Consider the following 56,208-nt stretch of genomic DNA (forward strand, 5'->3'; position numbering starts at 1 on the left):
CTGAAGGCCGCAGGTTCAAATCCTGCCCCCGCAACCACACCAATACAGTTCCAAAACCCCCGCTCTCTCACCGAGACAGCGGGGGTTTTCGTGTTGCGGGGAGTTTAGGTAGAAACTACTAAGGAAACAGACGGAAAGGCTTCCTGCAGTAATTTTCGCGTTTGGTAAAAGTATGTGAATTCTGGAATTAGCTGGCGTCATACACCCGGGCTACCAGCATCAAGTGTTTAATTGATGCTGGCTTATCCGCTAAGCCCTCCATGGGCAGGTAAAGCTATAAGCAAATCGTTCTTTAAGCTCTTTTGGCTGCTTCACGTGCGGCAAGCTTTTCTTCTTCGGTCCAGACCTTGCGCTCACGCTTGACCTGCGGCTTGACCTGTTTGACTGGGCCGCCTCCTAGCACGGGTGCTCTCATGGTTGAGTGACGTGCGGTTTCTGAATGCCAAGGATGATCGGTGTGAACCATTAATGTGCGACCGATCTCTTGTTCCACACCATGCAGCCACGCACGTTGTTCGGCATCACAAAGGGTAATGGCGAAACCACTGCGCCCAGCGCGGCCGGTACGACCGATCCGATGGACGTAACTCTCGGGTAGGCTTGGGAGATCATGGTTGAAAACATGTGTGACTGTGTCGACGTCGATGCCGCGGGCAGCAATATCTGTTGCGACAAGCACCTGTACAGCTCCCTCGCGGAACGCATTGAGTGCACGCTCTCGCTGCCCTTGAGATTTGTTGCCATGCAAAGCTTCAGCAGTAATTCCTGCCTCGGTTAAAAAGGCACAGACCTCATTGGCGATGTTCTTCTGAAGTGTGAAGACAACAGCCTGACCAACATCCTGTGTCTCGAGTTGTGCGAGAAGAGCTGCTTTTTTGTGGGCGGCATCCATAAACATCACCGACTGCTCAATTCGATCCACAGTGGTCGATGGAGGCGCAATTTCGACTTTTACTGGATCGCGGAGAAGGCTCTCGACCAGAGCTGTGATAGATTTCGGCATTGTCGCTGAAAATAGAACGGTATGCCGATCTTTCGGCAGCGTTGCGACAATACGCTCGATTGGTTTTGCAAAGCCCATATCCAGCATCTGATCGGCCTCATCAAGTACAAGCGCTTCAAGTTGCGAGAGATCGCATAAGCCCTGTTCGATAAGATCCAGAAGCCGTCCTGGAGCGGCGACAATAATGTCTACGCCATTTTCAAGTGCATTGACCTGATGGAATTGGCTGACACCGCCGAAAATCGTTGTTACGCGAAGGCTCAGATTGCGCCCGAATTTCTCAAAACCATCTGCAATCTGGGAAACAAGCTCACGTGTTGGTGCGAGTACGAGGACGCGTGCGCCACCTTTTGGTGCTGTACGAGAGTTGGCTGCCAAACGGTGGAGTAGCGGGAGCGCAAAAGATGCTGTCTTGCCTGTGCCAGTTTGCGCCATACCCAAGAGATCGCGGCCTGCCAGCAGCATAGGAATTGACTGTGCCTGGATGGGGGTAGGTGTGACATACCCTTCTTCAGCCAGAGCGCTTAGGAGAGTCGGCGCCAAGGAAAGATCGGCGAAAGTCATGGACATGGACACGCGGCGCCTCCGGCGCTCAATAATGCTGCGCCTGGTTGGGCTTCGCTGTTTCAGAACGCGGAGTTTTACGGGTGATGCCAAGCGGGGTCAACGCGTTCAATCGGTTCTTTTATCTCTATGCGCGCATCACATCTTCTGCGGTTCTTACAAGTACTCCCACCTATTAACCGCTCCAATAATTCATGATTTTGCGATATCTCGCATCGCTACCACCAGATTCATATGAGACGCTAAAAGACGCTGCGGGAGCGTAGGGAGATAAATACGAATGGCTTCCAGTCTTTTTGACTCTGGTAGTGTTGCGAAAGGCGGACGCGAGCTTTCACCATCACTGCCCGCATCATAACTTTTAGCGATCGCATTAATGAGGGAAGGCGGAACGGAAGCCAGCAGCGTCTTTTGGGCGGGAGTTAGAAGTCTGTCTCGCAAAGGGCCAGACAGGGTCCGAATTTCAGAGACTTTTGGAGGTTCGTAAGGCTTGAGTTGGGACAGCGGAAAATCGACTTCTACGCCATTGCTTTGCATCACATAACCAGTGGAACCTTCAATATCGACAAGTTTGCCGTCATGGGCGCCTTTGAGGTCCGAAACATGATCGCCGATTGAGAACTGTGCCATGGCTAACCTCACAATATGATGTGTCATAGGGGGGTATGAAATGCTTGGGCGTCAAGCAGGCTGCCACCCGTCAAACACTTTTTCCTGTTTGAGTGCGCAACGAATAATAACTGCGAAGTAATAAGTAGAAAATAGATCTCTATTTACGTCTTGGACGTAGATATGGATCTGCGTCAGTCTCTCATTACTGGAATAGAGATTATTCATTTCATCCAGGAAAGCACCCAAGTTCTGGCGGTTTCAGGCGTTCGTCAGCGCCAATGTAACTCTCTCATTTCGCAAAACTCATGCGATGGTTCTCTGACCCAAGACATCAGATACGCCCGTGACATCCGTCTTTGTATGGAATAATTGTTTGTTCCGGTAACGGGTGAAGGCCTGTCTTGGAATTCCATCCTATAAAATTACAAACCGAATTGCTGACGAATTTTTTGATGATAAAGCTTTTGCCTTTCAGCCTGCTCGTCAGAAAAATGTAATCTTCTTGAAACAAGCTCATGCATGAATTTTATTTCTTCGAGATGAGTATTTTGATTGAGCGTATGGGTCGAAGACGATTGATGTCGTCTATGGATGTTCATGGCATCGCTGACATAAACAACACTCACGTCCTTATTATCTAAAAGCTCAAGATAAACGCGCCAGTCTCCGGCGACGTTCAAAACTGCCAAGTCTTTCTTGCATTTTTTTAGAGCCGCTTGCATCGCTGTTTTTTGAAAAATAGCGCTGCTGACATTGAGAACCAGATTACGCTCAGCCAGGCATGTTTGGAGAAAATCTTGTCCGCTGAATTGCCCATCGTGTTCAAGAAGGTTTCCGGCTGCTTCCATGCAATATGGTTGATATGATGCGGAAAGCGGTGCGCCGTTCTCATCTATTGAGCGGCTATCACAAAATGCCATGACCGTGTTCGGGCACTGATGCGCAGCGTGAACAAGTTTTTCCAGAAAGTGAGGGTCACAGAGATCATCTGCTTCCGCGATCCAGACCCATTCGCCTTGTGCCTGTTTGAGTGCTTTCTGCCATTGAGCGAAGACCGATCCGGAAGGGCGTCTGCCTTTGATGATGCGAACGTCACGTCCCCACTCGGCAGCAGTATCCACCGCGATCTCGACGCTCTTATCTGTCGATGCATCATCGAGAACGATAATTTCCAGAACTGGAAACGTCTGCGTAAAAATGGAGACAAGCCGGGCCTCCAGATAACGAGCGTAATTGTAAGAGGGGACTACGACAGACACTGATGGGACTTTTGGCGCAGCCAGTCGCAGAAGTTGCTCAGCGTAAGGGCGAAAAAGAAAGGACTTCCCGAGTTTGCGTGCCGCGTCCTGTCGGCTGGTTTGAGTGCGGCCTTTTGACCATTGGGCAAGTTCCAGCGCTGCCAAACTCATGGCTCTGACATCGGCGAATGGCACAATTGTATTGCATGTTGTCGGGTCGTCTTGCAGGCTTTTAAGAAGCTCTGGAATGCCACCGTTGTCTGCAAAAGACGTACAGGGCAGGCCTGATGCCAGAGCTTCCAGGACGACGGAAGGGTAGGGGTCTTCGCGCGAGGTCAAAGTGAAGACGTCAGAGGCCGACAGCCAGTCTGATACGTTGCAAACACGACCCGGCATATGAAAGGTGCCGCTTGTGCGGGCATGATCGATTTCGGTTCTCAAACCATCCTGAAGGACCGGATCAATTGCACCGACCCATACACAATGAGCTCGCCCAGCCAGCTTCCTCCAGAGCTGGAGAAACAGGTCGAAACCTTTTCGCATATCCGCGTAGCCAACCCCAATGACCAGAAGATCCTGACCCGTAAGGCCTAACTGTGATCTGAGCGCTTCGCGAGCGGGCCTGCTGAAGGTTGTCTGATCATACAAACCCTGAGGAAGGATCGTCGTGCGAGGGTGTTTTTCCAAGCCGAGCCGTGCGGCGCAGGAGCGTGTGGGGACAACAACTGACTGGGCCGTTTCGCACGCGCCTCCCATAGATTTCCGTAGATCTCGGCTTTGGAGAAGGTGAGGTAATTCGTGAATAAGGAATGTGTAAGTGATTGCATTGTCATGCAACAGAGGCGCAATTGTCGATGACGCCGCGCTATTTAATAGCGCGTATTCAAAACCTTCTGCCCGCAACGTATTCAGGCGCGCCATGGCATGGCCAGTTGTGGGGGGCAAGATTTCAACAGGGGCAATGGCCCGGTAGTCTTCCATCATTGCGCCGCCTTCAAGCAGAATGAAGCGGATATCGACACCAAAAGATCTTCGGAATGTCCGACCTGTCTCCAGGAGGAGTTTTTGCGCGCCGGCAGGAAAAGCATCGTGCCCAATCAGCAGCAGGCGCACTTTGTTTGAGGAGCTTTTGAAGCCGGTGCAGGCTCTGGCTGTGGCATTCAGATAGGCGCTCCCAAAATGAACGTCTGGCTCTAGATAGGCGCCTTCTGCCCATTCATTCCACGCATTGATGCAGACAATGGATTCCCCGAAAAAGCGGTTCTTTTGCGCGGAGTTGACGAGGCCATTGAGCCATTTCTCATAAAGCTCAGGAGTTGACCCGTGCATGACGAGGCCGTTGCCCTGACGTCGTGCGTCATTATCCCATGAAGGCGCCGCTGTGCGGATAAGGGGAAAAGACGGGCTTGGCTGTCGGAGCGCATTTTCTACAATATCCGTGTAATCGTAGATCTGTCCTCTGAAGTCTTCGTCAAGAATTTGAACGTTTTCATTGATGAGGCGGCAGTCGGAAACGACTTTGTGCGGAGGGAATTCAATGGCTCCTTCAACACCGAAGGAATGAGGGTCTTCATCTCCAAAAGCCTGTCCCATAATAAATATGGGGTTGAGGCCATGTCTTTCCCGAAAGAGTTCACGCCAGCGCGCAAAGGCTTGTCGTGCATTGGGAATGGTTCCAGGGCGGTACACCATGAGGAGAGGGCGATCCCCGATCCTGATGTATCGTGGATCACACATATGTCTGGCAAAGCAGTCTACGAGAGCGTTGTCATCCTCGTCTCTGTAATGCTGGGCAATCAGAATATCATCTTCTGATCCGTCCCAGCGGCGGCTCCAGTTCTCATTGGCCCACATCAGACAAAATGGGAGGTCAATCTGAGGGTTGGCCAGAAGCATCTCTAACGGCCCGTCAAGGAGACGTTTTCGATTGAACCAGTAAAAATAGAAGACAAACCCTTCAATTCCGGCGGCCTTGGCCATTTGGGCCTGACGGTCCAGAAGGTCTGGAGAATTCAGAGTGTAATGACCCAGGTCACGCGGAATCCGGGGCTGATAATGATCTGCGAAGCGGGGGAGTGCGCGCGACGTATTGGTCCACTCTGTAAATCCCTTGCCCCACCATTCATCGTTTTCGGATGTGGCATGATATTGGGGCAAGTAATATGCAAGGACACGGGCGCGTCTGATTGCGCTCTGGGGAAGTGGGTTGAAATCCTCAAAGGAGGGGCCTGGCGCGCTACGCCGCCGAACTTCCCGAAAGACTGTGACTTCATTTGGCGGGCATGAAGAATGAATTCCCGAACGGTTCTTGTTCTCCAGATAGTGGAGAAGCGGATTACTGTCCGGAGCATGGCGAAGATAATTCTTCCGGTAGTAAACAGGGTCAAAGCCTTCAAATGGCTGCCTGGCCTCACGGAAGCCCTGGATCATGTAATGTTCCAGCGGGTCGAGACCGGCGGCGGCTACATCGGGATAGGTTTTTAAATAAAAAGCCGGATCAAACTCAGCAATAGGCTTTAATTTCTGGGTATGGCGGTTGAGCAGATAATGAGCCAGCGCCAGCATCCCTTGTGGAATGGGGTAAGTTTGAGTGTACCAGCCAGGATCAAACCAGCCGATTGGTCGGCGACCTTCTTTCTCTCCATTTGTGACGTAATGTAAGAGCGGATCTCCCAGAACATCCCGATTTTGGGCGATATACCAATGAGGATCAAAAAAAGGGTTGGGTTTGCGGCCCTCTTTCCAGCCGTGCTGGTGATAATGCCGCAGAGCTGCGGTTCCGAGGTTCTGGAGGTCTGGATTGTTCTTCAGATAATATGTTGCATCAAACACCCCGGAGTATCCCAGAATTTGAAGCGCGCTTGGTGCGAAAGCATCCGAGGCTGCAGAGACGGCTGGGCTGGATGAATCCGGGAGGGTGTGAAGCATGAAACGGTTTTTTACTGTTTCTTAATGAATTTCAAGTGCGTTAATTTATCGTCAATAAGAAGGGTGATTTGCCGTGGGGTGCGGAGAATGTCATACCGTCGGCCCCGAAGGGCATCGACGCCCTCCCGTCGGCATCGGAGGTGGAAGACTGATGGACCGCAGTGTGTCTTCCTTTGAGGAAGATAGTCCCGTTTACACGCATCAGACCATGTACCTGGAAGAGGGGATGGATCTGGAATGCGGCGTTCATCTTGCGCCGCTTGAAGTTGCTTACTGCACCTATGGCACCCTCGCGCCTGATCGCGGCAACGCCATACTGGTTTGTCATGCTCTGACCGGAGATCAGTATCTGGCGGAGCCTAATCCACTGACTGGCAAGCCGGGCTGGTGGAACCGCATGGTTGGGCCTGGCCTTCCAATCGATACGGACAGATTTTTCGTCATCTGCCCCAATGTGCTGGGCGGGTGCATGGGATCTACCGGTCCGAAGTCCATTCGGGCAGAGACCGGGCGGCCGTGGGATAGTGAATTTCCTCCCATCACCATGCACGATATCGTCGCTTCTCAGGCATGTCTGTTGAACCACTTGGGCATCAAGCGTCTTTTTGCTGTCGTAGGCGGCTCCATGGGAGGAATGCAGGCGCTGACGTGGATTGCCGATTATCCAGAGCGCGTCTTTGCGGCTTTGCCGATTGCAACGTCGCCGTTTCACTCAGCCCAGAATATTGCATTCAACGAAGTCAGCCGTCAGGCGATCTTTGCAGATCCTGACTGGCATGATGGCCATTACAGAGACTTTGGCGCCATTCCGGCTCGTGGCCTGGGGGTCGCGCGGATGATGGCCCACATTACTTATCTGTCTGAAGAGGCTCTGAGCCGGAAGTTCGGACGTAAAGTTCGAAGTGAAGCTCCAACGGCCGTGCCGGCTGCCAGCAGTCCTTCTCTGTTTGGTGAGATGTTCGAAGTTGAGAGTTATCTGCGGCATCAGGGTTCAACATTCGTGCGCCGGTTTGATGCAAATTCGTATCTGACAGTAACGCGGGCGATGGATTATTTTGATCTGGCCGCCGAGCATGATGGCGATCTTTCGGCACCGTTTCGCAAGTGCGAGACGCGTTTTTGCGTTGTGTCCTTTAGTTCAGACTGGCTTTTCCCCACGTCTCAGTCCCGTCTTCTGGTGCGGGCATTGAACAAAGCCGGAGCAAACGTCTCTTTTGTGGAAATTGAGAGCGATCGTGGGCATGACGCGTTTCTGCTAGACGAGCCTGATCTGGATCGAACGGTTCGGGGTTTCCTGAATGGTGCGGCTGAGCATGCAGGTCTGACGAAAGTGGAGGGGGTCTGATGCGGCTGGATCAGCGTTTGATTGCGGAGATGATTCCAACCCGGGCCCGCGTTCTGGATGTCGGAAGTGGCGACGGTACGCTCATCGATTATCTGTATCGGACGCGAAACTGCGACGCTCGCGGCATTGAAATCGACATGCAGAGCGTGACGCAGTCCGTTGCGCATGGTCTGCCGGTTATGCACGGAGATGCAGATCACGATCTGTCCTACTATCCCGATGACTCGTTTGACTATGTTGTTCTGCAAAGAACACTTCAGGCGGTTGAGCGTCCCCGGGAAGTGTTACGGCAAATGTTGCGGATAGGGCGCCACGCCATCATCTCTTTCCCGAATTTTGGTCATTGGCGGTTGCGTTTGCAGCTTCTGACAACCGGCCGCATGCCGATGACATCAGTGTGGAGTACGCCTTGGTATTCCACGCCCAACATCCATCCGTGCACTATTCGGGATTTCCTCGCGTTGTGTGAGGAAGAGGGATATATTGTGCAGCAATGGCTTGCCATTGATGAGGATGGGTTGAAAGCGCCTTGGCGGCGCTCAATTCGCTTCGCAAATCTCTTTGGTGAGCAGGCACTCTTTTTGTTGCGTCGCGGGTAGGGGGCGGTTCTTTTCTCTCTGTGCATTGTGCATGCTCGGGAGCTTCACTGTTTTGCAAAACACGTGAAATAATAATGATTTTTTATAAATCATAGCCCTCAATTCCCTTGCGAGGCAGGGGAAGCTGCCCTACATCCGTTTGCAGATATCTCTGCCTGAAAGCAGGGAGATGCTGACGGTTTCTTCGTCATGCTGGTCGATTTTGGCACAAGGTGCTTTGCTTCCCTGATTCTTGCAGGAAAAGTGAAGTGGGCAATGTGCGAAGGCTCTCGGGCTTCCGCGCATGTCCAGCCGTGTGCCTGCGTCTCGGTGTGAAGGTTCGTCTTTCATCAACTCTCTAGGCTCAAAGCAGGCATTTTCTTCGTGCATAAAGTGCGAACTAGCTGTGCGAGCCAGGCCTTGTTATCCCTCAGGAGGGGTCCATGACCAGTTTCGCAGAGCTCAAACTCGCCGAGCCACTTCAGAAAGCCCTTGCTGAAGAGGGTTACACCACGCCAACCCCCATTCAGGCTGGCTCCATTCCTTACCTTCTGGAAGGACGGGACCTTCTTGGTCTGGCTCAGACGGGAACAGGCAAGACGGCTGCATTCGCGCTGCCGATCCTGGACTACCTGCTGCGGCATCGTCGCCCGGCAACTCCAAAGAGTGTCCGGGTACTGGTTTTGGCTCCGACGCGTGAGCTGGCTTCCCAGATCGATGAGAGCTTTGCTGCATACGCACGCCACATGAAGCTGACGCATGCAGTCGTGTTCGGCGGGGTCGGACAGGGACGCCAGGTCGAGGCAACGCGCCGTGGCGTGGATGTTCTCGTGGCTGCGCCGGGCCGTCTGCTGGATCTGGTTGGGCAGGGTCACATCGATCTTTCTGCCCTGGAGGTTCTGGTGCTGGATGAAGCCGATCGTATGCTCGACATGGGCTTCGTCCGTGATATCCGCCGCATCATGGCTCTCTTGCCTGCGCGCCGTCAGACGGTTCTGTTCTCGGCAACGATGCCGCAGTCCATTAGCGATCTTGCTCATTCTCTGCTGAAGGACCCTGCTACTGTTCAGGTAACACCTGAATCCAGCACGGTTGATCGCATCCGTCAGGCTGTGATGTTCGTGGAGACGGACAAGAAAAAGGATGCGACACTGATGCTCGTTGAGAGCTCAAATGTCGTACGTGCGGTCGTGTTTACGCTGATGAAGCATGAAGCGAACAAGGTTGCGGAATTCCTGAACAAGAACGGCATTACGTCCGAAGCACTGCACGGGAACAAGTCCCAGGGTGCGCGTGAACGTGCCATGGCTGGCTTCCGCAACGGGACGATCAAGGTCCTGGTCGCGACAGACATTGCTGCGCGTGGCATTGACGTTGATGATGTTTCTCACGTCTTCAACTACGATCTGCCAAATGTCCCTGAATCTTACGTTCATCGTATCGGTCGTACAGCGCGTGCTGGCCGCGATGGCTGGGCCGTCTCGCTCTGCGATGCCGAGCAGCGTGCGTGGCTTCGGGATATCGAGAAGAAGATCGACAAGGCTATCCCTGTTGTAACCGATCATCCTTACCACTCTGATGCGGCTCAAAACTCCACGATGCGTCCGCCAGTGTTGGGTGGTGGTCGTGGCGGTGGCGGCCAGAGGGGCGGTGGTGGAAATGGCGGCGGTCGCCGTCGTTCCGGCCCTCCTGCTGGTGGACGTAGTGGTGATGGCGCTCGTCGTGGCGGCGGTGGTGGTCGCCCAACGGGTCGTCGTTGATCCATTTGTAGTGGATATTAAATAATAGTATGTAGTCCTGAGAGGGATTTCTACTTCTCCGCCTATTAAGTTAGGCGGAGATTTTTTTAGACATGACGTTGAAACTATTTTTTATGTAATGATAAATATATTTTTCTTGTAGAGCGCGAATAATCCGCGGAGATGCGCCTTTTCAGCTTCAGAGTGCTGTTTGAGATCGGTCAGAAACTCTGTACGGAGAGTTTGACTAAGTGCTTGAAAGTAGCTTGAGGACGCGCAAGGTTTGAACTGTTAAGCTTCCGGAAGCACATGAATAGCACGGCTGGAGATTGACCGGATGCCGGAGGATTGTTCAGTTCAGGAACCAATTATGCACGGTTGCCTTCTGCGTCAGATCAGCAGCAGATACGGCACAGTTTCAGACTAATCATAATCTTTTTAGGTAAGCGCTAGTTTGATCCTATGAATAGAGCAATCAGGTCAAGAAAATAGCCGCCAAAATTTTTGCTGTGATAGGAATGATTGGTTAAAATATATGTCAAGTATTTTGCATTTGTTTATATTCGCGTATCATACATCTATGATATGCGAATATAATTACATAATTCGGACTAGAAAAATTAGAAAACTGAAAATTTAGCGTGCAATCCACGCTGCCGTGATCGCTGGGCTTATAAGGGTGCTGATCAACTGATTGAACTTATAGAAACGGTCAGTCTTAGCATTCGCGATCAGGATCACGTCCTTGCTCTTGATGGGTATCCGCTGGGCAAGGAAATAGCTTGAAGGGTTCATCATATCCAGCTTGTAGATTACAGGAATTCCCTGGAGAGTTTCAGCAGTCTGCAGGTTCAGGGCTTTGGCTGCTACAGTGTCCTCAAAACGGAAGAGGAAGACAGCGTTAGGGTCCGCCAAGTTATCATTCGGGCCGCCAACGCGTGCGATTGCTTCTGCGAGGTTTACAGTAGGGGAGTTGAAATCAACTTGCATGGCATTCTTGGAAGCCGCGCCAAACACCGTATAGCTGCGGGGCTGGTAGACAACATGAATACGATCTCCCGGTCTGGCTGGAATATCTTCCTTGGGATAGGTCTCTAGCGTTCCGAGATCCGTACCCCCAGACTTATTGCCGCGAACAAGTTGAACGAACGTGTCTTCGGGGGGGTAATTTGCGCCTCCGGCAATAGCAACAACGTCTGACAGGCGTTCCTGTGCCGTGCTCAGCAGGACCCGTCCCGGATGATGAACGGCGCCCGAGATGATAACGGTGTTGGAAATGTCGGTGCCGATATGGACCATCACCTCTGCGTTCTGAGACTTCCCCGTTAGTGCCGTACGAATTTTCTCGGCAAGATTTTGAGGTGTCATCCCCACGACATGTAGGCGCCCTACATAAGGGATGGTCAGTGTTCCATCAGCTTCCACTTCGGTGGGGGGAAGAGTCTGGTGAGTTACACTTCCCGTTGCACCGGATGCGGCTGAGAGATCGGTGTTGGAACTGACACTGGGGGCTGCCCCCGAGAACAGGCCGCTTCCGAGTTCGAAAACCGTAATGTTGAGCACGTCCCCCACGCCGATACGGTCATTAGGTATCAGGCGTGAACTATCAGCATAAAGGGACGAGATAAGGGGGGGGTGTTCGGTTGCGAGTACCTTTGTGACTTCGGGCGTGACTTGCGTGACAAGAAAGCCCAAAGGATTCCGGGTCTTGTCGGTAGCCGCTTTCAGCACAGCACTCTCGGTGGGTGCATTCCCCGGGAGTGCACTGCATCCGCTGAGCGACAGGACGCCGAGTAGTAGTGCCATTCTGAGGGGTGAGCGGTTGCTACTTGGAAAACAATCGACACGCATAGAATAGAGAAGCCTTCGAATGGGGGAAAAGGAGAGGGTGTGCTCACGTGGCGGCAATGCTGTTATAGAAGGATGCCAGTCGTTGGCCATAGGCCTCTACTAAGAAAGATCTCTCTTTCGCTTTTTCGTAGTGCCCGATCATTCTTAGCTGACAGGAGACAGCATAATATCTACCAGAAATACGGTCAAAGAATGATCCCCTGGTTCTATATGTGACCGTCTCGGTAGCAATATAGCTCACAATTGGAGGGTTCTAAAAACCTATTGGTTTTGAGCTACTGTCTATGATTTCGTTCCTTCTGTTCTGACTGAAGGAATGGCGAGATGAAACAGTGCGGTTTTTTTTGATGTTAAAGAGCGACTGGCTCGCCTGAGCGGACTTGGTGATCAAATTCGAGGCATTTTCCTGAACTGTGGACTTTGAGATGTTTTGACCTGATATGGGTAAGAATTTGGTATATTCAGATGGGAATAAAGTCAGTCGATCCGGTTCTGATGTTCAAAATTCTAGTAATCGTAGGCGCTGAATAATTTGTTCGGTGAGCGGGCGAAGGAACTGATCAACGATCACCTCTCTTTCAAGCGCTTTTTTCAGTCTGGGACTATCGGACCTCGCTCTTGACGCAAAGACAATCTGACGGCTTCGAGAAGGTCTGAACCACCCGGGTGTGATTGAAACACTTAGATACGGTCTTGTGGGATGCCGGTTATCTGTAGGTGTCAGACCAGCTTTTGGTTGCTGCACTGATGGCGTTTCCAAACGCAGCGCAATGTCAATGGTGAGAAGTCAGACTTTTGGAATGGATTTGTTTTTAAGGCATGGAAAGAGAAGCCGGCAAGGCTGTCTCACAAGGACAGGTATTGCTGCTAAACGCGGAATTTTACGACGCTCAAGCGGCATAAGAACGGAGCGACCTGCAACAGATCTTGCCATTGAACCAGGAGTTTAGGCGATCAGAATCGAAGATGGGGCTGTTCACCAGCGTCATTGGAATAAAACGCGCCGCTTCCTCTTCATCGAGAGCATTGGTGGCATCGTATAGTAATCCAGAGCGCAATGCCTTCTGCTCTGTTTCAAATGCGGAGCAAAAGCTGTCTCGGACAACTATCAAGACCTATCCGTTGAGCCCCCAATCAGACTTTAGGAACCTCAATCGACGGTTCCTCGATTTCGCGATGCTATTGGTATCCGGAAATCTGTATTCCTAGATGAAATACAGATTTCCGACGATCCGTGCTTGGTGACGGTGCGATCTTCACACTGGCGCATCTGACTTAATTGATGTTTGACTGCTGATGCCTAGCGAGAAAAAAGGAAATAAATACTCAATCACAATGCTTGTAGCGCGACTTTTTTGTACTTTCCTGCTGAGGTGCAAAGGTAGAGATTGTCGTCATCCCATGTTACCTGCCCCTTCTTGCATTCCGTTGCCGGTTTGGGAGACGAGGTGGCAATAAGGCGCAGACCTTGAATATCCAGATAGCCGTTCTTGTCGAGGTGAGACGTTTCAGTGTGCTGCTGGTCGAACGTTTCCAGGAAAAAGCCAGTTTCGGTAGGCTGTGTCTTATAGAGTTGGATCATGTTCGTGGCATTACGGATTGAAATTCCGGTCGTCCAAGGAAGCCACGAATGGTCATAGGCGACGTGCATGATATCCAATGCAACCGAATTCGTCTGGTTTCCGGGCGCGCCTCCGCCAGTCAGAAATAGCCCACGAGACCATTTGCCATCCAGTACTTTGCCGTTAAAATTAACATCAACTTCCATATCTGTTGCAGAATTGGTGCTGAGGTTCAGAACATCGTTGTCAATTTCTGAACTGATGGACGTGTTCTTGCCGCCGCCCGTCCCGGAATCCATGCCCCGGTAGATGCAAGCAACCCAGTTTCGGTTCGGGTTGGGATTATGAAGATTGGGGCGATTGGGGCGGCATTCTAGAGAAATGGCCTGTGTGGTTACATGGTCTTTTTGCGGAAGTGCCGCTGGGTCAAACACGTATTTGAGATTAGAAGTGACATTCCACGGATTTGTATAGGTGGCGTTGAATGTTCCGCGCCCATTTTCAGGTGCACCAATACCCGGACCAGAGAAAATATTGCCATTCAAATGATAGGTGCCGAGCGTATCGCTGGGGAGCGCCTTGGAGAGATGGTATCCTTCCGTTGAAGGCGGAAAATAGACATCCGGAGCGGACGTAGTGGTGAATGCCTTTTCTATTTCCGTTTTATCGGAGGTAACTCCTCGAAAATTTGCCGGCTTTCCATGTTCTGTGATGATCACGGGCTGCCCGAGCGCAACACCTGACGCGCCAAGAGATGTCGTGACTGCAATAATTAGTGCGAGTTTTCTTTTCATGATGTCATCCGTCCGTTGAGATAGGGGGCTAATGTCCCGGTTGGCGGTACGTTTCTCTGATCTTGACGAATGATCGCACGATAAGTTTCACAGACGCCCTGACGAGTGATGATTGCTACTGTTCTGAGGTGAGATATCAAAAAGACAGGAGGCGTTTCCTGATGGGGGCACCTCCTGTTTGATCCGTTAGATCGTTGCAGGCCAGTTAGTAGGAAATAAGGGGATCAATTCCTGTCAAAGGAGTGTCCCATCAAACCGAGAGGTTTGTCGAATTATCAATAGTATTATCGTTGATGCTGCTCTCGATCATAAATCCGTAAACTTTGTCGACGATGTCGAGTTTTGTTTTGCAGGCAGTTTGCGCGTGATCGTGGAAAGTTTCTGTCTTCTTATTCCAGTCGTAGGAGAAAGTGAAATCATGCATGCCGATGATATCGAAGCCAGAGCCCATTTCGATCAGCGATAGGTGTTTAACGTCATAGTAAGGGACACTTACGGACGCACAAAGGCCACGAGCTCCCATCATCGAAGCGACAAGGTGGGCATGAAAACGTGTCGAAAAAACAAAATCGTTCGAGCTGATTTGAAAGCCGTTTTTCCAGAGATCATTGAAGTCCCGGACAACGATATCAGTCCGTCTGGATATGCTGACTACCTTGTCAATGATGATGTGGTCAGAAATGGCGTCCAGAGTAAGAAATTCAATGCCATTCTGTGCCTGGGGGCAATGCTCGATAAGCTTCAGGAGAAAGGAGACGACGAGGAAAGGATTGCTCCCCGGCTGGGCGGAGATGATTAATTTGCCCGGTCTGTCCTCATCACTTTGAGGTATAGGAGAGAGGAAGACATCGTCACACGAGAAGGATGCCTTGCTTTTCAGGCCCCAATGAATCAAGCGCTGATAGCTTTTTTCGTCTCGCACATCGATCCATGAGAAGACCTTGAAGAATTCTCCGATAATACGCTCGTATGACTGATCGATAGGCTCTAGGCCAAGGCCGGTACCAAAAAGCTCGAACCCGGCTTCTTTCTTTAACTTTGCCAGAATTGCGATGATTGCGTAGTTAAAATAAAACTCACTATTCATGTAGCCACCGCCAATCATATGAACGCAGCGTGCTGATTTGATTAATTCGAGCCCATTGGCGAACGAAACTCCGCCGTCATTTTGGAAGCCAAGGTCCAAAATGTAATCAATTCCCTTGTTGATGGAGTTTCTGGATGCAGTCCATAAAGTGTCGGTAAATTTTATATTTTTGTAGTCTTTGAATGCCACTGCAGATACGCCCGGATTGCACGTGTCTACCCAGATTTCTTCCAGCGGAAATTTGTTTGTTAGGAAATTAATCCACGTTTTGGCGATTAATTCATCACCAAAATTCAGATAACCAGAGTGGCAAACCAAGTATATCATAATGTTTCCGCTGTTACGGGTGATTTTTTCGATTTTCCATCATTTATAAAAATATTAAAAGGCATGATATAATTTGTTTCAGAATGATTTTTTTGTAGGTGAAGCGGTAAACTAAAGTTGCAAGCTGGTGAGTATGCTTTGACCTTTCTTGCCTATGTTGTGTTCTGGGGGGAATGTCTATGTTTTGGAATTTCCAAGTTTTCTAGGTGCTAACCGCGAAGTGCGACTGTGCAGCGTTAGAATTTTCACTTGAGACGATACGAGGAATATATCGTTTTATTGGGTTGTGTTATCGTAAGTGATTAATATGTAGGCGGCTTCTAAAAATAATTATTTCTGTACGGTGATAAAATCTGCTTATCGCGTGAGAAGAAAGCCTTGGCGGCTATTTTTCTCCCTAAGTTTCACAATTCGATAAATGCAGCGAACTTGGAAAACTTCGGGGGTATCTGCCGGAGATGTATGTCGGGTCCATCTACGAATTTGGTAAGGCGCATGATGATGCTTGTAACGTGCGGTAGATAGCGGTCGTAATTGCCTTTCAGATTATTGCAGGTTTGTGAGGTATAACGTGTTGAAATTTTTATATTAATTTCCGGTAAGTAAAATAATATATTTTTTATACGGGGGTTGGCTACTAAGGAAACTTTGGGTTGTCTAGGCAAAGAACTGGAGAAGGGGGGGCGTCTACCGCCCAGGCACCGAAAAAGTTATTACTGAAGGCTTTCTGGCAGAATGACCTCCAACTTGACCTAGGAAAAGGCGAATGCGACAATCTTTTTCTCTTTGAGAAGGTTTCAGGCGGGTTTGAGGAGTGCTGAACTTTCAAGGCGAGCTTTGCGGTAGGGGTATGTAAAGAGGTTGCGGCGAGGGTGGGTCCTGTTTGGAAGCCATGTCGTGCATAATATTGTTTGGTGTCGTTCGTGCCCAATTCCGTTCTTTTGAATGTTGCGGTTTGTGTTTCTGGCAGCCCGTTGTAAAGGTCGTCTTTGTTCATGAGTAATGTCAAGAAACTTGTCTCAGACTATTTGTTTCTAGGGTTTGTTGTTGTTCCGACACTGCTTTCAATTCTCTATTTCGGGTTTCTTGCGTCGGATGTTTATATTTCGGAATCGCGCTTTGTCGTGCGGTCTCCTGAAAAGCCTTCGATGAGTGGGTTGGGCGTCATGTTCAAGAGCGCTGGGATTGCCAATTCCAGCGATGAGGCATACGCTGCTGACGACTACATTATTTCCCGTGATGCGCTGCATTCTATCAACACGGACAACGCTTTTGTTCATGCGTACAGTGATCCGCATGTTTCAGTTTTCAATCGCTATGACCCGGTGAAAATCTCCTCATCTTTCGAGGACCTGTATCTCTATTTCCAGCGTAAGGTTAAGGTTGACAACAATTCTACGACTGGAATTACAACTCTGACGGTGCGGGCTTATCAGCCCCAGAATGCCCAGAAGTTCAATGAAGAGCTTTTGAAGATGGCTGAAGACACGGTCAACCATCTGAACGAAAGGGCGCGTTCAGATCTGATCCAGTTTGCAACGCGTGAAGTGCGAGAAGCTGAGGCTTCTGCTCAGAAAGCTGCAATTGCTATTGCTGATTACCGGAATAGCCACAGGATCATGAATCCGGAGCAGCAGGCATCCGGGCAGTTGCAGATGCTTTCCAAGTTCGAGGATGCGTTGATAGCAACACGTGCCCAGCTTGCGACGATGCAGAAAACGACGGCTAATAATCCTGGTATTGCAGTTCTTCAGAACCGCATCATGAGTCTCTCGAAGGAGATGACAAATGAGGTTACGAAAATTTCCGGCACTGACGGTTCCCTTGCATCCAAAGCGTCGGATTATCAGGGCCTGATCCTTGCGGACCAGATTGCGGGTAAGCAGCTTGCCGCCGCCGTTTCCTCTCTGGAGCAGGCGCAAATGGAAGCGCGGCGTCAGCAAAGCTATGTTGAACGGATTGCTCAGCCTAGCCTGCCTGATGCTTCTGAGGAGCCTTATCGTATGAGGGATATTTTCGCGACATTCCTCATGGGGCTCATTCTGTGGAATATCGCCCGGATGCTGAATGCAAGCGTTCGGGAACATATGGATTGACGGCCATGAGTTCACATGGCTCTTTTGCCCGCTCTTTCGTTATCCAGAGGCGTGTCATCTGGGCGCTCTTTCTGCGCGAAACCCTGACACGCTATGGGCGGCACAACATTGGTGTGCTGTGGCTTTTCGGCGAGCCAATGCTATTTACGCTGGGAATAACGACGCTCTGGACGCTGGGGCACATGTCTCACGCGTCTAACATTCCTATCGTGGCTTTCGCCCTGACAGGATATTCCACCGTTCTTGTATGGCGTAACATGCCCAACCGCCTGAATAAGGCGGTGGAAATCCATCTTGGCCTCATGCATCACAGGAATGTCAGACCCATAGATATTTATGCGGCGCGTCTGCTTCTGGAAGTGGGAGGCGTTACCACGTCATTTGTGGTTCTTTCGGCCCTGTTCTGTAGCATAGGCTGGATGGACCCTCCTGAGAATATTCTGGAAGTTATAGGAGGTTGGGTACTGATGGTCTGGTTCGGGGCGAGCCTGGCGATCCTTGTCGGTTCCATCAGCGAGCATTCAGAACTCTTTGAGCGGCTCTGGCACCCCATAACCTATCTTATGATTGGATTTTCAGGGCTTGGCTTTCTGGTGGATGCCATGCCTGCTGCATCGCAGTATTACCTTTTGATGATCCCGATGGTGAATTGTTCCGAAATTATCCGAGATGGATATTTCGGGTCTCTTTTCACCGCGCATTTCGATGTGATGTACGTTGTGATCTGGAACATCATTCAGTCTTTTTTTGCGATGATTGGCGTGAGGTTCGTTTCCCGAGGCATGACGCTGCAATGATCGAGTTCCGGGATGTCCGTAAAAATTATCATGTTCGAGGAGGGATTAATCGGGTTCTTAGGGGAGCCGATCTCTTAATCCGTCCAGGAGAGAAAGTTGGAATTCTCGGTCGGAATGGCGCGGGTAAATCGACTACAATCCGTCTCCTGAGTGGTTCGGAACTGCCGACTTCCGGTACTGTCGAGCGGCAGATGTCTGTATCATGGCCTTTGGCGTTCGGTGGGGCTTTCCAAGGTGCTCTGACTGGTAGGGATAATGCGAAGTGCATTTCACGTATCTACGGGCGGGAAATCGAAGATACTCTGCAGTTTATTCAAGATTTTGCCGAACTTGGCCTTTATTTTGACGAACCAGTAAGAACTTATTCGTCGGGAATGGCTGCGCGTCTGGCGTTCGCCATCTCGATGAGTATTGAGTTCGACTGCTTTCTCATTGATGAAGTTGTCCATGTTGGAGATCACAAATTCCATGAAAAGTGCCAGATTGAGCTTTTTGAAAAACGGGCGAACCGGGCACGAGTTATCGTTTCACATAACGAGGATTTTGTCCGGGAGCATTGTGAACGGGCATATGTGCTCAAAGATGGTCTGTTCCACTCGTTCGAAGACGTTGATGAGGCCATCGACTTTCATATTAACACCCTTCATGGAAATAATGGCTCTGGGGATATGAGCAAGCCGATGGTTGCCGTACCACGGCACGATCCGAATTCGATTTATGTTCCTCATCCAGCGATCGAACGTCGGTCTGATGTGCCTGAGGGAACCCAGATTACGTTATCAATCCCACCGTCCTCCATTTTTCCAGACTGCCGACATGAAGCATGGCTTTATCGGCCCGCTGGGTATGATGGACATAGTGCTCTGCCGCTGATGGTGTTTCAGGACGGATGGTGGTTTAAAGCCGACGATGGTCCGTGGCAGGTACCCGTGGTTCTGAACAATCTGATAGCGGATGGCCTGCTTCCACCTATGGCCGTGTTGTTTGTAGAGGCGGGGAAGCCAAACCAGAAGCACGGGCTGGCGAGTGAGCAGCGTTCCTTTGAGTATGACAGTTTGACGGATCATTATGTCCGCTTTCTGGACGAGGAGGTTTTTCCTGAGGTCCGCAAGCACGTCACGATTATGGATGATCCCGCCCAGAGAGCGATCGGGGGGTTCAGCAGTGGCGGCATCTGTGCGTTCACAGCTGCGTGGCAGCGTCCAGATGTGTTCGGAAAGGTCTTTTCCGCTTGCGGCAGTTTCGTGGATATCCGCGGGGGCGGAGCGTACCCGGATATCATCATGCAGTCCGATCCCAAGCCCTTGCGGGTATTCCTGCAGGTGGGGATCAATGCTCGGCTGTCCGGTCGCTTTGAAGGGTTGGACTGGCCGGCGGGAAATCGCACTATGGCTAGGGCTCTGGCCTTCAAGGGGTATGACTATCAGCTAGTGACTGGGGAAGGGGATCTTTCCCATGTTCATGGAGCGTCCATCCTTCCGGACGTCTTGCAATGGCTGTGGCGTTAAGGGCTCTTTTTTTGGTAGCTCGTTGACGAATTTTCTGAATGCCTCGGATGCGTCAATCTTTTTGGGAGTCTTGAATGCGTTATCTCGTTACTGGGGGCGCTGGTTTCGTCGGCAGTCATGTCGTTCTTGCTTTGCTAGACGCGGGTCATGAAGTGGTCGTTCTGGATAATCTGAGCACGGGTTATCGTGCAGCTGTCCCAGTCGGTGTGGCCTTCCACAAAGTGGATTTGCTTGACTATCAGGCAACTGCCGAAGTTGTTGCCCAAGGACCCTGGGATGGTGTTCTGCATTTTGCGGCTTTGTCCCTTGTCGGGGACAGTATGCGCGAACCGCTGCACTATCTGCGACAGAATTACTTGACGGCGTTGAATCTCGTGCAGACCTGCGTCGAGCAAGGGGTGAAGAAAATAGTTTTTTCTTCCACCGCAGCTCTCTTTGGTGGGCCTGAACGCCTGGATCCCATTCCTGAAACTGCACCGGTTCAGCCTGGGTCGCCTTACGGTGAGAGCAAGTTCATGATCGAACGTGTGCTGCACTGGGCTGACTCGATCTATGGTTTGAGGAGTGCCTGCCTACGGTATTTCAATGCCGCAGGAGCTGATCCGGAGGGACGGGCAGGGGAAGATCACCGCCCTGAAACCCACCTGATTCCCCTAACCATTGATGCCGCTCTGGGGCGCCGTCCGGCACTCAAGCTATTTGGTACGGACTATCCTACCAGAGACGGTTCTTGTATCCGCGATTATATCCACGTGACAGATCTTGCTGATGCCCATGTGCGTGCGCTTGGCCAGATCGACCATCGTAGCGTCACGTATAATATCGGTAACGGGCAGGGATATTCGAATCTGGAGGTCATTCGCAGTGTAGAGCGGGTGAGCGGACGGAAGGTTCCTTGGGAGGCTGCGCCGCGACGTGAGGGGGACCCTTCTCTACTTGTGGCTGATTCCACCACGCTTCGGAAGGAGACTGGCTGGGAGCCGCGTTTTGGAGATCTTGATCGCATTGTGGAGACCGCGCTGCGTTGGCGCGAGAGTCATCCCAATGGTTATGCAATATAATCGTGCAAAAATTTTTGAACTTGGAATAACGTTATGAGATTTTGTATTGTCGGCGCTGGCTTCAGTGGAGCCATTATTCCCGTCACCTTTCAGAGAAGGGTCATAAAGTCCTTCTTCTTGACGAGCGGTCCCACATCGCCGGAAACTGTCATACCGAACGTGACAAAACGACGGGCGTGATGGTGCATCGTTATGGCCCACACATTTTTCATACTGCTGACCAGCGCGCGTGGGATTACATCCAGCAATTCGGGACGTTCCAGCCGTACATCAATCGGGTAAAGGCGATTTCCCAAGGACGTATGTACACGCTCCCGGTCAATCTCCTGACGATTAATCAGTTCTTCAATACGACTATGTCTCCCAAGGAGGCGCGTGCCTTTATCGCAGAAAAGGCTGACACGTCGATCAAGGAGCCGAAGAACTTCGAAGAGCAGGCACTCTCGATGATTGGTCCGGAGCTCTACAAAGCCTTTTTTTACGGATATACGAGGAAGCAGTGGGGACTGGAACCTACCGAGTTACCGGCTTCCATTCTCAAGAGGCTTCCGCTGCGCTTCAATTATGATGATAACTATTTCAATCATCCGTACCAGGGGATGCCGGAAGAGGGGTACTCGGCCATCGTCGAGAATATCCTGAAATCCGAGAACATCGAAGTTCGGCTGAATACGAAATTCGAAGATCTTTCCGAAGAATTCCAGCACGTTTTTTATACTGGGCCGATCGATCGTTATTTCGATTTCAGACTTGGACGTCTGGGGTACCGGACTCTTGATTTCGAACGCATCGACAGTGATGGAGACTATCAAGGTGCGGCAGTAATTAACTATTGCGATCAAGATGTTCCGTTTACGCGCATCTCAGAACATAAGCATTTTGCGCCATGGGAAGCGGATTCCTTAAAGAAAACGGTTTCTTTTCGGGAGTATAGTCGTTTAGCTGAGCCGAAGGATGTCCCATATTATCCAATTCGACTCGCCAATGAAAAAACAATGCTTGACAATTATATTTCTCTCGCGCGGGCTACTAAAGGAGTATCCTTCCTTGGTCGCCTGGGTACTTACCGTTACTTGGATATGGACGTGACGATTTCAGAAGCTTTGAAAGCTTGCGATCAAATTGATGAACTCTTGGCAGCAGACACCCAACTGCCGGCATTCTTCATCGATCCTTCCTGAGTAATTTTTTTGTCTTGCTAGCCTTGCTATACGCGTTTCGCGTGAGTGAGGCTTTGCGGTATGAAACGTGTTAATAAATTTTTGCAGGTAACGGTTTCTCCATGAATGTTCTTAATCGCACTCCAGAGGTAAGCAAGTATTCACATGCTGACCTTTTCCCGTTTTTTCCTATAAACTTCTCACCGGACCAGAGAAGCAAGTCCCTGTATATGGTAAAGCCGTATACAGATCTTGATGACAATGGGAATGTTATTGTTGAGCGTGGGCGTGTAGTTACGTTTGACGGTTTCATGACCGCGCTTTACGAACGTGAAATCAACCACATTGTTCCGAATGCAAAGCTTTATCTTGAGCTTGAAGTACAAGGAAGCTGTCGTGTTGGCCTGTTTCATCGTTCTCAGGCTGGTGTGGTCACCGAATTTGCGATGGAAAAGCATGTCGGCAAAGATCCTCATGAAGTCCGTACAATTCGCATTGATTTCGACATTGTAGGAGCTGAGGCTAAACTTGGCCGGTGGTACTTTACGATTGAAGCACTGGATTTTTATTCAGCAGCCCAAGAAACCAGTGAAAAGTCCGAAGCAGACGGCGGCACTCTTCTACATAAAGCATATCGGAGTGCATGGAATGCACTAGGTGTCGAAGGAACGCCAACCGATGTTATTCTGCGCCGCGCAACGTGGGGTGTGTACAATGCGAAGCTGCAGGAGGTCCGTCCTTGCTTCGTAATTTGCACTTTCCGTCGTGAGAAGCAGCTCGCGGGCAATGTGGACCGTCTGGTCAGCGCGCTTGAAGCAGAATACCCCGGTTACGGTATCATCATTGTCGATAATGCCCGGACGGTAGAACGTCAGGAACATTGGCCCGAAAACGTCCGCGTCATACAGCAGCGTAACGTTGGCGGGGCCGGTGGTTTCGGACGTGGTATGTTTGAAGCTTTGGAAAACGGTGGCTACACACATATCGTGATGCTCGACGACGATGCAGACGTTGAGAAAACGGCCATCGCGCGTATGACCAATTTGTTCCGGCTCAGCCTGGACCCGGAAGTATTTATTGGCGGCGCACAGCTTGACGTATACGACCCGTCTCGCCTGGCAGATGGTGGTGCGCACTGGGTTCCAGACCGCTTTGAGCGTCCTTTCGCACGACTCGCCCCAAGTGATCTGGGTGAGTTGTCCGCAAAAGACGCGCTCATGCGCAACCATTCGCTGAATTTCAACGGCTGGTGGCTCTTCGGCGGTCATGTGGATGGTTTCCGCAAGTTCGGAATGCCGCTCCCCTGCTTTGTGCATCTGGATGACGTTGAATATGGCGTGCGTCTGACAATGCGCGGCGGCCATGTACTGTCTATTCCGGGGATCGCAGTCTGGCATGAGCCGTATTATGCAAAGCCCGAAGGTTGGTTTGCGTATTACAATATCCGCAATGAGCTGATTCGCCTCTCCTGCCATATTGAGGTGCTGTATGCGCTTCTCGTCGGAGACAGTTTCGAGACGTCCCGCGAAGAAGTCGATAAGCGCATTTCCAAGATCATGCGTCGTGTCACCCGTTTGCTTCTTCGGCGCTTCCGTGGTTTTGCCGACATTTACCACTACGGTTCGGCTATGCTGCTTGTTCTGGCAGTTGAGGACTTTCTTAAGGGCCCAAGCATTCTCGCAGACACGGATGCTGCGGATCTGCATGCGGATATCATGAAGGTCTACAAACGCTTCAACGCCAATCACCGCTTCGAGAAGTCTCTTCCAGTTGGTGTAATTCCTACCCCGCCTGGGACGTCTGACAAGTTCATTGTTCCGTGGGTTAGCCGTACGAAACGTGGACGGGGTGTTCTTCTTCGCGGCTACAATCTCTATCAGCGTTTGAGCCGTAACGGGAACGTATCGCTGATGACGAGAAAGAAGACGCCGCTGGATGCGATTTCAGCACGTCGCCGTCAGATGACGGTCTTTAATAGCCGTAATGATATTAACTGGCGCGATATCCGCTCTGGTCGTGACTGGGCGTACTATGATCCTCAGCAAATCGGATATCATATCTTTTCGAATGACCCCGAGCTTTATAAGGAAGCGCGCGAGCGTTTGTCCAAGGCGCTGCGTGCCTACCGCAAGGACGTCTCCAGCGTTCAGCTTCAATGGGCGAACGAGTACGATCGTCTGATTTCAGAGCCATTCTGGCGCGATTTGGTCCAGACGTTCGATCGCGTCTGAATGTAAGGTCAATGCCAGCTTGGTACCTGTTACAACCTTCGAGAGCATCTTCTTCCCTTGAGATGTTCTCAAAGGATCTGTTCCCGCAGGCTTGGGCTGCTCATGCACGATTTGAGCATGTGGGGCTTCGGGTGCAGGCGGAAGCTGAACTGCTGGTAAAAGTTTTCCGACACTTAAAAGGGGCAACTCCAGAATTAATTCTGGAGTTGCCCTCTGTGCAGGGGGAGATGGTTCTTGCTCTGCCGCCTCTGACCGAATGCGGGGACCGTCTCTCCTACAATCTGTATGAGGGCAATCGCGAAATTCCGTTGCAGCCTCAGAGCATTGTAGTGGATTGGGTTTGTGATCGACCTCCCGAACGCCAAGTCGGTATTGCGGTCGTAGTGTGTACCCGAGATAGGGACCCGCAGCTTCAGATGCTTGTTGGCCAGATCGCCCCTCAAATGGGGGATGTGGAAAGCTGCATCATTGTTAATCAGGGAAAGGTCGCTCTCAAGGACCGATTGGTTTTGGAGGGTGATCAGAAAAAATATCGGATTTTCGAGCAGGACAACCTAGGGGGAGCGGGCGGCTTTACTCGCGGCATTATGGAAGCCTTGAAGGACCAGAATGTTACGCACGTCCTGCTTATGGATGATGATGTAGAAGTCGATGCAGGTTTGTTTTGTCGTCTTCGTTCCGCCTTGTCGTATGTTGTTTCTCCCAAAACATGCTTGGGCGGAGCAATGATCAATCTTGATCAGCGGGATCGTCTCCTGTCTGTCGGGCATGGTTTTGATCCTATCAAGGCAATTACGACAGACTTTTTGCCTCGTAAGGGAGTGCGTTTAGGGGAAACTGAGGCTCGCTCCTTCCTTGAGCGACCTCTCGATGTCGATTTCTGCGGGTGGTGGTTCTTCTGCTTTCCTCGTCAGGCGGTAGAGGTTAACGGGCTGCCATTACCTTTGTTTCTTCGTGGAGACGATGCGGAATATGGTCTGCGCTTGAAGCGTGCAGGTTTTCCGACGGTTATGTGGCCAGGGATTTATGTTGCTCACCCGCATCTGCTGAACCAGACAAGACCATGGCATCAGTATTACGATCGACGAAACGCGCTTGTCTGCGCAGCACTTCAGTGTGGTTTCGTACCATCTCCGGCTATCATTCGGCTTGTTCGAGGGGTCTTTAACGCGATTGCTTTGTATCGCTATGCGGAAGCACGTGCCGGGATTCGAGCGCTGCAAGCATATCTTGATGGGGCAGAGGGTCTAGAGCGCTGGAGCGAGGAAGGGCATCGTGCCCTTGTAGAAGATGATGAGGTGACGTGTCAGTCTTTAGGGCAGGAACGGGTTTTTCTAAAAACGTTCGATACGCCTCTGTCACGAACCATTATCACAGTCCTTCGGGTGTTGGGAGATATTCTAGCCCAGAGAAACGCTATAACCACTCAGGCTGTAAAGGTTGATGCTACGTGCTGGAAGGTCGGGACGATTCACCGCCCCGTTAGTGTGTGGCTCGTTGGCGAGAGGCAGATAATACATATCTGGCGCGATGCCGCTCAGGCGCGCGACATTGCGCTGAGTCTGCTTCGTCTAATGTTTTTTCTCGCGACACGACGATCACGGAAGCCTGAAACTCTATTGAGGCTATCGGCGCCAAGATGGTGGGCAAAACGTCTAGGTGTTTCGATAGACTGAGGATTTTTTTAAGGGGTTCGTGCCCATTAATTGTTTTTTTGTTCATTCGTTGGTGGTCTTGTTTTACAAGAAATCCTCTGCGTTGGCTCCCAAAAACAAAGTGTTGAGCCGTTAATGCATGTAATGGCATTAAGTCATATCAAAACATAATATTGCATCGCTATCGTCCCTATGGGCGGTATAATCAGCGAAAAAAATACTATTTTTCTTACATCCCAGAGAATTTATTCTTGAGTATATAGTGCGTATTCTAGGATAATCAATTCGAATATTAATTTTTGATGAACAGATAGTAGGAAGGAAATGATATAGGCTGCAGGATAGGGGGAATTTATTTACGTTTAAAAAATATGGCATAGACAATTATTATATTGGAATAATTGCAATGTACTTAATGTCTTCTTAGAATAAAATCGGGTAAATTTATAATTTTATATATTCAGCACGTATAGTAATAATAAATTAGTCTATAAGCATATTGTTAGTTTATTTTTTTTGAATGTTGAGGTTGTATAGTGCCGCAAAATGTAAAGTGGAGTGGATAGCGGGTCTGATGAGTTCTTGTCGTCTGAATACGTGGATTATATAATTTTCCAGATTATGGCGGAGAGGGTGGGATTCGAACCCACGGTACGCTTCCACGCACGGCGGTTTTCAAGACCGCTGCCTTAAACCACTCGGCCACCTCTCCGGACCCCGACCGTAAAATCGGGAGTCGTGTCCTGCGTGCAGGACGTGGGCGGCTTCATGCGATGAGATGGCTCCCACGTCAAGTCTCCTTCTTTGTTACATACCTTGGAGGGGTTTACTCTTCGAAACAGGACATGGGGCGTTTTGTAACGAAGAAACTGCCATCTTGAAGGGAATGGGGCGGGAACGCTTTTTCGCCTCTCATCACCATCAAGGATATAGCATCCATGACGGCATTTCGTCTTTCTGTTCTCCTCCCAGCTCTAGCTTCCGTTGGGCTGTTGGCTGGTTCCTCTCTGGCGCACGCCCATCCAGGTGCGCCTGGACCGCAGCTTGATAGCCTACATGGCAGGCCGGGTCCGGGAGGGGGGCTGCCACCGTTCCCGCCGGGAATAACTCTGACTGAGGCCCAGAAGGCTCAGGTCCATAAGATTTTCAGCCAAGGCCATGAGGAGATGAAGGCTCGGCATGAAAAGCTGAAGGCACTTCGGGACAAGATCCGCACGGCTCTTTCCGTGGAGGGTGATCTGGATCGCATGCTCCTCACGGATCTGACCAAGCAGGAATCCGACCTGCATGTGCAGGAAGCGCAGGCGCGACTGGAGACGCAGGAGAAGCTTCATGATATTCTGACGCCTGAGCAGCGCCGTCAGGCAAACGCGACCATGGAGAAAATTCGTTCGCTCCATGATCAGTTGGGCGCCATTATGGGCCACCCGCCTGAAGATGGACCGCCGCCTGCACCCTGATTCCTGAGGTTGAGGCGCTCTATTGCTTGACGTCCGCGTCACGAAGCGATAGAGCGAACCTGTTTCCGGACACGCCACATCGCGAAGGCTCGCGCAGTGGCGTGTTTCTGCTTGCTATAAGGTGGCCCGTTGTTCGATCAACTCTCAGGTAAGATGTCCGGTGTCCTCGAAGGGCTTTCCAAGAATGGAAAGCTCTCGGAGGCTGATGTCACCGAGGCCATGCGTGAAGTTCGTCTCGCGATGCTGGAGGCGGACGTCGCGTTGCCGGTCGTGCGGGACTTCGTCAATAAGGTGCGTGAGCGTGCAGTTGGTCATGAAGTGCTGGAAAGCATTTCTCCTGGCCAGGCTGTCGCCAAAATTGTTAACGATGCCCTGATTGACGCGCTCGGCGGCGCCGGTGTTGCTCCTCTGAATCTTTCAGCTGTGCCGCCAGTTCCCTTGCTGATGGTTGGTCTGCAGGGTTCGGGAAAGACCACGACGTCGGGTAAAATCGCCCTGCGTCTCTCTTCCCGTGAGCGCAAGAAGATTCTTCTGGCGAGCTTGGATGTGCAGCGTCCAGCAGCGCAGCTCCAGCTTCAGCAGCTTGCTGAGCGCGTCAACGCGATTACAGGGCTGGTAAAGTCTCTGCCAATCGTAGCGGGGCAGTCGCCGGTAGATATCGCGAAGCGTGCGCTGGAAACAGCCCGTCGCGAAGGCTACGATATCGTCATTCTCGATACCGCTGGCCGACTGTCTATCGACGAAGCTCTGATGGACGAGGTTCGCGAGATCCGTTCTGTCACGAACCCGGCAGAAACGCTGTTGGTCGTGGACGCGATGACGGGGCAGGACGCGGTCAATACAGCCAAGTCCTTCAATGAAGCCGTCGGTATTACCGGCGTCGTCATGAGCCGAATGGATGGTGATGCCCGTGGCGGTGCCGCACTGTCCATGAAGGCCATTACGGGCGCACCGATCAAGCTGACGGGTTCTGGCGAAAAGCTGGAAGCGCTCGAAGAATTCCATCCGGAACGTGTAGCTGGCCGCATTCTGGGGTTGGGTGACGTTGCTGGCCTCGTGGAACGCGCAGCGGAAACGCTCGACCACGAAGAAGGCGAGCGCGTAGCCAAAAAGATGCTCGCCGGTAAGTTTGATCTGGATGACTACGTGTCCCAGATCAACCAGATCAACCGTATGGGGTCGATCTCGGGCATTCTCGGCATGCTTCCTGGTATGGGTAAGATCAAGGATATGCTGGGTGACAAGGAGATCGACACGTCGATTTTCAAACGTCACAAGGCCATCATTTCCTCGATGACCAAGCAGGAGCGCAAAACGCCGGGGATCATCAAGGCATCCCGTAAAAAGCGGATCGCCTCGGGTTCTGGAACGACGGTTCAGGAAGTGAACCGTCTGCTCAAGCAGTTTGACGACATGTCCACAATGATGAAGCGCATCAGCAAAATGGGCCTTGGTGGCCTGATGCGCGGAATGGGTGGGGCAGGTGGTCTGGCCGACATGATGAAGGGAATGGGCAAGCCCGGTGGGCGCCCGCCTTTCGTCTGATCAGCATCAAGTTTTCAAGTTTGTCTTTCAGGAGTTTTTCATGAGCCTCAAGATTCGTCTTTCACGCGCTGGTGCCAAGAAGCGTCCGTACTACCACATCGTCGTTGCAGACAGCCGCAGCCCGCGCGATGGCCGTTTCATTGAAAAGGTTGGCGCATACAACCCAATGCTGCCGTCCGACCATGCTGATCGTATCCGCCTCGATGGCGAGCGCATCCAGCATTGGCTCGCCAACGGCGCGCAGGCAACCGACCGCGTTGCACGTTTCCTCGGCAACGCTGGTCTAGCTCCGAAGCCTGCTTACAGCGAGCAGCCGAAGAAGTCCGCTCCGAAGGCCAAGGCTCAGGCTCGCGCTGCAGAAGCCGCCGCTGCTGCAGCTGCCGCAGCCTGATCTACTGCTGACGTTTCAGGACGCTTGATCCGTGCCACCCTTTAAACCTGACAGTGATGTCCTGATCGCGACCATCGGTCGTCCGCATGGCGTGCGCGGTCTGGTTCATCTTCATGCTGCTACTGATGATCCGGCTTCTGTCGAGATGTTTGGTGCGCTGCATGATGAGCGTGGGGTTGTATGGACAGCACGGTGGGTTTCTCCCGGAGTGGCTGCGCTTGCAGATGCCCAAGGGAATACCCTGCCAGACCGAACAGCTGCCGAACGACTGGTTAACCGTCGTTTGTATGTTGCGCGTGAGCTTCTGCCGACTGTCGAGGAAGACGAGTTCTATCATGCCGACCTGATCGGCATGACTGCAGTTTCCGAAGATGGTGAAGTGCTTGGAACCGTTTCCGTAGTTCATGACTATGGTGCGGGTGTCAGCCTCGAGATTGATCGAGGTCTGATCGTTCCATTCACGCTGGCTTGTGTGCCGCATGTCGATCTCGCGCACCGTCGCGTCACCGTCGTGCCGCCAGTTGAAGTCGAGGTCGAAGGTGATCTCGATGGAGAGGTACAGGTTCGGGTATGAGTTGGCGCGCTGACATCCTGACCCTGTTTCCGGACATGTTTCCGGGGCCGCTAGGGTTTTCCCTGGCGGGCAGGGCGCTTGATCGCGGTATCTGGTCTTGTGAATCGCATGATCTGCGTGAGCATGGACTGGGTCGTCATCGCGCTGTGGATGATACGCCGTTTGGCGGCGGAGCTGGCATGGTCATGCGGGCAGATGTTCTGGATACGGCTCTTTCAGCGCTTCCGGCGCTGGATGGTCGTCCTGTCATCTATCCGACACCCCGTGGGCGCCGTCTGTCGCATGAAGATGCAGAGCGTTTCGTGGCAGGGCCAGGTGTTGTGGTTCTGTGTGGGCGTTTTGAAGGTATTGACGAGCGTGTGCTGGAAAAGCACGACATCGAACAGTTCAGTATGGGCGATGTCGTGCTGTCAGGCGGAGAAATTCCGGCCCTGATGCTTCTGGACGCATGTGTGCGTCTTTTACCGGGAGTGATGGGTTCCCAGATTAGTGGTCAGGACGAAAGTTTTGCCGACGGTCTGCTGGAGTACCCGCAATATACGAAGCCGGCGGTCTGGGATGGGCGCGAAGTGCCCGAAATCCTGCTCTCCGGCAATCATGGTGCCATCGCCCGCTGGCGTCATGAACAGTCAATCGCCGTCACGAAGGCACGTCGCCCCGATCTGTGGGATGCGTACCTGGCGCGACAGCAGGTTCATTGAATTTTTGTTTCCAGGAGTTTGGTCATGAACATTATCCAGCAGTACGAGGCGCGCGAAATCGAGCGTCTTTCCACGGCTCGCGCCGTTCCGGAATTCATCGCAGGTGACACGGTTCGCGTTGGCGTCCGCGTTGTCGAAGGTACGCGTGAGCGCGTGCAGAACTTCGAAGGCGTTGTCATTGCCCGTTCCAACAAGGGTCTGAACAGCAACTTCACGGTTCGCAAGATTTCCAACGGTGAAGGCGTGGAGCGTGTATTCCCGCTGTACGCTCCGTCCCTCGCCAGCATCGAAGTGGTGCGTCGTGGTAAGGTGCGTCGCGCAAAGCTGTACTACCTGCGTGGCCGTTCGGGTAAGTCTGCCCGTATTGCAGAGCGCCCGCGCGATCTGCCGAAGGCTGGCGAAAAAGCCGCTTCCTAAGTCAAGGTTGGAGTATAAGGATGCCCGTTTCTTCTTCGCCCAGAACCCTGTTTGACAAGATCTGGGCCGATCACGTCGTTGACCGTCTCGAAGACGGGACGTGCATCCTATACATCGACCGTCACCTCGTTCACGAGGTGACAAGCCCGCAGGCTTTTGAAGGTCTGCGGATGGCCGGACGTCGCCTGCGTCGTCCGGACGCAACAGTCGCCGTGGTGGACCACAACGTCCCCACGTCCGACCGTTCCCAGCCGATTGAAGAGCCGGAAAGCCGTCTCCAGATCGAAACGCTGGAGAAGAACGTCGCTGAGTTCGGCGTTCCATATTTCCCGCTGCGTTCCGCGTCTCAAGGCATCGTTCACGTTGTGGGTCCGGAGCAGGGTATTTCCCTGCCAGGCATGACAATCGTTTGTGGTGACAGTCATACCTCGACGCACGGCGCACTCGGCGCGCTTGCATTTGGTATTGGCACGTCCGAAGTCGAACACGTCATGGCGACCCAGACGCTTCTCCAGAAGCCCGCAAAGAACATGCGTGTTTCTGTTGAGGGCAAAGTGGGTCCGGGCGTAACGGCCAAGGACATCATGCTGGCCATTATCGGCAAAATCGGTACGGCAGGTGGCACCGGGCATGTGATCGAATTTGCCGGCTCTGCAATCCGTGATCTGGACATGGCCGGGCGTATGACGCTCTGCAACATGTCCATTGAAGGCGGTGCAAAGGCTGGTCTGGTCGCACCCGACGAAACAACCTTCGCATACGTGAATGGCCGTCCGTTTGCGCCGAAGGGTGAAGCGTTCGAGCAGGCCTGTGCTTACTGGCGTACGCTGGCATCGGATGAAGGCGCTCATTTCGACACGGAAGTGACGTTGAAGGCCGAGGACATTGTGCCTTCCGTCACTTGGGGTAACAGCCCGCAGGACGTTTTGCCGATTGATGGCATCGTGCCGTCCCCATCTGATTTTAAGGATCCCGCACAGGCCGCGCAAGTCCAGCGCGCTCTGGATTATATGGGCCTTACGGCTGGCCAGAAGATTGCCGGAACGCCCGTCGATGTGGTGTTCATTGGCTCCTGCACCAACAGCCGTCTAGAAGATCTGCGAGCTGCTGCTGAAGTTGTGCGCGGGCGGCATGTTGCGAAGACTGTTCGCGCCATGATCGTTCCAGGCTCAGGCCTCGTGAAGGCTGCTGCCGAAGCCGAAGGGCTGGACAAGATTTTCCTTGAGGCCGGTTTTGAGTGGCGCGAGGCAGGCTGCTCGATGTGTCTGGGGATGAACCCGGATCGTCTGACGCCGGGACAGCGTTGCGCTTCTACGTCCAACCGTAACTTTGAAGGTCGTCAGGGGCCGGGCGGCAGAACGCATTTGTGTTCCCCATCCATGGCTGCAGCCGCGGCTGTGACGGGCACGCTATGTGATGTGCGTGAGCTGATGAAGGAAACCGTCTGATGGACAAGTTCACGGAACTGACCGCCATTGCGGCTCCGATGCCGAATGAGAACATTGATACCGATCAGATCATTCCGGCGCGCTTCCTGAAGACCATCCAGCGCACAGGTCTTGGCAAGAACGCCTTTGCGGCGCAGCGCTACGACGAGAATGGCAACGAGAACCCGGACTTTGTGCTGAATAAAGAGCCGTATCGTCAGGCTGAAATCCTCATCACCTATGACAATCTCGGTTGCGGCTCGTCTCGTGAGCATGCGCCGTGGGCTCTGCTGGATTTCGGCATCCGCTGTGTCATCGCGCCGAGCTTTGCCGATATTTTTTTCAATAACTGTTTCAAGAACGGTATCCTGCCGATCCGTTTGCCACGGGAAATCTGTGACGAACTGATGGGTGATGCACGCCAGGGTTCGAATTCCCGTCTGACGGTCGATCTGGAAAAGCAGATCATCATTCGCCCCGACGGGAATGTTGTGCCGTTTGAAGTTGATCCCTTCCGCCGTCACATGCTGCTTGAAGGTCTGGACGATATCGGCCAGACGCTGGCGCATGATGCGGAAATCAGCAGCTTTGAACATCAGGCCAGCCGTGCATGGGTGCCGTCAATCAGCATGGGAACTGCAAAATGAGTGAAGCCCACAAGCTTCTTGTTCTTGCCGGTGATGGTATCGGCCCGGAAGTCATGCGTGAAGTTGCACGAATTGTGCATTGGCTGGACGCAAACCGTGGCCTGAAGCTGGACATTACGGAAGAACTCGTTGGCGCGGCTTCCCTTGCAGTCCATGGCGTTCCTATCCGTGATGAGGTTATCGACCTTGCTCGGAAGTCTGATGCGGTTCTGTTCGGCTCTGTTGGGGATCCGGCCTGGGGTCATGTCGGGTTCGACAAGCGCCCTGAAGTGGCCATTCTGAAGCTGCGCAAGGAGCTTGAGCTTTTCGCAAACCTTCGCCCGGCCCAGCTTTTTGATGCGTTGATTGATGCGTCTGCCCTGAAGCCGGAAGTGGTGCGCGGCCTGGATATCATGATCGTCCGTGAGACGGTGGGTGGTATCTATTTCGGTGAGCCACGCGGCATCGAGACGCTTCCGGATGGTTCTCGTCGCGGAATCAATACGGAAGTTTACACGACGTCCGAAATCGAGCGTGTTGCCCGTGTTGCTTTCGAGATGGCCCGTCAGCGCGGAAACCGTGTCTGTTCCGTCGAGAAGTGCAATGTGATGGAAAGCGGCCTTCTGTGGAAGGAAGTCGTCACCGATCTGCACAAGCGCGAATATCAGGATGTGGAATTGTCCCACATGCTGGCCGATAACTGCGCCATGCAGCTCGTTCGTAACCCGAACCAGTTTGATGTGATCGTTACGGGCAACCTGTTCGGCGATATCCTGTCCGATCTGGCGTCGATGCTCACGGGTTCTCTGGGTATGCTTCCGTCTGCAACGCTCGGCATTGTCCGTGAAGATGGCAAGCGCAATGCGCTGTATGAGCCGATCCATGGCAGCGCGCCGGATATCGCTGGCAAGGGCATTGCAAACCCGCTGGCGCAGATCCTGTCTTTCGCGATGCTGCTGCGTTACTCGCTCAACCGGGCTGAGGATGCAGAACTAATCGAAAAGGCAGTGTCAAACGTTCTGGCAAGCGGCCTGCGCACCGCTGACATCATGTCTCCAGGCATGGCTCGCGTTGGCACCGATATGATGGGACAGGCTGTTTTGCGCGAAATGGAAAAGCTGGCCTGATTTTACCCTAAATTGTCTCTGCTTAAGGGCCGGGTAGTTCCATAAGGAGCCGCCCGGCTTTTTTTGTGCACGAAAAACGTGTCAGTCATGTGCCGATGGGCTGTGGTCAAATGAGGGCGGACGGCGCTAGGGTCTCTGCGCGATAAAGCCACCGGGAACCCATCATGTCTCTCATTGCCGACCGTCTGAACCGTATTCTGCCGAGCCAGACGATTGCGATTACCCAGAAAGCCCGTGCCCTGAAGGCAGAGGGCCGCGACATTATCAGTCTTTCAGCTGGTGAGCCGGATTTTGATACGCCGGATTTCGTCAAGCAGGCCGCCATTCAGGCCATTCAGAATGGCGAGACGAAATACACGGATGTTGCAGGTACGATGCCGCTGCGTGAAGCCGTTGCGGCCCGACTGAACGCTGATTTCGATCTGGATTACCGCGCTGAGGAAATTTGCGTTTCGACTGGCGGCAAGCAGGTCATTTATAATGTGATGGTTGCCACCCTGAATGCGGGCGATGAAGTCATCATTCCGGCTCCGGCCTGGGTGTCTTACCCTGATATCGTCTCGCTGGCAGACGGAACACCTGTCGTAATCCAGACAACGGCTGAGAACGGTTTCCGCCTGACGGCAGACCAGCTTCGCGCTGCCATTACGCCGAAGACGAAATGGCTGATGCTGAACTCGCCCTGTAATCCGACAGGTGCAGCTTATGACGAGCATCATCTCAAGGCGCTGACTGAAGTTTTGTTAGAGCATCCGCATGTGTGGATCCTGACGGACGATATGTACGCCAAGCTGATGTATGAAGGTGCCGTCGCCAAGACGTTTGTGCAGGTCGAACCGCGTCTGCGCGACCGGACGGTGACGATGAATGGCGTGTCCAAGGCCTACGCCATGACGGGCTGGCGGATTGGCTTTTCCGCAGCGCCTGTGGAACTGACGCGCCAGCTGATCAAGCTGCAAGGACAGAGCACGAGCAATCCATGCTCCATCGCTCAGGCTGCGGCCAAGGAGGCCGTTTCAGGCCCGCAGGATTTCATTGGGGAAATGGTGAGCGTTTATGAGCAGCGCCGCAATCTTGTGGTGTCCATGCTCAACGACGCACCTGGCCTGAGCTGCGCAAAGCCGGAAGGCGCGTTTTATGTCTTTCCGTCCATCGAGGGAACGCTTGGTAAAACGAGTAAGGGCGGTCATCTGATCGATAGTGACGAGATCTTTGTCACGGCTCTTCTGGATGAAACGGGCGTTGCTGCGGTTCACGGAAGTGCTTTCCTGATGCCCGGATATTTCCGGATTTCCTATGCCACCAGCACCGAGCTTCTGAAGGAAGCCTGCACCCGCATTCAGCAGTTCTGTCAGGGCCTGTCATGACGTTTCGCATTGCATCCCGTCTGGCAACACTCCCCAAGCCAGCCACTATCGCTATGGCAGCGCGGGCCCGCGAATTGCGGGCGGAGGGTGAAGACGTCATTTCACTTGCCCTTGGACAGCCGGATTTTCCATCACCGCCAGAAGCCATTGAAGCCGCTTATGCAGCCGGGTTGGCTGGTGATACGGGTTATCCTCCCATTCCGGGCCAGAAGGCGCTGATTGACGCCATTATTCATAAGTTCAAGCGAGATAATGATCTGACGGTCACGTCTGACCGTATTATGGTGGCCAATGGTGGCAAGCAGGTCATCTATAATGCGTTTGCGGCAACGCTGGATGACGGGGACGAAGTTATCGTTCCCGCGCCTTACTGGGTCAGTTATCCACTGATTGCCCGGATGCTGGGTGGGACGGCCGTTGAAATTCCCTGTCCGGAAGAAAATGGTTTCCGGCCTGATGCAGCGACAATCAAGGCTGCGATTACGCCTAAAACCCGTTGGCTGGTTCTCAATTTTCCGAACAATCCCACCGGTGCCATCCTTGAACGTCATAACCTTGAAGCCATTGCCGATGTCTTGCGCGAGGCGCCGCATGTTCTTGTCATGTCTGATGAAATTTACGAGCACCTGACGTTTGATGGTCGCAGGCATCTGTCCATCTTGCAGGTGGCGCCGGATCTGGCAGACCGCATTCTGGTCATCAATGGTATGGCCAAGGCCTACGCTATGACGGGCTGGCGCGTCGGTTTTGCATGTGGTCCGACGCCGCTCATCAAGGCGATGATTGCGGTGCAGGGGAATACAACGTCCGGTGTTTGCACACTTGCTCAGGCAGGCTCTGCTGCTGCGTTGAAAGGTGGGCTGGATCGTATTGAGCAGATGCGCGAAACCTACCAGCGTCGTCGGGATAAGATGGTTGAAGCGCTTCAGGCTATTCCAGGACTGACATGCGCCGTTCCGGAAGGCGCTTTCTACGTTTATCCAGGTGTTGGCGAACTGATTGGCGGCACTTCTGCCAGTGGGCGATTGCTGGATACGGACGTGGCATTTGCAGAGGCGTTGCTTGAAGAGGCTCATGTTGCGACCGTTCCGGGAACTGCGTTTGGCTTTAGCCCTTATCTGCGCCTCTCATGTGCAGCGTCCGATGACCAGCTTGCAGAGGCATGCCGCCGCATTGATGGGTTTGTAAAAGGTATCCGCAAAACCTGAGAAGCATGGACGGAAACGGAGCGGAGTGTCAGAATTGGATCATGACACAGACAATCCCTCCGTTCTCTGACCTGTCTTTCCCCCGTCCAGACGAAGCGTCTCTTAAGGCGCGTTACGCGGACATTTCGTCGCTGCTTGATCGCGGGCAGCGCGAAGAGGCTCTCAAGGCTTTTGATGCCGTTCGGCGAGAGTATGAATCCTGGGCCTCCCACGTTCATCTCCAGTTTTCCCGCAATACACAAGACGAGACGGCGAAGACGGACCGTGACTACGCGGATCGCCTTTCGCCTGTTGCGACGGACCATGAAGTCATCATCAAGAAGCGTCTGCTGGCAGACCCTGATCGTGCCGGTCTGGAAGCGCTCCTGACGCCACATGTGGTTCATTTGTGGGAAGCAGACACCACGACGTTTGATCCTCGGATCAGCACGGATCTGGAAGAAGAAGCGCGCCTGACGGGCGAATACACGGCGCTTCTGGCCTCGGCGAAAATTGCCTTTGATGGCAAGGTTCTGAACCTGTCAGGGCTTGTACCATATTTGCAGGGGCCGGATCGGGACGTCCGCCATGCTGCCGAGCAGGCACGCTGGGCCTTTTTTGAAGAACATGGCGAAGAACTGGATACGCTTTATGGGCGTCTGGTTGAGCTGCGTGACCGGATGGCGAAAACGCTGGGGTTCGAGAACTATATCGGGCTGGGTTACCGCCGGATGCGCCGGACAGATTACGGCCCGGAGCAGGTGGCATCCTTCCGGGAAAAGGTTCTTAGTTCAGTTACCCCATTGGTTCAGTCACTGCTGGAACGCCGTCGCCTTAAAATGGGATGGGACAAGGTCTGGGCCTGGGACGAGGCACTGATCGATTTGCAGGGGAACCCGGAGCCGGCAGGAGATCATGATCTGCTTGTGGCTCGGGCAGAAGGCATGTTCCGTGCGCTCGACCCCAAAGGCGAAATGGGCGATTTCTACGTTCAGATGCGGGATCTCGGATACCTTGATCTGAAGAACCGGGACAACAAGGCGGGCGGTGGCTTCTGCACCTCATTCCCGACCGTTGGCAGCCCTTACATCTTTGCCAATTTCAATGGCACCCATAACGATATTGGCGTGTTTACCCACGAGATGGGGCATGCCTTCCAGAACTGGAAAAGCCGCGATCAGGACTGGGTCGATCAGCTCTGGCCGACCATGGAAGCCGCCGAGATTCATTCCATGGGCTTGGAGTTTCTGACCTGGCCGCAGATTGATACGCTGGTCGAAGACGGGGCAGGAGACCGGTATCGCCGAATGCATCTCATCGATGCGCTCTCATTTTTCCCATACGGTGTCTGTGTCGATCACTTCCAGCATGAAGTGTACGCCAATCCGCAGATGACAGCGGCAGAACGGCACGAGACCTGGGCACGCCTGGAGAAAATGTACATGCCCTGGCGGGACTGGGGCGATCTGGCTTATCCGGCAAAGGGTGGTCGCTGGCAGGCCCAGCTCCATATCTATCGTCTGCCATTTTATTACATTGATTATGCTCTGGCTCAGTGCTGTGCACTGCAACTCTGGCTTCGTTCCCGTATGAACCGGGAAGCCACGTTCGAGACATATCGCAAGCTGTGTTCGGAAGGCGGCTCCAAGCCGTTCTCACAGCTTGTGGCTGATGCCGGTCTGGTATCCCCGTTTGAGGAGGATGCTTTGGCGGAAGTCGTTCATGAAGCCGAGCAGGAACTCGGAATCTGAGGCAACGGTTCTGGCTCTGAAGGGTAACTTCAGAGCCAGAATAAACGGTTTATCCGCGGCTGTTCCACTCGGAAATCAGGTCAAGAACGGCCTGTGGAGACATGCTGCGAGCATTCCCGAGAGCCTTCGATCCGTCGCCGTTCAGGGCCTTTCCATCTGGCGTCACGATGATGACTGTCGGAACAGCCTTGATCGTCACGTCGTATTTCTGGGCCAGATCGAGATTGGTGTTAATGCGCCCGACATTCACCGGGACGATCACAAACTGGCTGTCCAGCCATGCCTTGGCGTCGGGCAGGGCAAAAATGCCGGAGAGCATTTTGCAGTCCGGGCACCAGTTGCCGCCGAAATCGAGAAGCACCTTACGGCCCGTTTTGGCAGCGAGCGCAAAGGCATCGCGCACCTGCTCCTGGGCGACGGATGTGTCTGGATAGGGTGTTGCGACCGGCGGGGCTGATGTTTCCGTCAGTTTGGGCGCAGGCGTACCTGCAGCCTGTGCTGAAAAAGGTGCGGAAAGCGCCAGACCCAGTCCGGCGGCGGCAAGAAGGGAAACGCGCATAAAAAAGGCTTTCATTGATCGAGTGGTCTGCATCACATAACGCAGTGTCACAGCAAAACGATTAAAGCCTACTTCATTCGGAAGGTCATGCTTTTGATAACGCAACACGGTTCACCCTCATCGCCCTCCGCTCAGCAGGGTGCAGAAGTCAGTATTCTGGAGACGCTCCTGAGGACCGTCGTCCTCGTTGGGCTTACCCTGGCACTTGCCGCCATTTTTCGTTTCTGGGAACCTGCCGTAAAGCTTTCTCAGAAGACTGCGGCGACGCATGCCTGGCAGTCGCTTTACAGCGTGTTTCATATTGAAACGGCGCTCGGGCGGGAACAGCTCATTCTTGTAGGTATTATTCTGTTCTGTTTTGCCGTGGCGCTGGTCGTTCAGGTGGCTGGGCTTTTTGCTCTTAAGATGATCAGAAACAGATCCTGAAGTCTCAGGCTGAGCGCCGTCTTAGTCCGGACAGTGCTGCAAGAAGCCATGCTAAAATCAGCAAGGTACCGCCATAGGGGGCTATGCGAGCTACTGAGAGTGTCCCGATTTTCAGATCAAAAAGCGCGAAAAGCGTGACGGAGACACAAAAGAGCAGCGTGCCTGCCAGCATCGTCAGACATGCAAGACGTGCCAGGCGTAGCGTCAGAAAGCGCGCTCCTAGTGAAAGCGCACAGAGTGCGATGGCGTGCCACATGAGGATGTCCACCCCGGAGTGCAGAACGGCACGGCCATTGGGGATGGCAAACATATGGTCGGGGAGGTGAGAGGCAAGCGCCCCGAGAACCACTCCGGATGCGCCTTCGACAGCTCCGGCAATGAAACAGAAGCGGAAGGCACCGGAAAAATCATGCGTGCTAGAATTTGCGGACATGGCCTGAATGTATCATGAGTGGTGCCGAACATGAATGGACCGCTTGAAGCCGGGACCATTCAGCCAGAGTGGCTGGGACATTGTCCTGGTCTCGCAGATGGAAGGAATGTCTCTTCATGACAGTTACTGTACGCTTCGCAGCTCTTGCCTCGATTGCCATGCTGGCAGGCCTGAGCGCCTGTAATGCCCCGGATGCACCGCCGGCACCGGCGCTGCCGTCTGCTGCATCAACCTATACGCTTTCGACAGCGGATGCCGCATTTCTTCAGCAGGTCGATGCCATGGACCTGACGCAGGTGAGCATTGCGACACTGGCTGCCACGCATAGCAACAGCGATGTTGTGAAGGCTTTCGCCGCAACACTGGTCAATGACCACACGACCAATCGCAAGGCCGTCTCGAAGGTAGCTAGCGATGCCAACCTGACCGTTACTGATAAGCTGAATGCTGGTGATGAAGCTCACGTTGCAGCCTTCGGGCATCTGTATGGCGCTGCGTTTGACCGTGTCTTCCTGCGCGAAGTTCTGAGCGTTCAGACGCCTGCTCTCAGCAGTGCTCTGGCAACAGCATCGCAGTCCGGCGGAACGGCCGATATCAAGACGCTGGCATCAGACACCACGAAGATGCTTAAGGACCATACGACTCGTGCGCAGGACCTGAGCGGCGCGAAGACTGTCAAAGGTCATCATCATCACTTCGGTCGTCACTAAGGTTTAGAGGCCAACTATGACGGGTGTTCGGCTTGATCGTATTGTAACGCGTGGCGGCGATTCAGGGCAGACTTCACTGGGAGACGGAACGCGTGTCTCAAAAGCCTGCCCAAGGATTGAGGCCATGGGGACGGTCGATGAGCTGAACGCTCTTCTTGGTTTACTTGATTATTCGCTTAGAGCAGAGGAAAGTATACGCGAGCTTTCCTCTGATATTCGAAAAATACAGTCCTGTCTTTTTGATCTGGGCGCAGACTTATGTATTCCGGACAAAGAGCGCCCTCAAAGTCTTACAGTAAAAGCCGTTAGTTGGCTGGAAGAACGTATTGAAGAGATGCGCCTGCAGCAGCCTGCTCTTCAAAGCTTTATTCTGCCCGGCGGTTCTCTTGTTTCTGCTCATGCCCATATGGCCCGGACTGTTGCACGGCGCGCAGAACGGCGGATTGTCGTTCTGGAGCCGGCGCCCGAGGGTGGGCTGAGGTTCCTGAACCGTCTTTCTGATTATTTCTTTGTTCTTGCGCGTCACGCCAACGATCACGGAGCAACGGACATTCTCTGGCAACCGGGGCAGTGGCAGTAAAAGAAAGATGAATACAGTCTTATTGTGTTGATGACAGGACATATAAGATCTGGTAAAAGAATTTCGTCTGATACACCGGAATGAGTTAGAAAACCGGCAGTGTCGACTTTCATTTCCTTGTCAGGGCATGCTTTTTTCTGATCGGCTTCAAGCCTTTCAGAGCCTCCGTCATTCAGGATGGGCATTCTGATCAGGTGACATAGAACAAATTTTATAATTGGTTGAAAAAACGAAGAATGCAGGACGATCAGCAGGTTAGTGAAGACAAACTGCGTGAGGCGCTTGCTCGTCTAGGGTCAGGATCTTCCCGCCCCCAGAAGGCGCGTCCCACAACGCCGACAACAGAACGCCGCCGTCGCTTTGTACGAGATGGTCAGGTTGTTGTTGAGCATCAGGCCAGCCGTGGATTTGCACAGCGCAGCAATGCTCCGAGCCAGGACGACCAGGACGAAATTGAACGTCTTCGTCAGTCCGTAAAGCGTGAGCAGCGTCGCTGGGAAGAAGCTGAGCGTTATCTGGCTGAAGCCCGGACGCAGCTCAAAGCGTATGAGACGCGAGAAGCCCACGCTAAAATCCAGATTACGGAGCTGAACCGTCATCTGCGTGAGCATCAAGACCAAATCCAGGCTCTGAAAGCCCAGCTTCATCAGTCCCGTGAGCAGGCCGCTGAAGCAGCCCGCCGTTCGCCGCGCCCGGTTGGACGTCCGCGTAAGGAAGTGCAGGACGAAACTGTGGTGAAGAAGGTCGCTGTTGAGGCCCCGGCTGTTGTTCTTGACGAGCCGGAACCTGTTCAGTGGTGGGTAAAGGCCTGAATTTCAGGCCGTCGGGCGACGGACAGAACGCCCGAACCAGAACATGATGCCTAGAAACACTGCCCATCCCAGTCCGGCTCGAACCATGTCCGGAATGGGAAGGGCCAGTGTTTCCGTGCTGCCGGTGGCGCCGACAATGGCTGCCACGGCAACACCCACCAGACTTTCTCCCACAATAAAGCCAGATGCGATCATTGTGCCCTGTTCCTTGGGGAACTTGCGCAGGAGCCAACCGAGGCCTGCTCCGATTGCGATCGTCACGGAGACGTTGGCAGGCAGGTAGATGCCCATGCCAACGGCTAGAGGCGGCAGAGCAAGACTGCGCCGCTTCAGAAGAATATCCGCAATGACCAGTACAATTCCAAGCACTGCTCCAATCTCCAGCATCAGCCAGTCCAGATTGTGCGTGAGAATACCTGTGGCAATGGCAGCCATCAGAGCTGGTTGTGGCGCTGCCAGAGCCCGGGTTGGGTCCATATCAGCGCGGGGCATGGCTCCTACAAATCCGTAGGCCTGATACAGTGTTTGTAGTACCCATGGGATAACCACTGCACCGACAGCACAACCAATCAGGAGGGCAACTTCCTGCTTCCAGGGCGATGCGCCGACCAGTTGTCCGGTCTTCAGATCTTGCAGGTTATCATTCGATACGGCGGCAGATGCTGTAATGGCAGAAAGTACAAATAGCCCGAATGCAATAACCGTTGGGCGTTGGTCGGGCGAGAGAACGCCGCCACTTTCCAGTCCCCAGAGTGTGACGGAAATGGCAATGATCGCGATAATTCCGACGCCTGAAATCGGGGAAGACGATGATCCGATAATGCCCGCCATATAGCCGCAGGCGCTCGCGACCAGAAATCCAAGACCGAAACAGGCGCCCAATCCCAGAAGAACCAGAGTAACCAGTGATGCACCGTGTGGTATTGCGGGCCACAGGAACTGGGTGAACAGCCCCGAAAGGACGAGTGCCAGTCCGATGCTCAGGCCAATCAACGTCCGGGGCGCAAGATCCTGATCACTCTCATCCTGTGACGCGCGATGCTTGATGGACAGAGACTCTTTCAGGCCAACTGCAACAGGTTTGGCGAGTGCAAGCAGCGTCCAGATTGCGGCAACCGCAATTGTTCCGGCGCCGATGAAACGCACTTTATGCAGCCATAAACCTGTTGCAGCGGCCATGGGGTCTGCGGTCGGGTTCAGATGCCCCAGAATGGGAATCATGACGCCCCAGCCCATCAGAACACCCAGTAGCATGGCAATGCCACCGCCGATGCCGACAAGATAACCCGTTCCCAGAAGTGCGAGGGAGAAGCTGATATCCAGACGAAACACGGAAGCGCCGAAGCTCGTAGCGGCCGAAACGCCGTCGGACAGTAGCCTGAGCCCTGATGTCGCCAAAGCAACGGCAGCAGAGACAAGGCTTCCTTTTGTCAGGGAACGCAGGCTTTCGGCATCGCCTTCAGGGGAAGAGGCTCTCAGGATTTCAGCACAGGCTGTGCCTTCCGGATACGGGAGGTCAGAATTCTTCACCAATGCCCGACGCAGCGGGATCGTGAAGATGACGCCGGTCATGCCTCCTGCAAGTGTCAGCAGGAGTGAGACAAAATATGGAAATTCGTGCCAATACCCGACCATGATGAGGCCAGGCAGCGCTGCGAAGACGCAGGAGAGTGTTCCTGCCGCAGAAGCCTGCGTCTGCACCATATTGTTTTCGAGCATCGTCCCGCCGCCCATCAGGCGGAGTACGGCCATTGAAATGATGGTCGCAGGAATGGAGGAACCGAAGGTCAGGCCGATCTTCAATCCCAGATAGACATTTGCTGCCGTGAAGACGACGGTAATCAGGGCACCCAGAATGATGCCCCGCAAGGTCAGTTCGCGGCTGTCCATAAGTTTCATGGTGGGGCGATCCTGTGATGTCGCGTTGTTTTTTCGGGCATTACGCTGCGGAGGCCCGCACCGCAACCATTCATCAAAAAGCAAATGACAGGCTGGACTGATAATAGAGCCCGCTTTTTGCTCCGGCATTTTTCAGATCATGCGATGCTGCAAACCAGGCAACCACATGTGTCCAGTTCCAGTGTCGGGAAACAGCCCAAGTCAGCAGACCATTTGGCGCAACACCGATGAAGTGGCTGCGAAACTTCGGGAAATTATAAGCCGAACTGATTGAATAGACGGAGGACGCTGTGGTCTCCCTCCATAGAATCGGGACTTTGATCCGCAAAGACACCTTACCGTACGAACCCACGACAATGGGGGACAGATTGATCAGGTTCGCTGCGCCAATGTAGCCCGTGTAATCCAGATACGGATTTTGCGGGGCAAACGGCGCACTGTAAGTCCCGACTGTTCTTGTGCGACGGTTTTCATTTCCGCCGGAATAGACGTCCGTCTGAATTCCGAAGAATGGTTTGAGGGGCAGATTGGAGCGTCTGTATCCCAACGTCGTATTCACGGAGTAAGCAGAGACCTGGCGCCGGGCAGTGGTTCCGTATTGTGTGAAATTGCCCTGCTGCCACAAGACGCCAATGGCATATTCGAGTTGCTGGGCTGTACCGTACCACCGGAAACCGAAATTGTTACGATTTGTCGCGCCCGTTACGGAGCTGATTTTGCTCGCACTGACCAGCGGAACAGAGCCTGTTTTTCCACCAAGATGAAAGCCAATCCAGAACAGATCGAGATAGGATTGAACACGCTGTTGGCCTAGATGGAACGCGGGGACGTCAAAGGTTGTGTTGAAGCCATAGAGGCGCGTGTTCCAGTCCTGCGTGTCGTGGAACATGGCTGTTGGGGTGATGTCTGTCGCGACGAAGTTATAGAGATCGAACCGGACGTGCGGGAAAATGGCGTAAGCGCGGGGTCCGTTCCAGGTAATCTGGATGTTTGGGGGCTCCCGGTCGTAAAGGACATAGGATGGGGCATCGAGAAACTGCTGGCGTCCAAACATGAGGCCTGTCTTGGCTGTGCCAATTGTGCGTTTGTATTCGATGAAGGCCTGATGCAGATCCAGGCGCTTGCGGTAAGTGCTGCCATAGCCATATCCGTTCCAGCCTGCGGCCGTACCGTTCACGAGCTGTGCGAAAACACGCCAGTGTTCTCCAATATGGAGGTCTGCTCCCAGCATATTGCGCGTGACAAAGCGGCCTGATCCGGAGTGGGTATTCGTCCCTAGCATCGGATAGTCGTTGTACCAGTTGCGAAGGCGGGTGCGCTCGGACAGGGACAGCCAGATTGTGCGTTCATTGTTGAGAGCAATGAATTTCAACGGATCGAAAATGTCGCTCTGATGCCGTTTGTTACGCAGGTATGACCAGTCTTCCGCCCATGGCGCGACACCATAGCGTCCGACTGGTCCAAAACCTGCACCTTCGCCGTTGCCGCGATTGAATCCACCCCATCGGGGCTGGCGTCCGATCGGCGCCACATTCTGGCTCGGCGTCAGGCGGCGTGGTTGTTCCAGAAACCCTGCATGGGGAAAGTTCTGAATTTCCGGACGTTCTGCGTGATGGACCTTGATCCTTTCTTCTTTCGATGCCGAAACGTCAGGAGTCGCAGAAAAGGCTGAGGACCCAAAGCCTGCCAGGCAAGCCAATGTCGTTTTCAGCGTAATCCGGATTTTGACGTCAGGTGAAAGAGAAGGAAAAAGGCCCTTACTGCGTCCGGCCACGGAACTTTACGACAGGGAGGTGCTGCTGATTATAAGTCAGCTCATCCTTGGTCAGCTGATAGCCGATTTCGAGCGTGTAGGGATTTTCCTGAATATTTTTGGATGCAGGAAGATCAACAAGGCGCAGATCCGTACGAACAGACTGGTTGCTGACATTCGGTTCCAGTTTGAATGTATCCGTGAAGACCTTCTTATCCACGATTTTTCCGTCACGCATGATGACGATGAAATAGGGGACGTCGATGGTGCCAGTCTTGGAGGCAGGTCCTCGCGTCAGGTTCATTGCCAGACTGACGCGGGTACGAATCATCTGCTGGTCTTTGGGGCCTTTGGGGCCACGTTCACAGTCCCCCGAAATGGCGGTGAGCTGTGCATGGCTGACCAGATTCCCGATGTCCGGATCTTTTCCGTCATAGACAAACCGGTCTGCTGCGGCGCTGGGAATATCCGTGACCGGGCATGTGGGGGCAAAGAAGCCCGGATTGGATTCGTCACATCCCGCGAGTGTTGAAATCGCGACGACGGCAAAAGCCGGGACAAACAGGGACGTGGCAAGGCGCCGAAAGGCTGGCATCTGCTGTAGAAACTCCCACAAAGCGGCCCGGACGTTGCGACATGCGTCAATCCGGTCGATACTGGTCCTACATATCGAACTCCGCCCGCTTGGGGAACACCATGTCAGATCAGACAACTCTTGCACCTGAAGGTGCTGCACACCAGAAGACGCTCCGCGTCCTGCTGGCCGGGCCTCGCGGCTTCTGCGCCGGTGTGGATCGTGCCATCCGTGTCGTTGAAGAAGCGCTGCGCCGTTATGGCGCGCCCGTCTATGTTCGTCACGAAATCGTCCATAACCGTACTGTGGTTGAAGGACTGGAGGCCAAGGGCGCCATTTTCGTTGAGGAACTCGACGAAGTGCCGCCCGACGGGCATGTCGTTTTCTCAGCGCATGGCGTGCCGAAGTCAGTTCCAGCCGAAGCGCAGCGCCGCAATCTGCTTTACCTAGATGCAACGTGCCCGCTGGTTTCGAAGGTACACCGCGAAGCAGAGCGTCACTTTGCAGGTGGTGGCCCAGAGCAGCTCCATATTCTGATGATCGGTCATGCCGGCCATCCGGAAGTAGTGGGCACAATGGGCCAGCTTCCGCCGGGCGCTGTCACGCTCATCAACGATGCTGAAGAAGCCCGTACGATCCAGCCAAAGGATCCGGCGAAGCTGGCCTTCATCACGCAGACGACACTGTCTGTGGATGATACGGCTGAGATCGTCGATATTCTGCGGACTCGCTTCCCGCTCATTGAAGGTCCGAAGCGCGAAGACATCTGCTACGCGACGACCAATCGTCAGGAAGCTGTGAAGGCCATTGCGCCGGAAAGTGATCTGGTGATCGTGATCGGTTCGCCGAACTCTTCCAATTCGCAGCGTCTGCGGGAAGTGGCCGAGCGTTCTGGTGCCCGCCGTGCACTTCTGGTGCCGAAGCTGGAAAATCTGGACTGGTCTGTGCTGGAAGGCGTTGAAACGCTGGGCATCAGTGCGGGTGCGTCCGCTCCGGAAAGCCTCGTGCAGGAAATGGTGACGGCGCTTGCTGCGAAGTACACGCTGAAGATTGAAGAGCGAATCATGAAGGAGGAAAACATCAATTTCCGTCTTCCAGGTCCGCTTGCTGGTGAGGACAACTGAGTCTTCATGGCCGTCTATACTGAACTGGCGGCCGAGGCGCTTGAAGCGTTTCTTGGCACATATGACATCGGTGCCCTGGTTTCTTTCCAGGGCATTGCCGAAGGCGTCGAAAACAGCAACTTCCTCCTCCAGACCACGGAAGGGAAGTTCATCCTCACGCTCTTTGAGCGGCGGGTCAAAGCGTCTGACCTTCCATGGTTTCTGGGGCTGATGCAGCATCTGTCGGGGAAGGGCATGAACTGCCCGCAGCCTGTACAGGCAAAAGACGGAATCGCTCTCAGGGTATTAGCAGATCGCCCGGTGGCGATCACCACGTTCCTTCCGGGGCAAGCTGTCCCTCAGATTACAGCATCTGCCTGTCATGCACTGGGACAGGTCCTCGCGACGTTCCATAAGCTAGGGCAGGACTACACAGCGGAACGTCCTAATGGGCTGTCTGTGGAAGCCTGGCGCCCACTCCTTGAGAGCTGTCAGGGCAGTGGGGATGACCTGCTGCCGGGCCTCACGCAGGAACTGTCTGAGGCAGTGTCACGGATTGAAAAGTCTTGGCCTGCTGCGGGCAGTTTGCCTCGTGGGCAGATTCATGCAGACCTCTTTCCCGATAATGTCTTCTTTCAGGGTGACCAGATCTCTGGGCTGATCGATTTCTATTTCGCCTGCACGGACCTGTTTGCTTACGATCTAGCGATCTGTTTGAACGCTTGGTGTTTTCGCGATGAGAAGGTTTTCGAGCCCGCTTTCGCTCACGCCATGATCGAAGGTTACGAAAGCGTCCGCAATTTAGAGGTGGCTGAAAAGGAAGCTTTGCCAGTTCTGTGTCAGGGAGCTTCAATCCGGTTTCTGCTGACGCGCCTCTACGACTGGATCAATACCCCGGCTGATGCACTGGTGACCCGCAAGGACCCACTGGCCTATCTGGGGCGTCTCCGACATTTCTCAGGTGTCGCCCATGTCTGATGCGAGCGCGGATCAGCTTCCGGTCGAGATCTGGACGGATGGTGGATGCAAACCCAATCCCGGCCCAGGAGGCTGGGGAGCACTGCTTTGCTTTAAGGGCAAGGAAAAGGAGCTATGGGGCGGGCATCCGGAGACGACCAATAACCGCATGGAACTGACGGCTGCGGCTGAGGCTCTGGAAGCTCTGAAGCGGCCGTGTCGGGTCACGTTGCATACAGACAGTGAATACCTCCGGAACGGTATCACGCGGTGGCATAGTGGTTGGGTACGGCGGAACTGGCGTAATTCAGCTGGTGATCCCGTTGCCAACATGGATCTGTGGCAGCGCATTCTCGATGCGGCCAAACCTCATGAAATCGAATGGCTCTGGGTGAGGGGGCATTCTGGTGATGTGAACAACGAACGTGTGGATGTATTGGCAACCCGGGGGCGGGAAGAGCTCTGAAAAAGCCATGTTTTCTGCGGGTTACTGAAGAAAGTTCAGAAAAATGTAGAAATATGAAAAAAGGGGCTTTACCGACCCCGGCGGTTGGACTAAATACCTCCTCACCGGTCCCGAATAGCTCAGTTGGTAGAGCAAGCGACTGTTAATCGCTGGGTCGTAGGTTCGAGTCCTACTTCGGGAGCCACTCTTTCTTCTTGAAAGAACTGGTTCGGTACAGTGAAAAGCCCCTTACGGGGCTTTTTTCATATCTACTGTACTGATTGACCATCACCGGAAGCTTGATGCCGTTCCGGTGATGAGTTCGTTGGATTTGCTCAGAGTTCTTCTGGTCTGACGTCTTCTAGGCGATCCAGCGCCCATAGGCTGGGAAAGAGCCGAATCCACGTTGCCGCGACAAGAATTGTTCCTACGCCGCCTGCGATAACCGCTGCTTCGGGCCCGATGGCTGTTCCCAGCATTCCGCTCTCAAATTCGCCCAGCTGGTTGCTGGAGCCGATGAACAGCGAATTCACAGCGGAGACCCTTCCGCGCATGGCGTCTGGTGTAGCCAGCTGAATGAGTGACGACCGGACGACAACACTAATGACGTCTGCTGCTCCTAGAACCATCAGGGCGACGACTGAAATCCATGTGATGTGCGAAGCGCCGAATACGATGGTCGCGATTCCAAAAACAATCACGGAAACAAACATCGTAATTCCAGCACGGCCCCCAAGTGGATGGCGAGACAGCCAGGCTGATGTAAAGAGCGCTCCGAGCGCGGGGGCTGCGCGCAGAAAGCCCAGCCCGATTGGCCCCACATGAAGAACGCTATCCGCATAGACGGGGAGCATGGCCGTGGCACCACCAAGGAGAACTGCAAACAGATCCAGGGAAATTGCACCAAGAAGGTCGCGACGTCTGTTTAGAAAACCAAGGCCCGCAAATACAGAGGCGAACGTCACGGGTTCTTTTGATGCGACCTTATGGCGCAATTTCAGAGCCAGCGTTCCTAGAAACGCCAATGCGAATCCAAGCGTCGCAAGGCTGTAGCAGATGACTGACCCAAGTCCGTAGAGAAGGCCGCCCAGGCTCGGCCCCACAATGGATGCCGTCATGAACAGCGAGGACATCAGGGCCTGTGCTCTGGGCAGAAGCTGAGGGGGAACGATCGCTGGAAGAAACGCCTGCTGGCACGGCATCTCGAAGCTGCGTAGCGTGCCGTAGAACGCTGCAAAAGCGTACACATAGGCCGGGGTCAGGCAATGCATGGCTGCGATGGCGGCAAGGGCGCCCGTGCTGAGCACTTCCAGAATCTGGCAGATCAGCACCACGCTGCGGCGATTAAAACGGTCCGCGACGTGTCCGGAGATGAATGTCAGGGGAACCATCGGTAGAAACTGTGCAAGGCCCAGATAGCCCAGCGACGAAACGCTATGGGTCAGGGCGTACATCTGCCAGCCGATGGCAATTGTCAGCGTCGTAGCAGAAAGCTGGGAACAGATTCGGCTGATAATCAGTGGGCCGAGGCCGGGAAGGGCTCGTAATGCTGGTTCAATCATTCAGGCACATTAGTCACTTCCGGCGTGCAAGTTTATTGCAAAATTCCGAGCCGGAAGGCAGATGAGAGACATGAATGCTACATCCACACCCAAACCCGTAACGTACGCAACCGTCACCTGGGACCAGCTCCATCGTGACGCCCGTACTCTTGCTGCGACGCTCATGGAAAAGCACGGTCCGTTCCGCGGTATCGTGGCGATTACGCGTGGTGGCCTGATCCCCGCAGCTATTCTTGGCCGTGAAATGGGCTGCCGCCTGATCGAAAGCGTTTCTGTCATCAGCTACGCTGGTGAAGAAGGCACGCAGCACCAGCCGAAGGTTGTGAAAGCGCCAACTGCCGCAGGTGACGGTGAAGGCTTCCTGATCGTCGATGATCTGGTTGATTCCGGCATTACGGCTCAGTTCGTGCGTGAAATGCTGCCCAAGGCTGTTTTTGCCTGCCTGTATGCCAAACCGGACGGAAAACCGCTGACCGATCACTATGTCACGGAAGTCGCTCAGGACACCTGGGTGCTGTTTCCATGGGATACGGCACCACTTTTTGTGCCTCCGCTCGTAAGAAATGAAAAAGATTGAAAAAACCCTATTGCGTCCGGAACTTATACCACCTAAGTTCCGCCTCGGTTCGGGGCGTGGCGCAGCCTGGTAGCGCGCCTGTTTTGGGTACAGGAGGCCCCCGGTTCGAGTCCGGGCGCCCCGACCAGTCTTTGAGGTTTCTTTACTGCGCCCTTAGCTCAGTTGGATAGAGCAACAGCCTTCTAAGCTGTGGGTCGCTGGTTCGAATCCAGCAGGGCGCGCCATTTAGCGCCGTTTTTGCTCTGTTGGGTTTGCAAGCGTTTGCAGATGGTTTGCAATGGCTATGGGTAACCGGCACCGTATGTCTCAGTTTTTCTACTATTTTGAAGCTGAGATCTAATACTCATGTATGTGTTCAGTATCGATGAGTGGGAAGATGATCCCGAGTTTCCGGTACATCCCGTAGGCTCTCAGCCCAAGCGTGTTGTCATTGCGCCGTCGCACTGTGGCACCATGGGCCTGTTGCCTGGTCATACCTATATTTTCAAAACAGCTAAAAGTGTTTGGCAGCGCCATCAACTATGGTCTGAAGTCATAGCATACCGTGTTGCAGACATGGTTGGTGTGGATGCTCCCCGCTGTTTCCCAGCTCTTATGAGATCTACCGGAGAGGCCGGAGTTCTCATGGAGTCATTTTTGCCCAATTCATCAGACGCACAATTAACAAGGTTCGTGCATGGCGCCGATTTTTTGGCTCGTGTCATTGTTGATAAAAAGCGTGGTCGCCCTCATCTTCTAAAACTGAATCTATGGCTAAGTCGAAAGATTGGAGTGGATCCATCTGCTGTTGAGAACTGGTGGACACGGGTTATCTTTTTCGATGCGTTGATAGGAAATAGTGATCGCCACCCTCAGAACTGGGGATTCCTTTTTAAGGTGAAGCCGGGCATCCTCTCAGCAGTGCACTCGTTGTTAGAAGGCAGCACGTCTGCAATGATGGGCCCCGCTTTCGATAACGGAACGAGTCTAGGGTATGAGACGAGGGAAGTGGATCTGGAAACAAAAGGGACAGATGCCGCGTTAGATCACTATATTGCAGGTGGGCACCATCATTGTTCGTGGGATACGCCAACTACCAAACGAGGTGAAGGACATCTGGAGCTATGTCGAAAAATTATCGACGCCGATATCAGGCAGAAAGATGTCTTGAGGAACATGTTAAATTTTAGTCAGGGTGACGTGGAAAAGATTTTGGATGAGTGCGTCGACTGCGATCTTCCATTTCTTCCGTTTACGCCTGAGCGAGCAAAGTTTGTGTCAAAGTTGCTAATGAGGCGTCAAATGGCGCTTCTCGACCTAGTTAAGTGAGGGGGCTGCAGTGACAAGCTGGATTAAGAACTCTCAAGAAGCGATCCATATGTATCTTTGCTGGCAGTCGCCGGATATTACGGCTGACAGGAGGCACTGGGCTGTCGCGAATGTACTGCAAGGTGATGAGAATAATTTCCATCTTCGGTATTTCACAGAAGACGAGGAATTTGCGCAACATAACGGTGGCAAGTCTCTCCGTGCCGCGAAGGATCTTGGATTTTCGGGCTATCCAGCATTTTCCATGCGACGAGAGCATACGGATGGAGTGAGAGAAAATTTTATGAGGCGCTTACCTCCGCGCACTCGTCCTGATTTTCCATTATTCCTTGAGAAGTTTTGTTTATCTCCCGATATGCATTTGTCGGATTTCTCTTTGCTGGCTCGAACTGGTGCAAAGCTCCCCGGTGATAATTTTTCATTCGTGGATCCTTTGCGTGGTTATACCGCGCCATGTGACTTTCTGATTGAGGTTGCGGGTTTTCGTCACCAGCCGAACGACATACGGAGCAGTTTGAAGATCGGTCAGCCACTTACCTTTGAGTTGGATGAGCAAAATTCTCATGACAAGTGTGCCATTAAGGTAATGGCTGAAGGTAATAAGATTGGATACGTAAACAGACTCCAGACACACTCCTTCCCTGAATGGATAAAGGAGAAGAAGGTATCCGCTCATCTTGAGCGTCTTAATGGTACGATCGATCGTCCTCGGGCATTCGTATTTGTAAGTCTTCTTTCTGGTAACTAATTGTGACGACCTGCTTAGGTTATACACTTAAGTAGGTCATCATTAATTAAGATGATTTGTTCACATCAGCCGTCCGCGCGTAGCAGCAATCGAAACAATCTTAGACGTCTCGCGCATCTGATGGCGCTCCCAAACTTCCATTCCTGCGACAGCCACTTCCGTCCGTCTTGGCAGATACGTATCGATGATGCGCTGGCAATAGTCGATCGCATGTCCAGAGATGGCGGCAATTTGTGGCGTCGTCGCGCCAGCTTCGGCCAACCGAACAATTCCCGTTCTTCTCAGATCACGGCGCTGCCGATGATTCGCGGCAAGTTCATCTTTAACCTGGTCTCGTGTTGCGCCACCTTTCAGAAGCTGGCGCGCGTAGGCGTAGGCAAGCCGCTTCATCACGGCGTCCCAAGCACGGGCAAAATTTCGTGGTGCCCAGACTTTTCCAGTCGGGCTAGGAACGAGAAGCTTCTGCGTAGCTGGCCCGATTCGTGCGGCAATGACGTTTTCAGAAGAGCGTTCAGCTGCAATATCTTCCAAGCGCTTCTTAATATGCGGTTCCAGGCGCGCATGTACCGGAACGTCAATCAGTGCGCCGGTTTTTTCCTGTCGCAGTGCGATGAACATGCGGCCGCTGCGGATAGAGATGCGGCTGTCATCCATGGTCAGGACGTCGCCTGGCCTCTGCACGGTATAAAGCAGGAGAAGGTAGGCCAGCTGGAGAGACGGGCGTGCGCGTTCCAGGAACGCATCTTCCATCTCATAGCTCCAGATCTCGCTGCGCTTCGTCGTGTGCTGCCGTTTGAAACGTTCAGCCACGTTTGCGTCAATGATGCCGGCGTCCTTCGCACGGCCAAGAAGCATCTGGAGAAGGGAAAGAACCTGATCAGCCTTTCGCGGGGTTGCGCTCAATCGTTCCCGGATCGCCAGGACATCTTGTCTTGTGATGGCACGGGCGGGGTGCAGTCCCCAATCTTCGCGCATTTTGTCCAGATAGTTCCGGTACAAGTTGCGCGTTCGGGGCGACAGGCTCCGATAGGCTTCCGATTCAAGATAATCGATAATCAATGCGCCAATGGTGCCCGGATTAAGTCCGGCCGCCTGCAATGGCGACAGGTTTTCCAGAGAGGCAAGCGCTGCCTCTCTGTTGTGGCCCAGAAATTTCCGAGTCTGTCGGTCGTAAAAATACTCAATGATGCTGCCGTCGGCGCGTGTCTTGCGCACGACGTTCAGTCCTGTTCTGCGTGAGCGTGGCACTCATATTCTCCGCAAGAGGTGATGAAAAGCCGGGCTTCGCAGGAACGGTGGCGCTGGTTGCAGCCGGCGCCACCACTCCAATTCCTGAATCCCGGTCCGCGTAGAGGTCCAGCAGTTTACGGTCCCACGTCAAGCGGCCGCCTTTGCCGCCACGGATCCGTGGTGGTGGCCAGACGCCAAGTGAAACTTCCTGATTGAACGTGGTGATGCCAATTCCGACATAAGCGGCGGCTTGTTCGCGGGTAAGGAAACGCGGCTCAATCATGCGTTTCTCTTTCCATTGCAAGATCAACCGCCGTTCTCATGTTGTCGCTGGAGCTTAATTTTTGGCATCTACTACCGGAGCAGTTCCAGACTGCCCATTCATTCAGGCGTTGCTTGGGGATGCCTCCAAATTGGTGGAAACCAATCTGGAGTTTATTGGCCTCTAACCAGTCCAGCCGCGCCGTGTCCGTCCGCACGCTCATGCTCGGTACTCCGGATAATTTGGATAAATCGGCCGCAAAGACACGGCCGCTGTGTGTCCAGCATCTGTCAGGACGAAATAAGACTCACCCGTGTTCCATCCCCGGCCCGTGGCTTTCATCAGACCAGCCTTAACAAGGCTGCAAATCGCCTTGTCATCCGTTGCGGTGTAGAATCTCTTGTTTATCAGAGTGTGGTTCAATACTGATTTCGCCTCTTCATCCAGCGCAGCCGTGACCGCATCGACTGCTGGCAAGATGATGTCCTCATCCGGCATCCGCTTTACGCGGATGCTGGCGAAAGTGATCGAATCACAATCTGCTCCCAGAAATTTCTGGTATCGAGCCTTGCTCGCCGTAGGGGCGTAAATAATCTCACCTAGACCGTAGGCGGGATCCATTATCTGCGCATGCCAAGCCTTGCGCACTCGGGTTGCATCCCTCCGACCATTCATGATGGTTCACCAAAGCAGATCATGACGTGACCAGGCATAAGCCCTGGACCATCATCTTCCGTACGGACAAACGTGATTTCCCGGATTATGGAATGATCGCCTATCCGTCCCATCGTCTTGTTCCAGGGATACAATTCCACCAGATCACCGACCTGATAACTCGGGGCATCAATGCAGACTTCAGAGGTCTTCTGGCGGCGCGATACAGCCTCAAATTCGTGCGGCCTGACACCTATTTCATGGATTAAACGCATCACACTCCTCCCTCGCATGTGAGGGCAGCGCGGGCTTTGCGTCGGCACCACTCTGCTGCCCAGCCTAGCTTCTCGATGTACGGTCTATCGAACGAGCCGGGGCAATCATCAGTTTTATTCTCTGAAACAGCAGACAAAGCCCCTTCGAGCACCTCAACCCGCGCCTTACTCACCTCGGCATCAGCCCGCGCAAGCTGCTCGGCTTCCTTCAGCTCCGCAATGCGGGCTTCCAGCGCCGTGACGTTGGCGGGACGGTCATAGAGCGGATGGACGTCTTCATACCGACTGGATAACTTCGAACTGGAGTACCGCCAGCCACCACGGCCGTCATCATCCTCTTCGTCGTAATAATGCCACGCAACGGGCTTCTGCCCCTCCCCATCCTTCCGGCGCTGTTCTTCCGCGCCTCGGGCTTCGGCTTCGAGGATATGGCGTTCCGCTAAAGCATAGTCAGGTGTGTCAGCGTAGCCTTCTCTGGCTATGCCATCTGCCAGCGCGTCTATCTGCTCATCTCGCGTCCGCACGTTCTGTTCCGTGTTCTGGGTCATTTCGCGGCTCCTTTCGGCGTGCTGCGCTTGATCTGGGCGAGTGTGTTGCGGATTGATCGGACGTCGCCTGGCGTGGATGAGCTG

At 53.3% G+C, this 56,208-nt stretch carries 49 protein-coding genes, 4 tRNA genes and 1 pseudogene; 35 read left to right on the top strand and 19 right to left on the bottom strand.

All coding sequences use genetic code 11. From position 1 onward, the window contains the following. Positions 1-292: 292 nt before the first annotated feature. From JN414_RS13690 to JN414_RS13700, 3 genes are all read right to left on the bottom strand, one after another. Positions 293-1,573 (bottom strand): DEAD/DEAH box helicase, encoded by a 1,281-nt coding sequence (locus JN414_RS13690; protein ID WP_202208425.1) that lies wholly within the window; start codon positions 1,571-1,573, stop codon positions 293-295. A gap of 186 nt (positions 1,574-1,759) precedes the next feature. Then, positions 1,760-2,197 (bottom strand): hypothetical protein, encoded by a 438-nt coding sequence (locus JN414_RS13695; protein WP_202208427.1) that lies wholly within the window; start codon positions 2,195-2,197, stop codon positions 1,760-1,762. A gap of 404 nt (positions 2,198-2,601) precedes the next feature. Then, positions 2,602-6,345 carry a glycoside hydrolase family 99-like domain-containing protein gene (locus tag JN414_RS13700; RefSeq protein ID WP_202208429.1) on the bottom strand — a complete coding sequence of 1,248 codons (3,744 nt, stop codon included), beginning with the start codon at positions 6,343-6,345 and terminating at the stop codon, positions 2,602-2,604. Between the two features lie 151 nt (positions 6,346-6,496). On the opposite strand from JN414_RS13700, the gene JN414_RS13705 reads away from it, so the two are divergent. The 3 genes from JN414_RS13705 to JN414_RS13715 all read left to right on the top strand — a co-directional run bounded on the left by JN414_RS13705 (position 6,497) and on the right by JN414_RS13715 (position 10,028). Beyond that, complete coding sequence (locus tag JN414_RS13705) at positions 6,497-7,690, top strand: homoserine O-acetyltransferase (RefSeq protein WP_202208431.1); 1,194 nt, start codon at positions 6,497-6,499, stop codon at positions 7,688-7,690. Continuing rightward, entirely contained in the window at positions 7,690-8,289 is a 600-nt protein-coding gene (gene metW / locus JN414_RS13710) for a methionine biosynthesis protein MetW (protein ID WP_064273068.1), read from the top strand. The genes JN414_RS13705 and metW overlap by 1 nt, the downstream gene beginning before the upstream one ends. 422 nt (positions 8,290-8,711) lie before the next feature. Beyond that, the gene (locus tag JN414_RS13715; protein WP_202208432.1) at positions 8,712-10,028 is read left to right on the top strand and encodes a DEAD/DEAH box helicase; all 1,317 of its coding nucleotides are present in this window, start codon (positions 8,712-8,714) and stop codon (positions 10,026-10,028) included. A 615-nt stretch (positions 10,029-10,643) separates the two neighbouring features. Here the strand turns inward: JN414_RS13715 and JN414_RS13720 are convergent. The 3 genes from JN414_RS13720 to JN414_RS13730 all read right to left on the bottom strand — a co-directional run bounded on the left by JN414_RS13720 (position 10,644) and on the right by JN414_RS13730 (position 15,628). Next, entirely contained in the window at positions 10,644-11,813 is a 1,170-nt protein-coding gene (locus JN414_RS13720; protein WP_237390079.1) for a polysaccharide biosynthesis/export family protein, read from the bottom strand. A 1,375-nt stretch (positions 11,814-13,188) separates the two neighbouring features. Next, on the bottom strand, positions 13,189-14,214 hold the full coding sequence (locus JN414_RS13725) for a hypothetical protein (protein ID WP_202208434.1): 1,026 nt from the start codon (positions 14,212-14,214) through the stop codon (positions 13,189-13,191). Between the two features lie 250 nt (positions 14,215-14,464). Next, positions 14,465-15,628 (bottom strand): polysaccharide pyruvyl transferase family protein, encoded by a 1,164-nt coding sequence (locus JN414_RS13730; RefSeq protein ID WP_202208435.1) that lies wholly within the window; start codon positions 15,626-15,628, stop codon positions 14,465-14,467. A gap of 995 nt (positions 15,629-16,623) precedes the next feature. Here JN414_RS13730 and JN414_RS13735 point away from each other — a divergent pair. From JN414_RS13735 to JN414_RS13765, 7 genes and pseudogenes are all read left to right on the top strand, one after another. After that, entirely contained in the window at positions 16,624-17,724 is a 1,101-nt protein-coding gene (locus tag JN414_RS13735; RefSeq protein WP_202208436.1) for a hypothetical protein, read from the top strand. A 5-nt stretch (positions 17,725-17,729) separates the two neighbouring features. Beyond that, positions 17,730-18,521: an ABC transporter permease gene (locus JN414_RS13740; RefSeq protein WP_237390080.1), complete on the top strand. Its 792-nt coding sequence runs from the start codon at positions 17,730-17,732 to the stop codon at positions 18,519-18,521. After that, positions 18,518-20,029: an ATP-binding cassette domain-containing protein gene (locus JN414_RS17215; protein ID WP_202208438.1), complete on the top strand. Its 1,512-nt coding sequence runs from the start codon at positions 18,518-18,520 to the stop codon at positions 20,027-20,029. Before JN414_RS13740 ends, JN414_RS17215 begins: the two co-directional genes overlap by 4 nt. Positions 20,030-20,103: 74 nt before the next feature. Then, entirely contained in the window at positions 20,104-21,090 is a 987-nt protein-coding gene (gene galE / locus JN414_RS13750) for a UDP-glucose 4-epimerase GalE (RefSeq protein ID WP_202208439.1), read from the top strand. 33 nt (positions 21,091-21,123) lie between these two features. After that, positions 21,124-22,271: pseudogene (gene glf, locus JN414_RS13755) on the top strand (UDP-galactopyranose mutase). A gap of 209 nt (positions 22,272-22,480) precedes the next feature. Continuing rightward, positions 22,481-24,481 carry a glycosyltransferase gene (locus JN414_RS13760; protein ID WP_237390082.1) on the top strand — a complete coding sequence of 667 codons (2,001 nt, stop codon included), beginning with the start codon at positions 22,481-22,483 and terminating at the stop codon, positions 24,479-24,481. A gap of 62 nt (positions 24,482-24,543) precedes the next feature. Continuing rightward, positions 24,544-26,157 carry a glycosyltransferase family 2 protein gene (locus JN414_RS13765; RefSeq protein WP_202208443.1) on the top strand — a complete coding sequence of 538 codons (1,614 nt, stop codon included), beginning with the start codon at positions 24,544-24,546 and terminating at the stop codon, positions 26,155-26,157. 601 nt (positions 26,158-26,758) lie between these two features. Here JN414_RS13765 and JN414_RS13770 read toward each other — a convergent pair. Beyond that, positions 26,759-26,848: transfer RNA gene (locus JN414_RS13770), tRNA-Ser, on the bottom strand. Positions 26,849-27,074: 226 nt separating this feature from the next. Between JN414_RS13770 and JN414_RS13775 the strand changes: the two genes are divergently transcribed. The 12 genes from JN414_RS13775 (at position 27,075) to JN414_RS13830 (ending at position 38,709) form a co-directional block, all read left to right on the top strand. Then, entirely contained in the window at positions 27,075-27,596 is a 522-nt protein-coding gene (locus JN414_RS13775) for a Spy/CpxP family protein refolding chaperone (protein WP_202208444.1), read from the top strand. A gap of 129 nt (positions 27,597-27,725) precedes the next feature. Continuing rightward, positions 27,726-29,141 carry a signal recognition particle protein gene (ffh, locus tag JN414_RS13780; protein WP_202208446.1) on the top strand — a complete coding sequence of 472 codons (1,416 nt, stop codon included), beginning with the start codon at positions 27,726-27,728 and terminating at the stop codon, positions 29,139-29,141. Between the two features lie 40 nt (positions 29,142-29,181). Next, positions 29,182-29,532, top strand: a complete 351-nt coding sequence (gene rpsP, locus JN414_RS13785; protein ID WP_202208448.1) for a 30S ribosomal protein S16 — start codon at positions 29,182-29,184, stop codon at positions 29,530-29,532. Between the two features lie 31 nt (positions 29,533-29,563). Further along, on the top strand, positions 29,564-30,106 hold the full coding sequence (rimM, locus tag JN414_RS13790) for a ribosome maturation factor RimM (RefSeq protein ID WP_202208450.1): 543 nt from the start codon (positions 29,564-29,566) through the stop codon (positions 30,104-30,106). Next, a complete protein-coding gene (gene trmD / locus JN414_RS13795; protein WP_202208452.1) occupies positions 30,103-30,807 on the top strand; it encodes a tRNA (guanosine(37)-N1)-methyltransferase TrmD in 705 nt (234 codons plus the stop codon). Before rimM ends, trmD begins: the two co-directional genes overlap by 4 nt. Positions 30,808-30,831: 24 nt before the next feature. Then, entirely contained in the window at positions 30,832-31,224 is a 393-nt protein-coding gene (gene rplS, locus JN414_RS13800) for a 50S ribosomal protein L19 (protein WP_007283497.1), read from the top strand. A gap of 20 nt (positions 31,225-31,244) precedes the next feature. Further along, positions 31,245-32,672: a 3-isopropylmalate dehydratase large subunit gene (gene leuC / locus JN414_RS13805; protein WP_202208454.1), complete on the top strand. Its 1,428-nt coding sequence runs from the start codon at positions 31,245-31,247 to the stop codon at positions 32,670-32,672. Beyond that, positions 32,672-33,298 carry a 3-isopropylmalate dehydratase small subunit gene (leuD, locus tag JN414_RS13810; protein ID WP_064273079.1) on the top strand — a complete coding sequence of 209 codons (627 nt, stop codon included), beginning with the start codon at positions 32,672-32,674 and terminating at the stop codon, positions 33,296-33,298. Before leuC ends, leuD begins: the two co-directional genes overlap by 1 nt. After that, positions 33,295-34,404 (top strand): 3-isopropylmalate dehydrogenase, encoded by a 1,110-nt coding sequence (gene leuB / locus JN414_RS13815; protein ID WP_086633647.1) that lies wholly within the window; start codon positions 33,295-33,297, stop codon positions 34,402-34,404. Before leuD ends, leuB begins: the two co-directional genes overlap by 4 nt. A gap of 164 nt (positions 34,405-34,568) precedes the next feature. After that, complete coding sequence (locus JN414_RS13820; RefSeq protein ID WP_202208457.1) at positions 34,569-35,771, top strand: pyridoxal phosphate-dependent aminotransferase; 1,203 nt, start codon at positions 34,569-34,571, stop codon at positions 35,769-35,771. Then, positions 35,768-36,979 (top strand): pyridoxal phosphate-dependent aminotransferase, encoded by a 1,212-nt coding sequence (locus JN414_RS13825; RefSeq protein ID WP_202208458.1) that lies wholly within the window; start codon positions 35,768-35,770, stop codon positions 36,977-36,979. The genes JN414_RS13820 and JN414_RS13825 overlap by 4 nt, the downstream gene beginning before the upstream one ends. A gap of 41 nt (positions 36,980-37,020) precedes the next feature. Beyond that, the gene (locus tag JN414_RS13830; protein ID WP_202208459.1) at positions 37,021-38,709 is read left to right on the top strand and encodes a M3 family oligoendopeptidase; all 1,689 of its coding nucleotides are present in this window, start codon (positions 37,021-37,023) and stop codon (positions 38,707-38,709) included. A gap of 49 nt (positions 38,710-38,758) precedes the next feature. Here the strand turns inward: JN414_RS13830 and JN414_RS13835 are convergent, their stop codons facing one another. Beyond that, positions 38,759-39,283, bottom strand: coding sequence for a thioredoxin family protein (locus JN414_RS13835; RefSeq protein WP_373687834.1), 525 nt, complete (start codon positions 39,281-39,283; stop codon positions 38,759-38,761). 72 nt (positions 39,284-39,355) lie between these two features. Between JN414_RS13835 and JN414_RS13840 the strand changes: the two genes are divergently transcribed. Next, positions 39,356-39,694 (top strand): hypothetical protein, encoded by a 339-nt coding sequence (locus tag JN414_RS13840; protein ID WP_052750061.1) that lies wholly within the window; start codon positions 39,356-39,358, stop codon positions 39,692-39,694. Positions 39,695-39,698: 4 nt separating this feature from the next. On the opposite strand, the gene JN414_RS13845 is transcribed toward JN414_RS13840, so the two are convergent. Then, positions 39,699-40,127, bottom strand: a complete 429-nt coding sequence (locus tag JN414_RS13845) for a DUF423 domain-containing protein (RefSeq protein WP_202208461.1) — start codon at positions 40,125-40,127, stop codon at positions 39,699-39,701. Positions 40,128-40,243: 116 nt separating this feature from the next. Here JN414_RS13845 and JN414_RS13850 point away from each other — a divergent pair, with 116 nt between their 5' ends. The 3 genes from JN414_RS13850 (at position 40,244) to JN414_RS13860 (ending at position 42,229) form a co-directional block, all read left to right on the top strand. Then, positions 40,244-40,837: a DUF4142 domain-containing protein gene (locus JN414_RS13850; RefSeq protein ID WP_202208462.1), complete on the top strand. Its 594-nt coding sequence runs from the start codon at positions 40,244-40,246 to the stop codon at positions 40,835-40,837. A gap of 16 nt (positions 40,838-40,853) precedes the next feature. Next, positions 40,854-41,417, top strand: coding sequence for a cob(I)yrinic acid a,c-diamide adenosyltransferase (locus JN414_RS13855; protein WP_202208463.1), 564 nt, complete (start codon positions 40,854-40,856; stop codon positions 41,415-41,417). Positions 41,418-41,653: 236 nt separating this feature from the next. Further along, on the top strand, positions 41,654-42,229 hold the full coding sequence (locus JN414_RS13860; RefSeq protein ID WP_202208464.1) for a hypothetical protein: 576 nt from the start codon (positions 41,654-41,656) through the stop codon (positions 42,227-42,229). A 3-nt stretch (positions 42,230-42,232) separates the two neighbouring features. Here JN414_RS13860 and JN414_RS13865 read toward each other — a convergent pair whose 3' ends face one another. From JN414_RS13865 to JN414_RS13875, 3 genes are all read right to left on the bottom strand, one after another. Beyond that, a complete protein-coding gene (locus JN414_RS13865) occupies positions 42,233-44,128 on the bottom strand; it encodes an OPT family oligopeptide transporter (protein WP_202208465.1) in 1,896 nt (631 codons plus the stop codon). Positions 44,129-44,201: 73 nt separating this feature from the next. Further along, complete coding sequence (locus JN414_RS13870) at positions 44,202-45,902, bottom strand: alginate export family protein (protein ID WP_202208466.1); 1,701 nt, start codon at positions 45,900-45,902, stop codon at positions 44,202-44,204. After that, positions 45,886-46,476: a hypothetical protein gene (locus tag JN414_RS13875; protein ID WP_064273425.1), complete on the bottom strand. Its 591-nt coding sequence runs from the start codon at positions 46,474-46,476 to the stop codon at positions 45,886-45,888. Before JN414_RS13875 ends, JN414_RS13870 begins: the two co-directional genes overlap by 17 nt. Positions 46,477-46,577: 101 nt before the next feature. Between JN414_RS13875 and ispH the strand changes: the two genes are divergently transcribed. From ispH to JN414_RS13895, 4 genes are all read left to right on the top strand, one after another. Further along, positions 46,578-47,579 carry a 4-hydroxy-3-methylbut-2-enyl diphosphate reductase gene (gene ispH, locus JN414_RS13880; RefSeq protein WP_046901354.1) on the top strand — a complete coding sequence of 334 codons (1,002 nt, stop codon included), beginning with the start codon at positions 46,578-46,580 and terminating at the stop codon, positions 47,577-47,579. A gap of 6 nt (positions 47,580-47,585) precedes the next feature. Beyond that, entirely contained in the window at positions 47,586-48,536 is a 951-nt protein-coding gene (locus tag JN414_RS13885; protein WP_202208467.1) for a homoserine kinase, read from the top strand. Then, the gene (gene rnhA, locus JN414_RS13890; RefSeq protein ID WP_046901356.1) at positions 48,529-48,981 is read left to right on the top strand and encodes a ribonuclease HI; all 453 of its coding nucleotides are present in this window, start codon (positions 48,529-48,531) and stop codon (positions 48,979-48,981) included. The genes JN414_RS13885 and rnhA overlap by 8 nt, the downstream gene beginning before the upstream one ends. 108 nt (positions 48,982-49,089) lie before the next feature. Then, positions 49,090-49,165, top strand: a tRNA-Asn gene (locus JN414_RS13895). A 130-nt stretch (positions 49,166-49,295) separates the two neighbouring features. Here the strand turns inward: JN414_RS13895 and JN414_RS13900 are convergent. Further along, complete coding sequence (locus tag JN414_RS13900; RefSeq protein WP_064273089.1) at positions 49,296-50,522, bottom strand: MFS transporter; 1,227 nt, start codon at positions 50,520-50,522, stop codon at positions 49,296-49,298. Between the two features lie 61 nt (positions 50,523-50,583). Here JN414_RS13900 and gpt point away from each other — a divergent pair, with 61 nt between their 5' ends. The 5 genes from gpt (at position 50,584) to JN414_RS13925 (ending at position 53,155) form a co-directional block, all read left to right on the top strand. Next, the gene (gene gpt, locus JN414_RS13905; protein ID WP_086633629.1) at positions 50,584-51,099 is read left to right on the top strand and encodes a xanthine phosphoribosyltransferase; all 516 of its coding nucleotides are present in this window, start codon (positions 50,584-50,586) and stop codon (positions 51,097-51,099) included. A gap of 50 nt (positions 51,100-51,149) precedes the next feature. Next, positions 51,150-51,226, top strand: a tRNA-Pro gene (locus JN414_RS13910). A gap of 20 nt (positions 51,227-51,246) precedes the next feature. Then, positions 51,247-51,323, top strand: a tRNA-Arg gene (locus JN414_RS13915). A gap of 121 nt (positions 51,324-51,444) precedes the next feature. Beyond that, positions 51,445-52,407: a HipA domain-containing protein gene (locus tag JN414_RS13920; protein ID WP_202208469.1), complete on the top strand. Its 963-nt coding sequence runs from the start codon at positions 51,445-51,447 to the stop codon at positions 52,405-52,407. Between the two features lie 10 nt (positions 52,408-52,417). After that, positions 52,418-53,155: an HIRAN domain-containing protein gene (locus tag JN414_RS13925; RefSeq protein WP_202208471.1), complete on the top strand. Its 738-nt coding sequence runs from the start codon at positions 52,418-52,420 to the stop codon at positions 53,153-53,155. 60 nt (positions 53,156-53,215) lie between these two features. Here the strand turns inward: JN414_RS13925 and JN414_RS13930 are convergent, their stop codons facing one another. From JN414_RS13930 to JN414_RS13955, 6 genes are read right to left on the bottom strand one after another with little or no spacing between them, the layout of a single operon-like run. Continuing rightward, entirely contained in the window at positions 53,216-54,370 is a 1,155-nt protein-coding gene (locus tag JN414_RS13930) for a hypothetical protein (protein WP_202208473.1), read from the bottom strand. Next, a complete protein-coding gene (locus JN414_RS13935) occupies positions 54,336-54,668 on the bottom strand; it encodes a DNA-binding protein (protein ID WP_202208475.1) in 333 nt (110 codons plus the stop codon). Before JN414_RS13935 ends, JN414_RS13930 begins: the two co-directional genes overlap by 35 nt. Then, positions 54,661-54,870, bottom strand: a complete 210-nt coding sequence (locus tag JN414_RS13940) for a hypothetical protein (protein ID WP_202208476.1) — start codon at positions 54,868-54,870, stop codon at positions 54,661-54,663. Before JN414_RS13940 ends, JN414_RS13935 begins: the two co-directional genes overlap by 8 nt. Then, on the bottom strand, positions 54,867-55,322 hold the full coding sequence (locus JN414_RS13945) for a hypothetical protein (protein ID WP_237390084.1): 456 nt from the start codon (positions 55,320-55,322) through the stop codon (positions 54,867-54,869). Before JN414_RS13945 ends, JN414_RS13940 begins: the two co-directional genes overlap by 4 nt. Beyond that, positions 55,319-55,594 (bottom strand): DUF3850 domain-containing protein, encoded by a 276-nt coding sequence (locus JN414_RS17270; RefSeq protein WP_375781687.1) that lies wholly within the window; start codon positions 55,592-55,594, stop codon positions 55,319-55,321. Before JN414_RS17270 ends, JN414_RS13945 begins: the two co-directional genes overlap by 4 nt. Next, positions 55,576-56,124 (bottom strand): hypothetical protein, encoded by a 549-nt coding sequence (locus JN414_RS13955; RefSeq protein WP_202208480.1) that lies wholly within the window; start codon positions 56,122-56,124, stop codon positions 55,576-55,578. Before JN414_RS13955 ends, JN414_RS17270 begins: the two co-directional genes overlap by 19 nt. Positions 56,125-56,208 lie beyond the last annotated feature (84 nt).

Source organism: Gluconobacter sp. Gdi (genome assembly GCF_014132155.1).
GTDB lineage: Bacteria > Pseudomonadota > Alphaproteobacteria > Acetobacterales > Acetobacteraceae > Gluconobacter.

Bases quoted from the DNA above. Each gene is read 5' to 3' on its own strand.
- JN414_RS13825 (WP_202208458.1), top strand. From the start codon at position 35,768: ATGACGTTTCGCATTGCATCCCGTCTGGCAACACTCCCCAAGCCAGCC.
- JN414_RS13940 (WP_202208476.1), bottom strand. From the start codon at position 54,870: ATGAGCGTGCGGACGGACACGGCGCGGCTGGACTGGTTAGAGGCCAAT.
- JN414_RS13705 (WP_202208431.1), top strand. From the start codon at position 6,497: ATGGACCGCAGTGTGTCTTCCTTTGAGGAAGATAGTCCCGTTTACACG.
- JN414_RS13900 (WP_064273089.1), bottom strand. From the start codon at position 50,522: ATGATTGAACCAGCATTACGAGCCCTTCCCGGCCTCGGCCCACTGATT.
- JN414_RS13850 (WP_202208462.1), top strand. From the start codon at position 40,244: ATGACAGTTACTGTACGCTTCGCAGCTCTTGCCTCGATTGCCATGCTG.
- JN414_RS13765 (WP_202208443.1), top strand. From the start codon at position 24,544: ATGTTCTCAAAGGATCTGTTCCCGCAGGCTTGGGCTGCTCATGCACGA.
- JN414_RS13730 (WP_202208435.1), bottom strand. From the start codon at position 15,628: ATGATATACTTGGTTTGCCACTCTGGTTATCTGAATTTTGGTGATGAA.
- JN414_RS13725 (WP_202208434.1), bottom strand. From the start codon at position 14,214: ATGAAAAGAAAACTCGCACTAATTATTGCAGTCACGACATCTCTTGGC.
- JN414_RS13875 (WP_064273425.1), bottom strand. From the start codon at position 46,476: ATGCCAGCCTTTCGGCGCCTTGCCACGTCCCTGTTTGTCCCGGCTTTT.
- JN414_RS13885 (WP_202208467.1), top strand. From the start codon at position 47,586: ATGGCCGTCTATACTGAACTGGCGGCCGAGGCGCTTGAAGCGTTTCTT.
- rnhA (WP_046901356.1), top strand. From the start codon at position 48,529: ATGTCTGATGCGAGCGCGGATCAGCTTCCGGTCGAGATCTGGACGGAT.
- JN414_RS13715 (WP_202208432.1), top strand. From the start codon at position 8,712: ATGACCAGTTTCGCAGAGCTCAAACTCGCCGAGCCACTTCAGAAAGCC.
- JN414_RS13945 (WP_237390084.1), bottom strand. From the start codon at position 55,322: ATGAATGGTCGGAGGGATGCAACCCGAGTGCGCAAGGCTTGGCATGCG.
- gpt (WP_086633629.1), top strand. From the start codon at position 50,584: ATGAGAGACATGAATGCTACATCCACACCCAAACCCGTAACGTACGCA.
- ispH (WP_046901354.1), top strand. From the start codon at position 46,578: ATGTCAGATCAGACAACTCTTGCACCTGAAGGTGCTGCACACCAGAAG.
- JN414_RS13720 (WP_237390079.1), bottom strand. From the start codon at position 11,813: ATGGCACTACTACTCGGCGTCCTGTCGCTCAGCGGATGCAGTGCACTC.
- JN414_RS13690 (WP_202208425.1), bottom strand. From the start codon at position 1,573: ATGTCCATGACTTTCGCCGATCTTTCCTTGGCGCCGACTCTCCTAAGC.
- rplS (WP_007283497.1), top strand. From the start codon at position 30,832: ATGAACATTATCCAGCAGTACGAGGCGCGCGAAATCGAGCGTCTTTCC.
- JN414_RS13830 (WP_202208459.1), top strand. From the start codon at position 37,021: ATGACACAGACAATCCCTCCGTTCTCTGACCTGTCTTTCCCCCGTCCA.
- leuC (WP_202208454.1), top strand. From the start codon at position 31,245: ATGCCCGTTTCTTCTTCGCCCAGAACCCTGTTTGACAAGATCTGGGCC.
- JN414_RS13760 (WP_237390082.1), top strand. From the start codon at position 22,481: ATGGTAAAGCCGTATACAGATCTTGATGACAATGGGAATGTTATTGTT.
- leuB (WP_086633647.1), top strand. From the start codon at position 33,295: ATGAGTGAAGCCCACAAGCTTCTTGTTCTTGCCGGTGATGGTATCGGC.
- JN414_RS13865 (WP_202208465.1), bottom strand. From the start codon at position 44,128: ATGAAACTTATGGACAGCCGCGAACTGACCTTGCGGGGCATCATTCTG.
- JN414_RS13820 (WP_202208457.1), top strand. From the start codon at position 34,569: ATGTCTCTCATTGCCGACCGTCTGAACCGTATTCTGCCGAGCCAGACG.
- JN414_RS17215 (WP_202208438.1), top strand. From the start codon at position 18,518: ATGATCGAGTTCCGGGATGTCCGTAAAAATTATCATGTTCGAGGAGGG.
- JN414_RS13740 (WP_237390080.1), top strand. From the start codon at position 17,730: ATGAGTTCACATGGCTCTTTTGCCCGCTCTTTCGTTATCCAGAGGCGT.
- JN414_RS13860 (WP_202208464.1), top strand. From the start codon at position 41,654: ATGCAGGACGATCAGCAGGTTAGTGAAGACAAACTGCGTGAGGCGCTT.
- JN414_RS17270 (WP_375781687.1), bottom strand. From the start codon at position 55,594: ATGCGAGGGAGGAGTGTGATGCGTTTAATCCATGAAATAGGTGTCAGG.
- JN414_RS13695 (WP_202208427.1), bottom strand. From the start codon at position 2,197: ATGGCACAGTTCTCAATCGGCGATCATGTTTCGGACCTCAAAGGCGCC.
- JN414_RS13935 (WP_202208475.1), bottom strand. From the start codon at position 54,668: ATGATTGAGCCGCGTTTCCTTACCCGCGAACAAGCCGCCGCTTATGTC.
- JN414_RS13845 (WP_202208461.1), bottom strand. From the start codon at position 40,127: ATGTCCGCAAATTCTAGCACGCATGATTTTTCCGGTGCCTTCCGCTTC.
- JN414_RS13735 (WP_202208436.1), top strand. From the start codon at position 16,624: ATGAGTAATGTCAAGAAACTTGTCTCAGACTATTTGTTTCTAGGGTTT.
- trmD (WP_202208452.1), top strand. From the start codon at position 30,103: ATGAGTTGGCGCGCTGACATCCTGACCCTGTTTCCGGACATGTTTCCG.
- JN414_RS13840 (WP_052750061.1), top strand. From the start codon at position 39,356: ATGCTTTTGATAACGCAACACGGTTCACCCTCATCGCCCTCCGCTCAG.
- galE (WP_202208439.1), top strand. From the start codon at position 20,104: ATGCGTTATCTCGTTACTGGGGGCGCTGGTTTCGTCGGCAGTCATGTC.
- leuD (WP_064273079.1), top strand. From the start codon at position 32,672: ATGGACAAGTTCACGGAACTGACCGCCATTGCGGCTCCGATGCCGAAT.
- metW (WP_064273068.1), top strand. From the start codon at position 7,690: ATGCGGCTGGATCAGCGTTTGATTGCGGAGATGATTCCAACCCGGGCC.
- JN414_RS13855 (WP_202208463.1), top strand. From the start codon at position 40,854: ATGACGGGTGTTCGGCTTGATCGTATTGTAACGCGTGGCGGCGATTCA.
- JN414_RS13700 (WP_202208429.1), bottom strand. From the start codon at position 6,345: ATGCTTCACACCCTCCCGGATTCATCCAGCCCAGCCGTCTCTGCAGCC.
- JN414_RS13955 (WP_202208480.1), bottom strand. From the start codon at position 56,124: ATGACCCAGAACACGGAACAGAACGTGCGGACGCGAGATGAGCAGATA.
- JN414_RS13835 (WP_373687834.1), bottom strand. From the start codon at position 39,283: ATGAAAGCCTTTTTTATGCGCGTTTCCCTTCTTGCCGCCGCCGGACTG.
- JN414_RS13775 (WP_202208444.1), top strand. From the start codon at position 27,075: ATGACGGCATTTCGTCTTTCTGTTCTCCTCCCAGCTCTAGCTTCCGTT.
- rpsP (WP_202208448.1), top strand. From the start codon at position 29,182: ATGAGCCTCAAGATTCGTCTTTCACGCGCTGGTGCCAAGAAGCGTCCG.
- JN414_RS13920 (WP_202208469.1), top strand. From the start codon at position 51,445: ATGTATGTGTTCAGTATCGATGAGTGGGAAGATGATCCCGAGTTTCCG.